The organism is Rhizobium sp. YTU87027, assembly GCF_050644135.1.
Classification (GTDB): domain Bacteria; phylum Pseudomonadota; class Alphaproteobacteria; order Rhizobiales; family Rhizobiaceae; genus Rhizobium.
In genome coordinates, this window is the sequence record NZ_CP098440.1 from 3065355 (window position 1) to 3122524 (window position 57170).

General features: G+C 60.8%; 53 protein-coding genes (2 of these 53 cut by a window edge). 10 read left to right on the forward strand and 43 right to left on the reverse strand.

Features of this window, described 5'->3' with window-relative positions; genetic code table 11:
- From NBG89_RS15225 to NBG89_RS15235, 3 genes are all read right to left on the reverse strand, one after another.
- Window positions 1–718: the 5' portion of an FAD binding domain-containing protein gene (locus tag NBG89_RS15225; protein WP_431320632.1), read on the reverse strand. The gene continues 80 nt to the left of window position 1, outside the view; the window shows 718 of its 798 coding nt (coding positions 1–718); the start codon lies at window positions 716–718; its stop codon lies off the left edge, out of view.
- A gap of 12 nt (window positions 719–730) precedes the next feature.
- Complete coding sequence (locus tag NBG89_RS15230; RefSeq protein WP_431320633.1) at window positions 731–3076, reverse strand: xanthine dehydrogenase family protein molybdopterin-binding subunit; 2346 nt, start codon at window positions 3074–3076, stop codon at window positions 731–733.
- 82 nt (window positions 3077–3158) lie between these two features.
- Window positions 3159–3650, reverse strand: coding sequence for a (2Fe-2S)-binding protein (locus NBG89_RS15235; RefSeq protein WP_431320634.1), 492 nt, complete (start codon window positions 3648–3650; stop codon window positions 3159–3161).
- A 268-nt stretch (window positions 3651–3918) separates the two neighbouring features.
- Between NBG89_RS15235 and NBG89_RS15240 the strand changes: the two genes are divergently transcribed.
- The 3 genes from NBG89_RS15240 (at window position 3919) to NBG89_RS15250 (ending at window position 12465) form a co-directional block, all read left to right on the forward strand.
- The gene (locus NBG89_RS15240) at window positions 3919–4182 is read left to right on the forward strand and encodes a glycine zipper domain-containing protein (RefSeq protein ID WP_431322706.1); all 264 of its coding nucleotides are present in this window, start codon (window positions 3919–3921) and stop codon (window positions 4180–4182) included.
- Window positions 4183–4354: 172 nt separating this feature from the next.
- Window positions 4355–6286 carry an autotransporter assembly complex protein TamA gene (locus NBG89_RS15245; RefSeq protein WP_431320635.1) on the forward strand — a complete coding sequence of 644 codons (1932 nt, stop codon included), beginning with the start codon at window positions 4355–4357 and terminating at the stop codon, window positions 6284–6286.
- A gap of 68 nt (window positions 6287–6354) precedes the next feature.
- Window positions 6355–12465 carry a translocation/assembly module TamB domain-containing protein gene (locus NBG89_RS15250; RefSeq protein ID WP_431322707.1) on the forward strand — a complete coding sequence of 2037 codons (6111 nt, stop codon included), beginning with the start codon at window positions 6355–6357 and terminating at the stop codon, window positions 12463–12465.
- Here the strand turns inward: NBG89_RS15250 and NBG89_RS15255 are convergent.
- Window positions 12462–12890: an Lrp/AsnC family transcriptional regulator gene (locus NBG89_RS15255; RefSeq protein WP_062374223.1), complete on the reverse strand. Its 429-nt coding sequence runs from the start codon at window positions 12888–12890 to the stop codon at window positions 12462–12464. The genes NBG89_RS15250 and NBG89_RS15255 overlap by 4 nt on opposite strands.
- A 129-nt stretch (window positions 12891–13019) precedes the next feature.
- Here NBG89_RS15255 and rocF point away from each other — a divergent pair, with 129 nt between their 5' ends.
- The 4 genes from rocF (at window position 13020) to NBG89_RS15275 (ending at window position 16672) form a co-directional block, all read left to right on the forward strand.
- The gene (gene rocF, locus NBG89_RS15260) at window positions 13020–13955 is read left to right on the forward strand and encodes an arginase (protein WP_431320636.1); all 936 of its coding nucleotides are present in this window, start codon (window positions 13020–13022) and stop codon (window positions 13953–13955) included.
- A gap of 10 nt (window positions 13956–13965) precedes the next feature.
- A complete protein-coding gene (gene rocD / locus NBG89_RS15265) occupies window positions 13966–15165 on the forward strand; it encodes an ornithine--oxo-acid transaminase (RefSeq protein ID WP_431320637.1) in 1200 nt (399 codons plus the stop codon).
- A 94-nt stretch (window positions 15166–15259) separates the two neighbouring features.
- Window positions 15260–16045 (forward strand): glycerophosphodiester phosphodiesterase, encoded by a 786-nt coding sequence (locus NBG89_RS15270; RefSeq protein ID WP_431320638.1) that lies wholly within the window; start codon window positions 15260–15262, stop codon window positions 16043–16045.
- A gap of 150 nt (window positions 16046–16195) precedes the next feature.
- Window positions 16196–16672: a chemotaxis protein CheW gene (locus NBG89_RS15275; protein WP_007796914.1), complete on the forward strand. Its 477-nt coding sequence runs from the start codon at window positions 16196–16198 to the stop codon at window positions 16670–16672.
- Window positions 16673–16784: 112 nt separating this feature from the next.
- On the opposite strand, the gene NBG89_RS15280 is transcribed toward NBG89_RS15275, so the two are convergent.
- The 18 genes from NBG89_RS15280 to NBG89_RS15365 all read right to left on the reverse strand — a co-directional run bounded on the left by NBG89_RS15280 (window position 16785) and on the right by NBG89_RS15365 (window position 34939).
- Window positions 16785–17030, reverse strand: coding sequence for a formate dehydrogenase subunit delta (locus tag NBG89_RS15280; RefSeq protein WP_431320639.1), 246 nt, complete (start codon window positions 17028–17030; stop codon window positions 16785–16787).
- On the reverse strand, window positions 17020–17847 hold the full coding sequence (gene fdhD / locus NBG89_RS15285; RefSeq protein WP_431322708.1) for a formate dehydrogenase accessory sulfurtransferase FdhD: 828 nt from the start codon (window positions 17845–17847) through the stop codon (window positions 17020–17022). Before fdhD ends, NBG89_RS15280 begins: the two co-directional genes overlap by 11 nt.
- Window positions 17847–20726, reverse strand: coding sequence for a formate dehydrogenase subunit alpha (gene fdhF / locus NBG89_RS15290; protein ID WP_431320640.1), 2880 nt, complete (start codon window positions 20724–20726; stop codon window positions 17847–17849). Before fdhF ends, fdhD begins: the two co-directional genes overlap by 1 nt.
- Before the next feature lie 5 nt (window positions 20727–20731).
- Window positions 20732–22288 carry a formate dehydrogenase beta subunit gene (locus tag NBG89_RS15295; protein WP_431320641.1) on the reverse strand — a complete coding sequence of 519 codons (1557 nt, stop codon included), beginning with the start codon at window positions 22286–22288 and terminating at the stop codon, window positions 20732–20734.
- The gene (locus NBG89_RS15300; RefSeq protein WP_431320642.1) at window positions 22285–22764 is read right to left on the reverse strand and encodes a formate dehydrogenase subunit gamma; all 480 of its coding nucleotides are present in this window, start codon (window positions 22762–22764) and stop codon (window positions 22285–22287) included. Before NBG89_RS15300 ends, NBG89_RS15295 begins: the two co-directional genes overlap by 4 nt.
- 169 nt (window positions 22765–22933) lie before the next feature.
- On the reverse strand, window positions 22934–23827 hold the full coding sequence (locus NBG89_RS15305; RefSeq protein WP_431320643.1) for a LysR family transcriptional regulator: 894 nt from the start codon (window positions 23825–23827) through the stop codon (window positions 22934–22936).
- A gap of 70 nt (window positions 23828–23897) precedes the next feature.
- On the reverse strand, window positions 23898–24239 hold the full coding sequence (locus tag NBG89_RS15310; RefSeq protein ID WP_431320644.1) for an ArsR/SmtB family transcription factor: 342 nt from the start codon (window positions 24237–24239) through the stop codon (window positions 23898–23900).
- A gap of 105 nt (window positions 24240–24344) precedes the next feature.
- The gene (locus NBG89_RS15315; RefSeq protein ID WP_431320645.1) at window positions 24345–25115 is read right to left on the reverse strand and encodes an SDR family NAD(P)-dependent oxidoreductase; all 771 of its coding nucleotides are present in this window, start codon (window positions 25113–25115) and stop codon (window positions 24345–24347) included.
- Between the two features lie 67 nt (window positions 25116–25182).
- Complete coding sequence (gene soxR, locus NBG89_RS15320; RefSeq protein WP_431320646.1) at window positions 25183–25647, reverse strand: redox-sensitive transcriptional activator SoxR; 465 nt, start codon at window positions 25645–25647, stop codon at window positions 25183–25185.
- Between the two features lie 139 nt (window positions 25648–25786).
- Entirely contained in the window at window positions 25787–26194 is a 408-nt protein-coding gene (locus NBG89_RS15325; RefSeq protein ID WP_088692926.1) for a F0F1 ATP synthase subunit epsilon, read from the reverse strand.
- The gene (locus NBG89_RS15330; RefSeq protein WP_431320647.1) at window positions 26194–26430 is read right to left on the reverse strand and encodes a hypothetical protein; all 237 of its coding nucleotides are present in this window, start codon (window positions 26428–26430) and stop codon (window positions 26194–26196) included. Before NBG89_RS15330 ends, NBG89_RS15325 begins: the two co-directional genes overlap by 1 nt.
- Window positions 26430–27875: a F0F1 ATP synthase subunit beta gene (atpD, locus tag NBG89_RS15335; protein WP_018855732.1), complete on the reverse strand. Its 1446-nt coding sequence runs from the start codon at window positions 27873–27875 to the stop codon at window positions 26430–26432. Before atpD ends, NBG89_RS15330 begins: the two co-directional genes overlap by 1 nt.
- A gap of 24 nt (window positions 27876–27899) precedes the next feature.
- Window positions 27900–28784: a F0F1 ATP synthase subunit gamma gene (locus tag NBG89_RS15340; protein WP_088692928.1), complete on the reverse strand. Its 885-nt coding sequence runs from the start codon at window positions 28782–28784 to the stop codon at window positions 27900–27902.
- 24 nt (window positions 28785–28808) lie between these two features.
- Window positions 28809–30338, reverse strand: coding sequence for a F0F1 ATP synthase subunit alpha (gene atpA / locus NBG89_RS15345; protein ID WP_088692929.1), 1530 nt, complete (start codon window positions 30336–30338; stop codon window positions 28809–28811).
- Window positions 30338–30898 carry a F0F1 ATP synthase subunit delta gene (locus NBG89_RS15350; protein ID WP_431320648.1) on the reverse strand — a complete coding sequence of 187 codons (561 nt, stop codon included), beginning with the start codon at window positions 30896–30898 and terminating at the stop codon, window positions 30338–30340. Before NBG89_RS15350 ends, atpA begins: the two co-directional genes overlap by 1 nt.
- A 260-nt stretch (window positions 30899–31158) precedes the next feature.
- Window positions 31159–31548 (reverse strand): DUF4345 domain-containing protein, encoded by a 390-nt coding sequence (locus NBG89_RS15355; RefSeq protein WP_431320649.1) that lies wholly within the window; start codon window positions 31546–31548, stop codon window positions 31159–31161.
- A 78-nt stretch (window positions 31549–31626) separates the two neighbouring features.
- Window positions 31627–33843 (reverse strand): primosomal protein N', encoded by a 2217-nt coding sequence (locus NBG89_RS15360; RefSeq protein WP_431320650.1) that lies wholly within the window; start codon window positions 33841–33843, stop codon window positions 31627–31629.
- A gap of 148 nt (window positions 33844–33991) precedes the next feature.
- Window positions 33992–34939: a GNAT family N-acetyltransferase gene (locus NBG89_RS15365; RefSeq protein WP_431320651.1), complete on the reverse strand. Its 948-nt coding sequence runs from the start codon at window positions 34937–34939 to the stop codon at window positions 33992–33994.
- Window positions 34940–35081: 142 nt separating this feature from the next.
- On the opposite strand from NBG89_RS15365, the gene NBG89_RS15370 reads away from it, so the two are divergent.
- Window positions 35082–36017: a tyrosine recombinase XerC gene (locus tag NBG89_RS15370; RefSeq protein WP_431320652.1), complete on the forward strand. Its 936-nt coding sequence runs from the start codon at window positions 35082–35084 to the stop codon at window positions 36015–36017.
- Between the two features lie 81 nt (window positions 36018–36098).
- A complete protein-coding gene (locus NBG89_RS15375; protein WP_431320653.1) occupies window positions 36099–37178 on the forward strand; it encodes a TraB/GumN family protein in 1080 nt (359 codons plus the stop codon).
- On the opposite strand, the gene NBG89_RS15380 is transcribed toward NBG89_RS15375, so the two are convergent.
- The 18 genes from NBG89_RS15380 to sdhC form a co-directional block, all read right to left on the reverse strand.
- Window positions 37175–37678, reverse strand: coding sequence for a cytochrome b (locus NBG89_RS15380; RefSeq protein WP_431320654.1), 504 nt, complete (start codon window positions 37676–37678; stop codon window positions 37175–37177). The genes NBG89_RS15375 and NBG89_RS15380 overlap by 4 nt on opposite strands.
- A gap of 96 nt (window positions 37679–37774) precedes the next feature.
- Window positions 37775–39181: a dihydrolipoyl dehydrogenase gene (gene lpdA / locus NBG89_RS15385; RefSeq protein WP_431320655.1), complete on the reverse strand. Its 1407-nt coding sequence runs from the start codon at window positions 39179–39181 to the stop codon at window positions 37775–37777.
- A 26-nt stretch (window positions 39182–39207) separates the two neighbouring features.
- Entirely contained in the window at window positions 39208–39846 is a 639-nt protein-coding gene (locus tag NBG89_RS15390) for a LysE family translocator (RefSeq protein WP_431320656.1), read from the reverse strand.
- Window positions 39847–39866: 20 nt separating this feature from the next.
- The gene (locus tag NBG89_RS15395) at window positions 39867–40619 is read right to left on the reverse strand and encodes an SDR family oxidoreductase (protein WP_431320657.1); all 753 of its coding nucleotides are present in this window, start codon (window positions 40617–40619) and stop codon (window positions 39867–39869) included.
- On the reverse strand, window positions 40616–41167 hold the full coding sequence (locus tag NBG89_RS15400) for a hypothetical protein (RefSeq protein WP_431320658.1): 552 nt from the start codon (window positions 41165–41167) through the stop codon (window positions 40616–40618). Before NBG89_RS15400 ends, NBG89_RS15395 begins: the two co-directional genes overlap by 4 nt.
- 51 nt (window positions 41168–41218) lie before the next feature.
- Window positions 41219–42463 (reverse strand): 2-oxoglutarate dehydrogenase complex dihydrolipoyllysine-residue succinyltransferase, encoded by a 1245-nt coding sequence (gene odhB, locus NBG89_RS15405; RefSeq protein WP_431320659.1) that lies wholly within the window; start codon window positions 42461–42463, stop codon window positions 41219–41221.
- Window positions 42464–42492: 29 nt separating this feature from the next.
- Window positions 42493–42810: a YciI family protein gene (locus NBG89_RS15410; RefSeq protein ID WP_431320660.1), complete on the reverse strand. Its 318-nt coding sequence runs from the start codon at window positions 42808–42810 to the stop codon at window positions 42493–42495.
- Between the two features lie 12 nt (window positions 42811–42822).
- Window positions 42823–45807, reverse strand: a complete 2985-nt coding sequence (locus tag NBG89_RS15415) for a 2-oxoglutarate dehydrogenase E1 component (protein ID WP_431320661.1) — start codon at window positions 45805–45807, stop codon at window positions 42823–42825.
- Window positions 45808–45969: 162 nt separating this feature from the next.
- The gene (gene sucD / locus NBG89_RS15420; RefSeq protein WP_088692944.1) at window positions 45970–46875 is read right to left on the reverse strand and encodes a succinate--CoA ligase subunit alpha; all 906 of its coding nucleotides are present in this window, start codon (window positions 46873–46875) and stop codon (window positions 45970–45972) included.
- Window positions 46876–46888: 13 nt separating this feature from the next.
- A complete protein-coding gene (locus NBG89_RS15425) occupies window positions 46889–47380 on the reverse strand; it encodes a DUF1579 family protein (RefSeq protein ID WP_431320662.1) in 492 nt (163 codons plus the stop codon).
- Window positions 47381–47389: 9 nt separating this feature from the next.
- Window positions 47390–48583, reverse strand: a complete 1194-nt coding sequence (sucC, locus tag NBG89_RS15430) for an ADP-forming succinate--CoA ligase subunit beta (RefSeq protein WP_088692946.1) — start codon at window positions 48581–48583, stop codon at window positions 47390–47392.
- A gap of 40 nt (window positions 48584–48623) precedes the next feature.
- Entirely contained in the window at window positions 48624–49586 is a 963-nt protein-coding gene (gene mdh, locus NBG89_RS15435; RefSeq protein ID WP_088692947.1) for a malate dehydrogenase, read from the reverse strand.
- 179 nt (window positions 49587–49765) lie between these two features.
- Window positions 49766–50929 carry a cell division protein ZapE gene (zapE, locus tag NBG89_RS15440; protein WP_431320663.1) on the reverse strand — a complete coding sequence of 388 codons (1164 nt, stop codon included), beginning with the start codon at window positions 50927–50929 and terminating at the stop codon, window positions 49766–49768.
- A gap of 50 nt (window positions 50930–50979) precedes the next feature.
- On the reverse strand, window positions 50980–51489 hold the full coding sequence (locus NBG89_RS15445) for a protease inhibitor Inh/omp19 family protein (RefSeq protein ID WP_088693228.1): 510 nt from the start codon (window positions 51487–51489) through the stop codon (window positions 50980–50982).
- Window positions 51490–51712: 223 nt separating this feature from the next.
- Window positions 51713–52492, reverse strand: coding sequence for a succinate dehydrogenase iron-sulfur subunit (locus tag NBG89_RS15450; RefSeq protein ID WP_088692949.1), 780 nt, complete (start codon window positions 52490–52492; stop codon window positions 51713–51715).
- A 12-nt stretch (window positions 52493–52504) separates the two neighbouring features.
- Window positions 52505–54346, reverse strand: a complete 1842-nt coding sequence (sdhA, locus tag NBG89_RS15455; protein WP_431320664.1) for a succinate dehydrogenase flavoprotein subunit — start codon at window positions 54344–54346, stop codon at window positions 52505–52507.
- 7 nt (window positions 54347–54353) lie between these two features.
- Window positions 54354–54734, reverse strand: a complete 381-nt coding sequence (gene sdhD / locus NBG89_RS15460) for a succinate dehydrogenase, hydrophobic membrane anchor protein (protein ID WP_088692951.1) — start codon at window positions 54732–54734, stop codon at window positions 54354–54356.
- An 11-nt stretch (window positions 54735–54745) separates the two neighbouring features.
- Complete coding sequence (sdhC, locus tag NBG89_RS15465; RefSeq protein ID WP_088692952.1) at window positions 54746–55141, reverse strand: succinate dehydrogenase, cytochrome b556 subunit; 396 nt, start codon at window positions 55139–55141, stop codon at window positions 54746–54748.
- Window positions 55142–55453: 312 nt separating this feature from the next.
- Between sdhC and NBG89_RS15470 the strand changes: the two genes are divergently transcribed.
- The gene (locus tag NBG89_RS15470; RefSeq protein WP_431320665.1) at window positions 55454–55981 is read left to right on the forward strand and encodes a hypothetical protein; all 528 of its coding nucleotides are present in this window, start codon (window positions 55454–55456) and stop codon (window positions 55979–55981) included.
- On the opposite strand, the gene NBG89_RS15475 is transcribed toward NBG89_RS15470, so the two are convergent.
- The 3 genes in view from NBG89_RS15475 to NBG89_RS15485 are tightly spaced (at most 7 nt apart) and all read right to left on the reverse strand, a layout consistent with a single transcriptional unit that may run on beyond the window.
- Complete coding sequence (locus NBG89_RS15475; protein WP_431320666.1) at window positions 55971–56618, reverse strand: class I SAM-dependent methyltransferase; 648 nt, start codon at window positions 56616–56618, stop codon at window positions 55971–55973. The genes NBG89_RS15470 and NBG89_RS15475 overlap by 11 nt on opposite strands.
- 7 nt (window positions 56619–56625) lie before the next feature.
- On the reverse strand, window positions 56626–57057 hold the full coding sequence (locus tag NBG89_RS15480) for an EVE domain-containing protein (RefSeq protein ID WP_431322709.1): 432 nt from the start codon (window positions 57055–57057) through the stop codon (window positions 56626–56628).
- A gap of 2 nt (window positions 57058–57059) precedes the next feature.
- Window positions 57060–57170 carry the 3' end of a YciI-like protein gene (locus NBG89_RS15485; protein WP_431320667.1) on the reverse strand. It continues 183 nt past the right edge of the window, so only the last 111 of its 294 coding nucleotides appear in the window; its start codon lies off the right edge, out of view; its stop codon occupies window positions 57060–57062.

The window sequence follows — 57170 nt, forward strand, 5'->3', positions numbered from 1 at the left end:
ACATCAAACCGGCAGGATTGACATCGACACCAGCGACGGAGCCGGAAGACCAGTTCGCGTTGAGCGCGGCCTCCATGGCCGTCTCGCGAAAGACGCCGTTGGATCCTGCTCCGGTGACGGCAACCCGCACGCCATCGGCACCTTTGGCAACGAAGACCCCCGTCATTGCATAGCGCGATGCCGGATTTGGAAACTTCGAGTAGCCCGCTTTTTCAGGCACCTCGAAGCTTATCGCCGTGACCAGCTCGCCATCCTCCAACGCCGTCTCGAACAGACCGGTGAAAAAATCGTCGGCGGGGATCTCACGCTTGTTGGTGATGATGCGGGCATTCAACGCCAGCATCGCCGAAGGATAGTCCGCCGCAGGGTCGTTGTTGGCGATCGAGCCGCCGATCGTGCCCATGTGGCGGACATGCGGATCGCCGATCATGCCGGCGAGGTCGCAGATCGCGGGACAGACCGCCCGCAATGCCGCCGACGCGGCAACTTCGGCGTGCGGCGTCGCCGCCCCGATCGTTACCTTGCGGCCGTCGATCTTGATGCCCTGCATCGCCGGGATGTGCCTGAGATCGACAAGGTCGCTCGGCGCGGCGAGGCGTTGCTTCATCGTCGGGATCAGTGTCATGCCGCCGGAGACATATTTGCCTTCCGACGTTCCCGAAATCATCCTGACGGCTTCATCGACCGAGGACGCGCGGTGATAGTTGGTCTGATACATCGTCGTTTCTCCTCAATGAACCGCGCGCGCTGCCATCCACACCTTCTGCGGGGTGGCGGGCATCGTCAGCATGTTGTTGCCGATGGCATCGGTGATGGCGTTGATGAGCGCCGGGGGAGACCCGATCGCACCGGCCTCGCCGCACCCCTTGATGCCGAGCGGATTGCTCGGGGACGGCGTAACCTGATGCGAGACCTTGAACGACGGCAGGTCGTCGGCGCGCGGCATGGCATAATCCATGAAACTTGCCGTTAACAGCTGACCGTTCTCGTCATAATGCACCGCCTCGAGCAGGGCCTGACCGATACCCTGTGCGATACCGCCATGCACCTGACCTTCAACGATCATCGGATTGATGATGTTGCCGAAATCGTCGGCGGCGACGAACTGGATGATCTCCGTCTTGCCGGTTTCCGGATCGACCTCGACCTCGCAGATGTAGCAGCCGGCCGGGAAGGTGAAATTGGAGGGGTCGTAGAAGGCGGTCTCCTTCAGCCCCGGCTCCATGCCGCCCGGCAGATTGTGCGCGGTGTAGGCGGCGAGCGCCAACTGGAACCACGGAAGGCTCTTGTCGGTCCCGGCGACCTTCACCTCGCCGTTCTCGATGACGATATCGCCCTCGTCGGCCTCCATCAGATGGGCGGCAATCTTTTTGGCCTTGGCTTCGACCTTGTCGAGCGCCTTGACCACGGCAGACATCCCGACGGCGCCCGAGCGTGAGCCGTAGGTACCCATGCCCATCTGCACCTTGTCGGTGTCTCCATGAACGATCGACACACTTTCCAGCGGAACGCCGAGGCGATCCGAAACCAGCTGGGCGAAAGTCGTCTCGTGGCCCTGCCCGTGGCTGTGGGATCCGGTGAGCACTTCTATCGTGCCGACCGCATTGACGCGTACCTCCGCTGATTCCCACAAGCCGACGCCGGCGCCAAGCGAGCCGACCGCCTGCGAGGGAGCAATTCCACAAGCCTCGATGTAGCAACTCATGCCGAGACCGCGCTTCAGGCCGCGGCTCGCCGCCTCGGCCTTGCGCGCCGGGAACCCGCTCCAGTCGGCCGCCTGCATGGCGGCATTGAGGGACGCTTCGTAGTCACCCGCGTCATAGTTCATGATGACAGGTGTCTGATGCGGGAAGGAGCGGATGAAATTCTTCCGCCTCAGCTCGGCCGGCGAGATGCCGAGCTCGCGGGCTGCCGTTTCCATCGTCCGCTCGAGCAGGAAGGTTGCCTCCGGCCGGCCGGCGCCGCGATAGGCATCGACGGGTGCGGTATTGGTATAGACCGTGCGCACATTGGCATGGATGGCCGGAATGTCGTATTGGCCGGATAGGAGAGTTGCATAGAGGTAGGTCGGGACCGCCGACGAGAACAGCGACATATAGGCGCCGAGATTGCAGATGGTGTCGACCTTCAGCCCGATGATGCGGTGCTCGCTGTCAAAGGCCATCTTCACCTTGGAGACGTGGTCGCGGCCATGCGCATCGGTCAGGAAGGCTTCGGTGCGGTCGGAATTCCATTTCACCGGCACGCCTGTCTTCTTGGAGGCCCAGAGGCAGACAATCTCTTCGGGGTAGATGTAGATCTTCGATCCAAAGCCGCCGCCGACATCCGGAGCAATCACCCGCAGTTTGTTCTCCGGCGCGACGTTGTAGAAGGCGCTCATCACCAGACGGGCGACGTGCGGGTTCTGGCTCGTCGTATAGCAGGTGTAATGATCTTCGGCGGCGTCATAGATCCCGAGCGCTGCGCGCGGTTCCATTGGATTGGGCGACAGGCGGTTGTTGTGAATCTCGATCTCGGTGACGTGTGCTGCTTCGGAAATAGCCTTGTCGGTCGCAGCGCCGTCGCCAAGTTCCCAGTCAAAGATCAGGTTGTTCTGAGCTTCCGGATGGAGCTGCGGCGCCCCTGATTTCAGCGCCTCGACCGCCTCGACGACAACCGGCAATTCCTCATAGTCGACGACGACGGCTTCTGCTGCGTCCCGTGCCTCCGCAAGTGAGTCAGCGACGACCACCGCGACGGCATCGCCGACGTAGCGGACGGTCTCCACCGCCAGCGGGCGCCAGGCACCCATCTTCATCGGTGAACCATCCTTCGAATGGATCATCCAGCCGCAGATGAGGTTGCCGATCCCGTCAGCGAGCAACTGCTTGCCGTCGAGCACGTCGATGACGCCGGGCATGGCCTTTGCCGATGCTGCATCAATCCCTTTGATCTTGGCGTGCGCATGCGGACTGCGGATAAAAAACGCGAACTTCATGCCCGGCACGACCATGTCGTCGGTATAGCGGCCCTTGCCGGTCAGGAACCGCTTGTCTTCCTTGCGCGTGACGCGTGCACCAATTCCTTCAACACCCATGATGTCCTCCCAATGGGGTTTCGGGCCTGGCATTCCGCCAAAGTGAATCGTGTTCGGCAGTCAGCCAGACAATTCCTGAGAGCTATTCGGCCGCCTGCTTGGCAGCACCATGCATCTGCTCGTTGGCAGACAGAACGGCTTTGACGATGTTGTGGTAGCCGGTGCATCGACAGATATTACCGTCGAGTTCATGACGGACCGTCTTTTCGTCCAGATCGCCGCCGTGGCGCGAAATCATGTCGACAGCCGTCATCACCATGCCCGGCGTGCAGAAGCCGCATTGCAGACCGTGATGCTCCTTGAAGGCTGCCTGGACGGGATGCAATTCACCGTTGCTGGCAAGCCCCTCGATGGTGGTGATCATCGAACCGGACGCCTGGACGGCAAGGACCGAGCAGCTCTTCACCGACTTGCCATCCATGTGAACGACACAGGCACCGCATTGGGTGGTATCGCAGCCGACGTGCGTCCCCGTCAGACCGAGTTTTTCGCGAATAAAATGGACAAGAAGCGTGCGCTCTTCGCAGTCGCCACTCACTGCCCGGCCGTTCACCGTCAGTTTCACTTTCGCCATGATTTCCTCCTCGCGCCTCCTCCAGGCGCGGACGATATCATTTGACGTTTTCGCTTTGGGATCAACCACTACTTTAGGGAGGCTAATTAAATTCGCCGTGTTCGGTTGCACCGAATTGAGGCCGAAATTGCAACGGCAATTATGCGAAAAAATGAGCGCCGAACGCAGCTTGCTCTTTTTGCGCCACAGTTTGACGACTAGCATGACAAAAACAAGAATCAGGGACGGCCACCGCTCTTTAAGGGCGACCATCTAGGAGAAGAATTTGATTAAGAAGATTGTTGCATTCGCTTTGATTGGACTTTCGATCGCAAGCTGCACACCAACCCAGCAGGGCGCTGGCATCGGTGCTGCGTCTGGCGCGATCATCGGGGGTGCAGTGACGGGAAATGTACGCGGAGCTGCCGTCGGCGCGGCGATCGGCGGCGTTTCCGGTGCCCTTATCGGCCACGTCGCTGAGCAGCCGGGACAGTGCTATTATCGCGACCAATATGGTCGACGTTACATCGACGATTGCCGCGGCGGCTATTGAGCCAACGCAAAATCATGTCGAAATCCCGGGTTTACAGCCCGGGATTTTTCATTTTTTCCACTATTTCAGCGGCTAAGCGATTCAAAACGGTACACGTCGAGGAATTTTGCCGCTAAGGTTGCCGCCGGCCGGGGGGCGCGAAGCTTAATTCTAGTGTAACCAAAAGCGGCGGATGCAAATTAGAGGGACGGCACCGAAACCGGGTATAGCGTATCGGCGCGTAGGCACCATGTTGGTCGTCGCGGCTGCGTTCGCGTTTTCGCCGGCTGTCGTCTCGGACGCTTTCGCCTTCAAACTTTTCGGCATCACTTTATGGGGCAAGGATGACGACTCGGCTAGCGATCAAGTGCCTGATCCGGTTCTCTACGACGTCACGCTGACGACCGACGCGAACGATCCCGATCTCAAGGAAGCGCTGGAAAACAGTTCCCGTCTAGTGGGCGACAAGGACCGGCCCGTCTCAGGCGACCTCGGCGTCGTGATCAAGGCCAGGGACGACCGTGAACGGCTGCTCGCCACCCTCTTCGAGAAGGCTCGCTACGGCGGCGTGGTGACGATCAGGGTCGACGGCCGCGATATAGACGCCCTTCCGCCCAATCCGACCTTCAATCGCTCGCGCCCGGTTCCGGTGACAATCAACGTCGCTGCAGGTCCGGTCTTCAAGGTTCGCGAAGTGCAGTTCGGCGGCGACGCTGCCGGCCGCAACCCGGCAGACTACGATCTTGTTCCCGGCGACACAGCCGGTTCACTGACGATCATCAAGGCCGGGGACAGGATCGTCGAACAGCTGAAAAGCGAAGGCCGACCGCTGGCGAAGCTGACGACCCGCAAAGTCATAGCCGACCACAGGACGGATACCGTCGATGTCGTTCTCGCCGCCGAGGGCGGCCCGGTCGCGCCAATTGGCGATGTCGGCGTCACCGGCGAGAAGGCCGTTCGCCCTGGCTTCATCCAGCGCTATTCGCGGCTGAACAGGGGCGAACAGTACTCACCCGAGGCGTTGAAAAAGGCCGGGGACCGACTGCGCGCATTGGGGGTGTTCTCCAGCGTCACGATTCATGAGGCAGACGCTTTAGCGCCGGACGGGACATTGCCGATGACCATCGAGGTGTCGGAAGGCAAACAGCGCTACCTCGGCGTCGGCGCTCAATATTCGACAACGGACGGCTTCGGCATCAACGGCTACTGGGGCCATCGCAATCTCTTTGGAGAAGCCGAATCGCTCCGCATCGAAGGGTCCGTAGGCCGACTGGGCGAAACGACCAACATTGGCGATCTCGACTACTCAGCCGGCATCGGCTTCACCAAGCCCGGCGCATTCTCTCCGGCCGCGACCCTACGGGCCAGTATCCTGGCCAAGACCGAGAATCCCGACGCCTACACGGCAAAGCTCGTCACTGCCTCTCTCGGGCTCTCCTATGAGTTATCCGATCTGGATACGATCACTGGCTCCGGCGAGGTGAGCTGGGAACGCGACGACGATGCCTTCGGCAACAACAGCTACCTGACCTTCTCGCTGCCCTTCCTGTACGAGCGCGACGCCCGCGATAACAAGTTCGACCCGACCGAAGGCTATCGGGCGACACTGAAGGCAACGCCAAGCTACGAGGCTTATAACGGGACTTTCTTCTCCGGATTCGAGGGCTCGATCTCGGGTTATCATGGCCTCGGGGCGGAAGACCGTATCGTTCTCGCCGGCAAGCTCTCCGCGGGCTTTCTTCTGGGGGCAGACGACCTCCAGAACATTCCCGCCACACGTCGCTTCTTTGCCGGCGGCGGTGGCTCGGTGCGCGGCTACGGCTACCAGGAAATCTCGCCGCGAAACGCCGACAACGAAGAGACCGGTGGCGCCTCCTATGTCACGGCCTCGTTCGAGACGCGGGTGAAGATCACCGATACGATCGGCATCGTGCCCTTCATCGACGTTGGGACGGTTTCGGCCGACATTGCGCCTGATTTTTCCGACGTTCGGGCCGGTGCGGGCATCGGCATTCGCTACGCGACGCCGTTTGGTCCGCTGCGCCTTGATTTCGCGGTACCGCTCAACAAGTACGAGGGTGGCACGGATTACGGCATCTATGCCGGCATCGGCCAGTCGTTCTAAACGCACTCGCGGCTCGTGGCACTTCGTTCGCCTTGAGCCGTCATAGAAACGGAGTAATGTCCGCGACCATGCAGACACTGGCGAAAATCTTGAACTGGATCGTGCGGCTGCTCGGCTACTCCGCTGGTGCCGCCCTGGTCCTGCTTGCCATCGCCATCGGTGTCTTCGGCTTCACATCCTTTGGGGCGCGCATCGTCACCGACAGGGTCGCCTCAAGCCTCTCAAACCGGGATATGACCATCAAGGTTCAGGACCCGGAGGGGCTGCTGACCGGCGGACTGCGCGCGAGCCGGATCGTGCTCTCCGACACGAAGGGCGTCTTCGCGCAGATCGACGGGCTTGCCATAGACTGGAACCCCCTGGCGCTGCTGACCGGCAGATTCCACGCCAGAAGTGTCGACGCTTCCGCCATCCATATCCTGCGGCAACCCGTCCGGACGCTCCCGTCGCGTCCAGCCGCGGCAGGCGAAGGCGACAGCGGTTTTTCGCTGCCGATCAAGATCGACATCGACAAAATTGCGTTGCCCGAAATCAACCTGGCCCAATCTCTGATCGGGCGAGCCTTCTCGCTCGCAGCGGACGGCAGCGTGCGCGCCGACAACGAAGGTGCGAACGCATCGATCAACGTCCATCGTCACGATGTTCCGGATGCAAAGCTGATCGCCGATGTCGCCTTCATGCCGGATCGCAATCAGTTGCGACTGAAGGCAAAGCTGACCGAACCGAAGGGTGGCCTGCTTGCGGGCCTGCTGGCACTGCCTGGCAACCCTGCCCTGGAAATCGGGCTTACGGGAGACGGACCGATCTCGGATTGGCGAGGCCAACTCCAGGCCGCGCTGGACGGACAGCAGCGCGCCTCGATCGGAGCGCACCATACGCTGACGCCTGAGAACCTGCACCACCTCGACCTCAAGGGTGGCGGCGACCTCAGCTCTCTGCTTCCGGCCGCCTTCCGGCCACTCTTTGCCGGGCAGACGAACATCGATGTCGCCGCGAACTTCGACAACAGAGGCAAGATCGACATCCAAACCGGCAACCTCGCAACCGGCGCCGTTGTCATCGCCGCATCCGGCACTCTGGATCCAAGGGGCAACAACAGCCTGAACGCCAATCTTCTGGGAACGTCGGGACCGGTCGATTTCCGTTGGCCGCTCGCAGACGGTGAAGCGCGTTTCCTAATCTCCGGGATCAATCTTTCATTGACCGGCGACGCCAAGGCCTCGCGCCTGAATGCGAGCGCTTCCCTCGATTCCGCGGCCTTGCCGCAGGCAACGATGGGCAATGTGAAGCTCACAGCAAAGAGCGACAACTTCAATCTCGCCGGTCGCTCGGGAAGTGTTCAGATTACTCTCGCCGCCGGTGACACCTCATTCGTCAATCCCGACATCAACCGGGCAATTCAAGCCCCAGTCACGATAACGCTGCCGCTGCAAATCTCGGCCGATGCGCTTGGCTTCAATGGCGCGACGATCGAAAGCGCAGCTGCTAACGCAAGCCTCAACGGTTCCTACAAATTGAGCGCCAGCTCGATGACCGGTAACGTCAAGCTGACCGTCCAGCCGGCGGCTCTGCCGCCTGCCGTCGCCATGCGTTTCAACGCACCGATCGTGATTGAGGGCCAGGTCGCGGCAACGGTTCCCTCCAAGTTCAACATCTCGAACCTTTCCATCAAGTCGAACGCTCTCGAGGCCACCGGCGGGGTCGTGCTCGACGAAGACATGCTCGATGCCAATCTCTCAGGCCGCGTTCCAGATATTCAGACCCTGCTGCAAGGCGCAGCGGGCGAATTGAATTATCAGCTGAGCGCAAACGGCAATATCTCCGCACTCGCAGTGGCAGCCAATATTAAAGGGCCGTCACTTATGATGGCAGGCCGGCAGGTCAAGCAGCTTGACATCAACGTTTCCGGAAGCGCGGACCCGAAGGCGCCACAGGCTGACATCACCGCCAAGGGCACGATCGACGAGCAGCCAATCAATATCGCCACGGCTGTTCAAGTGGTGGACGGGAAAGTGCAACTTCCGTCGATCGCCGCCGACGTCGGCAACAATCGCCTGACGGGCCATATCGAACTATCTCCTGCTTTCGCGCCGACCGGACAGGCGACGTTTGACTTTCCTGATATCGGTCTTCTCGCGGCACTGGGCGGACAGAAGGCGGATGGTGACCTGAAGGGATCGGTCGATATCGCCAACGACAACGGTAAGATCGCCCTCAACGTTGTCGCGTCCGGCAGCGGCCTGAAGCGCGATACGTTTGCCGTCGTCGGACCTGATATCAACGTCGCGGTTACCGACCTCAAGGCCTTTGCCGCGACGGGCACAATCACGGCGCAAGAGCTTTCCTCCGGGCCTAACAAGGCGGAAAGCCTGGCGCTCAATTTCACGCAGCAGCAGAACCGGACCAACTTCGATCTCGGCGCCACCTATGACGCCAATCCGCTAGTCGCATCCGGCAGCGTCGAGGTGAACGCCGGCACGACGCTACTTCGCCTCGACCGCTTCTTGGCGAAACCCCGCAACATTCCGGTAGAGCTTGCAGCACCGTCGGAGGTTTCGATCAGTGGTGGCACCGTGACGCTGAGCGCCATGGAGCTGAAGACCGGCGACGGCTCGGTTCACGTCAGCGGTACGGTCGGCGAAACTCTCGATATCAAGGCTGACATACGGGATCTGCCCGCAAGCCTTGCCAATAGCTTCGTCCCGAAACTCGATGCCGCAGGCACGATCTCGGGCAAGGTTACCGTGACTGGCACGCCGGCAGCGCCGGTTGTCAACTTTGATCTGGATTGGAAGGATGCGGCCACCAGCCAGACAAAGGGCGCCGGTCTTTCGCCACTGGCGATCGGTGCAAACGGGACATTTGCCGACAACACGCTCAATTTTGAAACGAACCTCGCGGGCAAAGGTGGCGTATCGCTGAAAGCGGGCGGCAATGTCGTGACGGGCGGCCCGAATGCGCAGTCGCTGAAGGTCGATGCCGATATCGTCAACATACCGGCCGGATTGGCGAATGCATTTGTTCCCGCGCTTGCCGCCGAAGGTTCGATCTCCGGCACCGTCACGGTAGCCGGAAAGCTGCCCGCCCCTGCGCTCGACTTCAAGCTGAATTGGAAGAACGCCGCAACGAGCCAGACCAGAAGTGCCAAGCTCTCAGCGCTTGGGCTGACGGCGAGTGGTAACCTCAAGGACAATATACTCAACTTCGACGCCGATGCGCGCGCAAGCGGCGGCATGTCTATACAGGCGAATGGCAATTTCGTCGTCGCCGGCGCCGACGCACAGACGCTGAAAGTCGATGGGCACCTCGCCAACATTCCAGCCGCTCTCGCCAACGGCTTTGTCCCGAATCTTGCTGCGGAGGGTATGATATCAGGTACTGCGTCGGCCTCTGGCAAGTTGCCGACACCGACAGCGACCTTCGATCTCGCCTGGAAGGACGCCGCGACGAGCCACACGAAGGCAGCCCGCCTAGCCGGCATCAGCCTGACGGCAAAAGGCAACTTCGCGGATGAAAAATTGACCGTGCAGAGCGAGCTGACGGCGAATGGCGGCGTGGCATTGAGCGCCTCCGGCAACGTTTCGCTGGCGGGAACAAAAATCGAGAACCTGACAGCGGACGCGACGATACGCAACGTTCCCGCAGGCCTCGCAAACGCCTTTGTTCCGAACCTCGGCGCCAGCGGCACGATCTCCGGCACGGCGTCCGCCTCCGGAACGTTGCAACAGCCAACGGCAAATTTCGACCTCAGCTGGAAGGATCTCGCGACCACCCAGACCAAGGCGGCACGCCTCTCCGCCCTTGCGCTCGGTGCCAAGGGCACTTTCGCCAACAACACCCTCGATTTCGAGACATATCTCGACGGCGATGGCGGCTCTGCTCTGAAGGCGAAGGGCAAGGTTACGGTTGAGGGAACGGTCGTGAAGGGCCTGCAGGCGGATGCGACGCTAAGCAACCTTCCCGCCGCGCTGGCGAACAACTTCATGCCTGATCTCGGGGCTGAAGGAACGATCTCCGGCACGGCGACCGCCTCCGGCTCGCTCCCCATTCCTGCCGTCGACTTCAAGCTCGACTGGAACAACGCCGGGACCCGTCAGACGAGGGCTGCCGGCCTTTCTGGTCTCCAGCTGAACGCGGCCGGCAACCTCGCCGACAACAAGATCTCCTTTGACGCCACGTTGAACAGCAGTCGCAATACCCTGCTAAAGGCAAAGGGAACGGCAAACCTCCAAGGCGCCAGCGTCCAGGGCCTCTCGGTCGACGCCGACATCGCGGATCTGCCTGCAAGCCTCGCCAATGGCTTCGTCCCGAACCTCGGCGCCGAAGGAACAATATCAGGAACGGCGAAAACGTCGGGGACGCCGGCCAATCCGATCATCGATTTCAAGCTGGATTGGAAGGACGCTGCGACCACGCAGACAAGGGCATCCGGCATCCGGCCACTCTCGGCGAGCGCCAACGGAAAGCTTGCGGACGGCAGGCTCGACTTCACAACGAATTTGAGCGGCAACGGCGTGTCCATGAAGGCCGGCGGCAACTTCGCCATCGCTGGACAGAATGCCCAATCGCTCGCGGTGGATGCAAACATTTCCAACCTGCCGGCCGGCCTTGCCAACGCGTTCGTTCCGGGACTGGCCGCCGAAGGCAACATTTCGGGCTCGGTCAAGGCATCAGGCAAGCTGCCTTTGCCGGCTGTGGACTTCGACCTCGATTGGAGGGGCGCTGCCACCAGCCAGACCAGAAGCGCCGGACTTTCGCCCCTGAGTATCGCTGCAAGCGGAAGGCTGAAAGACGACCGGCTGACGATTGATACGAATCTGACCGGCGACAGCGGCCTCTCCCTGCGGGGCGGCGGCAGTGTTACCGTTTCCGGCAATCGTGCGCTCGATATGCGCTTTTCCGGCAATCTACCATTCGCCGTGCTCAGCACGCAGCTTGCAGCCCAGGGATTCGTTGCCGACGGCACGGCAAATCTCAATCTGCAGATCAGCGGAACTGCCGCCGCTCCGGCCATAAACGGCACTGTGACGACGAGCGGCGCAAGGTTCGTCGATGTCCGCCGCAACCTTGCGATCAACAATCTGACTGCGGATATCCGGTTCAACGGCAATGAGGCGGTGATCTCGCGGCTTGCAGGTCAGCTTGCCAGCGGTGGCAGCGTCTCGGTGTCCGGCAGCATCGGGATACAGCCAGCCTCCAACTTCCCTGCCAACATCGACGTCAAGCTCGACAGGGCCGTCTATGTCGACGGAACACTCGTGGTGGCAACCGTTGACGGCACGCTCGGTCTTCGCGGTCCGCTGCTCGCCAACCCCACCCTGAATGGCAGGCTGCGACTTGAGAAAGCCTCGATCACGGTTCCCGAGAGGCTGCCGACGTCGTTGCGCGAAATCGACATCAGGCACGTAAACGCCCCGAAAGCGGTTCTCGCGCAGTTGCGTGACGAGATGCAACAGGGCGCGCGCACAAAATCCAACACCATCAATCTCGATCTTCAGCTGGACGCTCCCTCACAGATCTTCGTTCGTGGCCGGGGCATCGATGCCGAACTCGGCGGCAGCGTCACGATCAGGGGAACAGCGGCAGAGCCGATCGTTTCGGGCGGCTTCACCATGCGGCGCGGTCGCCTGACGATCCTGAACCGGCGCCTCGATTTTACCAACAGAAGTCGCATCAGCTTTGCCGGCGATCTCACCCCTGCGCTTGACATGGAAGCGAGCTCGACCTCCGGCTCTACAACGCTGACGGTCGATGTAACCGGGCTGGCAACCGATCCCTCGATCACCTTCTCTTCGTCGCCAGCCTTGCCACAGGACGAGGTTCTGGCGCAGCTGATCTTCGGGCAGTCGATGTCGCGACTGTCTCCGGTTCAGATCGCCCAGCTCGCCGATGCTGTCGCCCAGTTGGCCGGCGGTCGTTCAGGATCGCTGTTCCAGGGCCTGCGCAACCAGCTTGGCGTCGACGATTTTGACGTCAGTACCGATGCAAAGGGCCGCACCAGCGTCAGCGTCGGCCGCTATCTCAACGACCGGACCTATTTCGAACTGCAGCAGACCACCGGCAAGGGCGGTGCCAAGGCGATCATCAATTTCGACGTCGGTCGGGGTGTGAAGCTGCGCGCAGGCGCGGGCGGCGACGGCGAAGGGGAAGCCGGCGTCGTCTACGAGCACGAGTATTAGAAGCTGGTCTTGCTGGTCTTCAGCAGGATGTTGGTTTCCGTGGTATTGATGCCATTGATCAGCCGGATCCGGCGCAGCGTTTCGTCGAAGGAGACGAGATCGCGGTCCTCGAGTTCGGCAATGAAATCCCATTTCCCGTTGGTGCTGTGCAGCGCACGCACCTGCGGCAGACCGCGAAGCTGATCGGCGACCTTGTCCGCGAGCTTGCCGAGCACTTCGATCATGACGATCGCGCGCACGCCCGCCGCGCGGGTTTCATGGCCCGTGCGGACCGTGAACGCGGTAATAGTGCCGTTGGCAACCAGCCGGTCGATGCGCGCCGCGACCGTCGCACGCGACGCACCGGTCATTGCCGCCAGCGATGAAACCGGGGTGCGCGCATTATGTCGCAAAGCGCTGAGAAGTTCTTGATCGAGATCGTCCATGGCCGTCACTTTGTCAAAATGCACTTATCAAACTGATCAATCATAGCGCATTATCGGCACTTTTTCATCTATTTGTCGCCGCGCCGATATCTCAATATGCCTTCGGAAAACACGAGTTGGAGAGAACGCATGCAGCCACAAGCAAGATCGGTTACGCTTATTGGAGCACCGCTGGAAGAAGGTTCCGGACGCCGAGGCGCCGGCATGGGTCCAGCGGCACTTCGCATCGCAGGCGTCGATCAGACGCTGATCGATCTTGGCCATGACGTGGTCGATGCCGGCGACGTGCATGTCGTTCCTGCACGTGATCTGCCGAACCATCCGAAAGCCCACAACCTGCGTGTCGTCGGCGCATTCACGCGTGCGCTCGAAGCCGGTGTCTACGAGGCCGCGGCGGCCGGACGCTTTCCGCTGATCCTTGGTGGCGATCATAGCCTCTCAATGGGCACCGTGTCCGGAATGGCGCGCTACGCCGCCCAACAGGGCCGGCCGCTCTTCGTCCTCTGGCTTGACGCCCACTCCGACTTCAACACGCCTGATTCCTCTCCCTCCGGCAACATTCACGGCATGCCAGTGGCCTATTTCTGCGGCCAGGCCGAACTTGCCGAGATCCTGCCGAAGGATCGCCCGTTTGTTGATCCGCGCAACGTCTTCCAGGTCGGCATCCGTTCGGTCGATGCGTCTGAACGGGAACTCATCAAGGAGCATGGGGTCAACGTCTTCGACATGCGCTGGCTTGACGAACAAGGTGTCGCTGCGGCGATCCGCCAGATCCTTGGCGTTGTGTCCGATGCAAACGGCCTGCTGCATGTAAGCCTCGACGTTGATTTCCTCGATCCGGAGATCGCACCCGGCGTCGGCACGACGGTTCCCGGCGGCGCGACCTTCCGTGAAGCGCATCTCATCATGGAAATGCTCTGCGATAGCGGCCTCGTCTCCTCGCTCGACCTCGTCGAACTCAACCCCTTCCTCGACGACCGCGGCAAGAGCGCCCGGATTCTGGTGGAGCTGACCGCAAGCCTCTTTGGCCGCCGCATCTTCGACCGTCCAACCCGCGCCGCCTGAGGAGACCGACATGAGCAATTCCAAGCACCTGATCGATACCGAACAGCGCCTCGGCGCCCACAATTACAAGCCGCTCGATGTCGTCCTCACACGAGGCGAAGGCGTCTACGTCTGGGATACCGACGGCAAGCGGTATCTCGACTGCCTATCGGCCTATTCGGCTGTGAATCAGGGACATTGCCATCCGAAGATCCTGGCCGCCATGGTCGAGCAGGCCGGCAAGCTGACGCTGACCTCACGCGCCTTCCGCAACGACCAACTCGCGCATCTCTATGAAGAACTCGCGGCCTTGACCGGCTCGCACAAGATCCTGCCGATGAACTCCGGCGCCGAAGCCGTCGAAACCGCCATCAAGGCAGTGCGCAAGTGGGGCTACGAGGTCAAGGGCGTGCCTGAAGGCAAGGCCGAGATCATCGTCTGCGCAGACAACTTCCATGGCCGCACGCTAAGCATCATCAGCTTCTCGACGGACCCCGATGCGCGCACCGGCTTCGGTCCCTATACGCCCGGCTTCCGCACGGTTCCATTCGGCGACGCCGCCGCATTCGCCGCCGCCATCAACGAGAACACCGTCGCTGCGCTGATCGAGCCGATCCAGGGCGAGGCGGGTGTCATCATCCCACAACCCGGCTACTTCAAGCGCGTGCGCGAACTCTGCACCGAAAACAAGGTGACGTTGATCCTCGACGAAATCCAGACCGGCCTCGGCCGCACCGGCAAGCTGCTGGCGGAAGAGCACGAGGGGATCGAGGCCGACGTGACGCTGATCGGCAAGGCCCTCTCCGGCGGCTTCTATCCGGTCTCGGCGGTGCTTTCCAATTCCGAAGTGCTCGGTGTCCTAAAGCCCGGGCAGCACGGCTCGACCTTTGGCGGCAACCCACTTGCCTGCGCTGTGGCGCGCGCCGCGCTTAAGGTTCTGACCGAAGAAGGCATGATCGAAAACGCCGAAAAGATGGGCGACTACTTCCTGGAAGGACTGCGCTCCATTCGCTCCAACATCGTCAAGGACGTGCGCGGTCGCGGACTGATGATGGCGGTCGAGCTTGTACCGGAAGCCGGCGGCGCTCGCCAGTATTGCTACACGCTCAAGGATCGCGGCCTGCTTGCCAAGGACACGCACGAGAACACGATCCGCCTCGCCCCGCCGCTTGTTATCACCAAGAGCCAGGTCGACTGGGCAGTGGAGCAGATCGAAAAGACGCTCGCCTAGCGCCGGAGCGCCGCGAAAAGACAAGTGGTGCAGCGGCCATTTGAAACCTAAGGTGAGCCCGATCGAATGACTCGAGCTCGCTGCAGGGGAACATATGGCCATTGACCCATGGAAACGCGCGCCGGACCGCGGCCCGCTTGCGATAGCCCATCGTGGGGGTGCAGCGCTGGCCGCAGAAAACAGCATCTCTGCCTTCAAGGCTGCCATGGCGGCTGGAGCTGACGCCATAGAAACTGACGTCCGGTTGACGCGGGATGGCGTCCCCGTTTGCGTCCACGATCCGGACCTCCATCGACTCAGCAACGATCCACGGGCCGTGTCGGACCTCGATCTTGCGACACTGCGCAGCCTGCTGCCAAGCGTAATGACCCTTGGGGAGGCTTTGGAAGCCTCTAGCCCTTTGGGCATCCTGTTGGACATCAAACTGAGCCACGAGGACCAGATTGCGCAAATCATTACCGACGTTGCGCAGCATGATGCAACGCGGCGCACGCTCATTGGACTGCGCAGTATTGCATTGATCGACAGCACCCGCCGTCTGTCGAACGACATCGCAATCCTGGCCTTTCTCGCGGATCCTGCGTTTGCTGATGCGGCGCGCGCAGCCGGAGCCGACTGGTTCAGATTGTGGCAGGCGTCGGCGACACCGGCACTATCTGACGCCGTTCGTGAGGCCGGGATGCGCGTTGCTGTCATGGTTGGGCAACCTCGTTCGATCGCACTGCCGGAATATCCGCCTTTTCCGGTGGGCCAGGTCGATCAGCACGGCCTTGAGCGCATCCTCGCCATCAAACCGGACGCAATTCTCCTTGACGATCCACGAATGATCACGCGGTGCCTACCGTTTCCACCTGACCAAAAATCAGCTGCCTCAATTTAGATTTGGGCAACACTCTTCCGTTAAGGTCCGGAGTAACCGTATCGATACTACTTCTCAGGAGTAGCACGCGCGGTTTGAAGGCAAAGTCCATCCGCGCCAATGGTGGCGCGGTTGCTTCTGCCCTGGCTTTTGACGGTTGGGACAATACTTATGGCTACAATCAATTCCACGAACTTCAGCGGCGATACGCTCGAGATCATTGCCTTCAGACTGCACGATCAGGAATTTTGCGTGAAGACGACGACAATCCGCGAAATTCGCGGCTGGGCGCCGTCAACGCCGATCCCGCATGCGCCGGCCGACGTCATCGGCGTCATGAACCTGCGCGGCTCGGTCATCCCGATCATCGACCTCGCCTTCAAGCTCGGCATGAAGAGCACGGTCGCCAATGAGCGCAGCGCCATCGTCGTGGCCGAAGTCCATAACATGGTCATCGGCATGCTGGTCGATCGCGTCTCGGACATCCTCACGATCTCCTCCAGCCAGGTTCAGCCCGTTCCTGAAGTCACGGCTTCCTTCGATCGGGCTTTCTGCGAGGGCATCATTGCCTCGGAGAACGGCATGATCTGCTTCCTCAACCTCGCCAAGATGTTCAAGGAAAGCGAGACAGACGATCTCGCCGCCTAATGTAGGCCCCTTATCCAAATGAGAGAAGCCGCCTTCGAGGCGGCTTTTTTGTTGACAATGCAATTGCAGGAAAGCCGTGGCGGCTGCAGAGCCCACCTTCGCCACCGAGGTCCTAGTTAGGCACGCCCGCGGCCGGTTCAGGCCGTTTGATCAACGGTGCAGCCTGGATAACGAGCGGGCTGAGGCCATGGGCGTCATCCTCCAGGATCTCGAACAGTTGCCGCCGCATGCGCGGCTCCCAGAATTTGTTGATATGCGTCGCCACGCCCTGCGCAGCTTCGCTCTCCGGCTGACTCTTGAAGAAGGTCGCGATCTGATTGGCCATGTAGACGAGTTTCGACTGGGTATCATGCGACATCGGAGATGCTTCCTGGCTGGATGCGGTGCGGATGCGTGAAAATCTCGAAGTCCTCGCCACGCACTAGCGCAACGAGGGTCATGCCGGCTTCCTCGGCCGTTCGAATAGCAAGGGCGGTCGGCGCGGAAATGGCCGCGAGTACGGAGCTGCCGAGGATTGCAGCCTTCTGCACCATCTCGACGGACAGGCGACTGGTAACAGCAACCATGCCTTCCGCTCCGGATTGCCGTTGACGAACGAGCGCGCCGCAAAGCTTGTCGAGCGCGTTATGCCGGCCGACATCCTCGCGCACCGCCAGCAGCCTCCTGCCAGGCAGGTAGAAGCCGGCGCCGTGTACGGCGCGCGTCTCGCGGTGTAGCGGCTGCGCCCCGTTCAGCAACGAAACGGCCTGGACGATATCGCGGTGAGTCACCTGAAGCGACACATTGCTAACGTCTGGAACCTTGCGGACGGCCTGCTCGATCGATTCGATCCCGCAGAGCCCGCAGCCGACGGGTCCGGCCATGCTGCGTCTCCGGGCTGTCAACGCAGCAGCAACCTCGTCGACCAGAGCGATTTGGATGTCGATGCCCTTCTCGCTTTCAACGATCTCGACCCCCGCGACCTGCCCGATATCGGAAATGATCCCTTCGGTGAGGCTGAAGCCGATGGCAAAATCCTCGAGATCGCCGGGCGTTCCCATCATCACGGCATGCGTGCCACCGCCATAGGAGAAAGCGATCGGCACCTCCTCGGGAACGAGCCGCTCGCCCGGCATGACGACACCGCCGCTGCGGGCGGTGCGTCTGACAGCAATGCGGGTCGGGCGGTCAATCATCACTCCGCGGGCTCCAGCTTGCTCACGATGCGGCGGCTCTGGCGTGCCTGCTCGTCGTAGTCGCGCTGCCAGTCGGTCGGACCGTTAGAGGGCGAAACCTGCACGGCCGTCACCTTGTATTCCGGGCAGTTCGTCGCCCAGTCGGAGAAGTCGGTCGTGATGACGTTCGCCTGCGTATCCGGATGGTGGAAGGTCGTGTAGACGACACCGGGCGCAACGCGGTCGGTGATCAGCGCGCGCAGCGTCGTGTCACCCGAGCGGCTCATCAGCTTTATCCAATCGCCATCACGGATCCCGCGTTGTTCGGCGTCGTGCGCATGGATCTCGAGGCGGTCCTCGGGATGCCAGAGAACGTTTTCCGTGCGACGCGTTTGCGCCCCGACATTGTACTGGCTGAGGATGCGCCCGGTCGTCAGCAGCAGCGGGAAGCGCGGTCCCGTCCGCTCATCGGTCGCGACATATTCGGTGCGGATGAACTTGCCCTTGCCGCGGACGAACCCGTCGACATGCATGATCGGCGAGCCCAGTGGATGTGCTTCGTTGCAAGGCCACTGCACCGAGCCCACCTTGTCCAGATAGTCGTAGGAGACAAGCGCGAAGCTCGGCGTCGTCGCGGCTATCTCGTCCATGATCTCGGAAGGATGCGTGTAGTTCCAGACAAGGCCCATGGCCTGCGCCATCTTCTGCGTGACCTCCCAGTCGGCATAGCCGTTGCGGGGGCTCATGACCTTGCGAACGCGGTTGATGCGGCGCTCGGCATTGGTGAAGGTCCCATCCTTCTCAAGGAAGCTGGAACCCGGCAGGAAGACATGCGCGTAGTTCGCCGTCTCGTTCAGAAAGAGGTCGTGCACGACAACGCATTCCATGGCGGCAAGGCCGGCCGCGACGTGCTTCGTATCAGGATCGGACTGCAGGATATCCTCACCCTGGACGTAGAGGCCCTTGAACGTTCCGTCGACCGCCGCATCCAGCATATTCGGAATGCGCAGGCCCGGCTCGTTGCTGATCTTGACGCCCCAGAGCTTCTCGAAGATGTCGCGCGTCGCGTCATCGGAGATATGGCGATAGCCGGGCAGCTCGTGCGGGAAGGAGCCCATGTCGCAGGAGCCCTGAACGTTGTTTTGGCCGCGCAGCGGGTTCACGCCGACGCCCGGGCGGCCGATATTGCCGGTCACCATGGCGAGGTTGGCGATCGCCATGACAGTGGTCGAGCCCTGGCTGTGCTCGGTGACGCCAAGGCCGTAGTAGATCGCACCATTGCCGCCCGTGGCATAGAGACGCGCGGCACCGCGCACCAGATCGGCCGGAACGCCGGTGAACTTCTCCGACGCTTCAGGGCTGTGATACGGCTCGGCAACGAAGCTTGCCCAGTCCTCGAACTCCGACCAGTCACAACGTTCACGGATGAAGGCCTCGTTGAACAGTCCTTCCGTCACAATGACATGCGCGAGCGACGTCAGGATCGCGACGTTCGTGCCGGGTTGCAGTGGGAGGTGATAGGACGCTTCAACATGCGGCGAGCGCACGATGTCGGTGCGGCGCGGATCGATGACGATCAGCTTGGCGCCCTGCCGCAACCGCTTCTTCAGGCGCGAGGCGAAGACCGGGTGGCCATCGGTCGGATTGGCGCCGATGATGACGACGACATCGCTCTTCTCGACGCTGTCGAAATTCTGTGTGCCGGCCGAAGTGCCGAAGGCCTGGCCGAGGCCATAGCCGGTCGGCGAATGACAAACGCGAGCGCAGGTGTCGACGTTGTTGTTGCGGAAACCGGCGCGCACCAGCTTCTGCACAAGATAGGTTTCTTCGTTGGTGCAGCGCGACGATGTGATGCCGCCGACGGAGTCGCGCCCATATTGATACTGGATGCGGCGGAATTCCGACGCCACATGCGCGAACGCCTCGTCCCAGGTCACTTCGCGCCAGGGGTCAGTGATCTTCTCGCGGATCATCGGATTAAGGATGCGGTCCTTGTGGCTGGAATAGCCGTAGGCGAAGCGGCCCTTGACGCAGGAGTGGCCACGGTTCGCCTGCCCATCCTTCCAGGGCACCATGCGCACCAGTTCTTCGCCGCGCATCTCCGCCTTGAAGGAGCAGCCGACGCCGCAATAAGCGCAGGTCGTAACCACCGAATGCTCTGGCTGACCGATCTCGATCACCGACTTTTCGATCAGCGTCGCCGTAGGGCAGGCCTGGACGCAGGCGCCGCATGAAACACATTCCGACGAGACGAAATCTTCATGCATGCCGGCCGAAACACGCGAATCGAAACCACGCCCCTCGATGGTCAGCGCAAACGTGCCCTGCACTTCCTCGCAGGCGCGCACGCAGCGCGAGCAGACGATGCACTTTGCCGGATCGAAGGTGAAATAAGGGTTGGATTCGTCCTTCGGCGCCCATTTGAGATTGAGATCGCCGTTGTTGCGCGCCTTGACGTGATTGTTGCCATCATAGCCATAGCGCACGTCGCGCAGACCGACGGCGCCCGCCATATCCTGCAGCTCGCAATCACCGTTGGCCGCACAGGTCAGACAGTCGAGCGGGTGGTCGGAGATATAGAGTTCCATCACCCCGCGACGGACATCTTTCAGCCGGTCCGTCTGCGTCGAAACCACCATGCCCGGTGCAACCGGCGTTGTGCACGAGGCCGGCAGACCGGCCCTGCCCTCGATTTCGACGAGACACAGCCGGCAGGAGCCGAAGGCATCCATCATATCGGTGGCGCAGAGCTTCGGGATCTCGATGCCCGCATCCATCGATGCGCGCATGACGGATGTTCCCTCCGGCACCGTCACCTGGTTGCCGTCGATGGTGAGCGTTACCATGGTTTCGGAGGTCGAGGCTGGCGTGCCGTAATCGGTTTCGTGGACGAGAGGCATAGGTCTTACTCCGCCGCTTCGATAAGAGGTGTGGGAACGAAATCTTTCGGGAAATGCGTCATGGCGCTCATCACAGGATAGGGTGTGAAGCCCCCGAGCGCGCAGAGCGACCCAAATTTCATGGTGTTGCAGAGATCGGCAAGCAGCTCGCGGTTTTTCTCCGGCTCGATGCCGCGCGCGATCTTGTCAGCCGTCTCGACGCCACGCGTCGAGCCGATGCGACAGGGCGTGCACTTGCCGCAGCTTTCGACGGCACAGAACTCCATCGCAAACCGCGCCTGCTTCAGCATGTCAGCCGTCTCGTCGAAAACGACGATGCCGGCGTGACCGATCAACCCGTCCTTGGCCGCGAAAGCCTCGTAGTCGAATGGCGTGTCGAACAGGGCGCGCGGGAAGTACGCACCGAGCGGACCGCCGACTTGAACCGCCTTCACCGGCCGCCCGGATGCGGTTCCACCGGCAATGTCATCAACCAGATCGCCAAGCGAAATGCCGAATGCCGTCTCGAACAGACCGCCATGCTTCACATTGCCGGCGATCTGAATCGGAATGGTGCCGCGCGACCGGCCAAGGCCGAAGTCGCGATAATGGGCCGCTCCCTTGTCCATGATCACAGGCACGGAGGCGAGCGAAATGACATTGTTGATGACGGTCGGACAGTCGAAGAGACCCTTGTGGGCGGGTAGCGGTGGCTTGGCGCGCACGATGCCGCGCTTGCCTTCGAGGCTGTTTAGAAGCGCCGTCTCCTCACCGCAGACATAGGCGCCCGCACCGGTGCGAACCTCCATGTCGAAGGCGTTACCCGAGCCGAGAACCGACGTGCCGAGTATTCCGGCGCTGCGGGCAATATCGATCGCCCGGCTCATCGCCGCGATCGCATGCGGATATTCCGAGCGTGTGTAGACGAAGCCCTTGGTCGCGCCGGTCGCAAGGCCAGCGATCGCCATACCTTCGATCAGCACGAAGGGATCGCCCTCCATGATCATCCGGTCGGCGAAGGTGCCGCTGTCGCCTTCGTCGGCATTGCAGACGATGTATTTGCGCTCGCCCGGCGCATCAAGCACCGTCTTCCACTTGATCCCTGTCGGGAAACCCGCGCCACCGCGGCCACGCAGGCCGGAATCGGTGACCTCCTTGACGACATCGACAGGCAGCATCGAAACAGCACGACGCAAGCCCGCAAGCCCACCATGGGCTTCATAGTCATCGAGCGATAGCGGATCGGTGATGCCGCAGCGGGCAAAGGTCAGGCGCGTCTGACGCTTGAGGAACGGCAGTTCCTCGACCTCACCAAGACAGAGGGGATGATCCCCGCCGGTGGCCAATCCGGCATCGAACAGCGAAACAACGTCCTTCGCCTTTACCGGCCCGTAGCCGATGCGCTTGCCCAAGACTTCAACCTCGACCAGCGGCTCCAGCCAATGCATGCCACGCGAGCCGTTGCGCACGATCTTGGCGTCGAGCCCGCGCGCCGCAATCTGCTCCGAGATTGCCTTTGCCACGCGTTCAGCGCCCAATGCCAGGGCCGCCGCATCACAGGGAACATAGATCCTGATGGTCATCGGCGGGCCTCCGAAATCAGCGCCTCGAGATCAGCAGCATCCACCCGGCCATGAACTTCGCCATCGATCATCGCGGACGGCGAGCACGAACAGAGCCCCAGACAGAAGACGGGTTCGAGGGTGATCGCTCCATCAGGCGTCGTGCCGTGCCAGTCGATGCCGAGCAGCGCCTTCACGCGCTCGGCCAGCGCGTCGCCGCCCATCGATTGGCAGGCTTCGGCGCGGCAGAGTTTCAACACATGCCGGCCAGCAGGGTGATCGCGATAGTCATGGTAGAAGGTGACGACGCCATGCACCTCAGCCCGCGAAAGATTGAGCTCCTCCGCAATGATAGGGAGGACCTCCTGCGGCACGTAGCCGAATTCACCCTGGATCTCGTGGAGGATCGGCAGCAGCGGGCCTTCGAGATGCTTGAGTTGATCGATGATCGCTGTGGTACGCGTTGCGATATCGCCCTTGGCGACATGAATATTCATCAGCAGCCCTCCCACGGCCTGCAAGTTACACGTCGCGGGCCTGGGCAGGCGGGCTTTCCTCAGAACCCTATGGCCGACAGAACCGCTCGCGTCCGTTCATTATAGAACTTTCTCAGGGATGGACGAAGCGATCAATAATGCTGTTCCGTCAAACGATAGAAAATTCCTATCAAGATTCCTGCTCTTCGGCGAGAATCCGAGCCTCATGCAGCAAGGCGGAAACCAAGGGCGTGAACGGCTCGCGATGCGTCGCAACCAGACCGACAAGATGGTGCGCACGCGGCTCGACAATCGGAATCATGCGTATTTCGGCAGGAAAGCCAAATGATTTCGCGACATTGCGCGGCATTATGCTGGCCCAGCGTCCGGTACGGACATGTGAGAACAACACGATCATCGAATTGGACTCGAGTGTCGGATGCGCAGTAACGCCAGCTTCGGCCAGGTGATGATTGATGATACGGCGATTCTGCATGTCCGCCGTCAATAGACAAAGCCGAAGGCCGCCCACTTCCTTCCAGGTAACGCTGTCACGATCGGATAGAGGGCTGCCGGCGGCGGTTATCAAATTGTAGTGCTCGGCATAGAGCGGCACGCTCGTCACGCGTCCAAGCGGCTCGTTTTCGAGATAAGTAATGCCGGCGTCGATCTCGAGATTCTCCAGCATGCTGAGCACCTGCAGAGAATTGCGGGACACGATGGAAAAGGTCACATCCGGATGCCGCTCCTGAAACGGCGTTGTGATGCGCGGCAACATAGCGAGCGCTGTCGGGATGACGGCGATCTTGATATGTCCCGACAACCCCTTGCGGGCGGCCCGCATCTCTTCGCGCATCGTGCGGGCATCGCCGACGATGCGCCGCGCCCATTCGAGCACGCGCTGGCCCTCGGGTGTCAGCCCCTGGAAACGCGAGCCACGCTGCACGAGGATCACGCCAAGCTGATCCTCAAGCTGGCGGATGGCAGCGGACAACGTCGGCTGTGAAATGCCGCATTCTTCTGCGGCACGGCCGAAGTGCTTCTCATTGGCGAGCGCAATAAAGAATTCCAGCTTATCGATCATTCTGTCTCTCTGCCGAGCTGCGGCACGTTGCCGCCTTCAGATCAGAGAGAGCAGTCGGCAAAGCCGATTGTCAATTGTCCTGTGTTTCGGGAAACATCCCGAACAGAAAATGCAGCAGCGTGGTCGTGTCTTGATGGGCGACGCTGTAATAAATCATGCGACCGTCACGACGGCTAGCGACGAGCCCGTCCAGTCTGAGGCGCGCCAACTGCTGCGACACCATTGCCTGCTGAATGCCGAGGCTTTCCTCAAGCTGGCCCACCGTCTTTTCTCCCTCGGTCAGGAGGCAGAGAATAACTAGCCGTGTGTGGTGGGAGAGTGCCTTGAGAAAGTCGCTCGCTTCTCGCGCTCTCGCAGAAAGCTTCTGCAGATCCCGATCAGGCATACCCGATCTTGGTGTAGGCAAGTGCATTCTTCATCTCTGGTTGCAAAAACAATATGTATGAAGCTAAATCATAACATACTCGCAGCAGCCAGCTGTTTGGATCTGCCAAAATACCAAAAAAAGTCCCGCAACTCAGCAGATGAGCTGACCGCCGTTGATCTCCAGCACTTGCCCGGTGATGTACCCGGAAAGAGACGGCGCCGAAAGGAAGAGGTATGCCGGCGCGCAATCCTCGGAGGTGCCCAATCGCTGCAGGGGAATGGCCTTGCGGGTCTGCTCCAGCTTCTCCGGCGACGAATATCGCAGGTGGAAGTCGGTTTCGATCGTTCCCGGCGAGACGCAGTTGACGCGAATGCCATCGGGCGCGAGCTCCCTTGCGAGCGCCTTCGAATAGGTTGCGACAAATGCCTTCGACGCCGAATAGATTGCCGAGCCGGGACTGCCGCCCGTCAGCGCGGAAATGGAGACCGTGTTGACGATTGCCGCCTCCTGCGATGCTCTCAATGCTGGGATAAGCGCGCGCGTTATCTCAACGACCGAGGTCTGATTCAGCCGCACAATCGTCTGGTACTGCTCGTCGCTCAGATCCCCTGCCGGAAAGCGGCCGACCATGGTTCCGGCATTATTGATAAGCACATGGACACGGTCGAAGGTTGCAAGGGCCTTCTCGGCAAATCCGCTGGTGCCGCCCGGCGTGGAAAAATCGGCTGTTACGAGAAAGGCCCGGCGGTCTTCTTCCGCCGTCAGCAGGAAATCAGGCAGATCACGCTCAGCGCCGCGGCCGAGGTGCACCAGCACCCTCGCCCCGCAATCGAGAAATTGCCGCGCCACTTCCAGGCCGATACCCCTCCCCCCACCAGTCACAACCACGTTGCGGTTTTCGAACAGTTTGGGGTGAAACATCGAGTCCTCCACGGCGTGATCGAGCCGTTTGCGGCTCTGCTTGTTATGATGCAGCGGGAAACGTTGCCTAGTCGTCGGTTTCCAGCAGACGCGGACCCGGCCCATCCTTTGCCAGCCGGTCATAGGGATTGCGCAGCGGGCAGCTTTCAACCGAGAGGCAACCACAGCCAATGCAATCCGTCAACCGGTCGCGCAGGGCAATGAGGCGACCGATACGTGTATCGAGATCCTCCTTCCAGAGGGCCGACAAGCGCTGCCAGTCCGTAGCGGTCGCCGTGCGGCCCTGCGGCAGAGTATCGAAAGCAGCCTGAATCTCCGCCAAGGGAACGCCCACACGCTGCGCCACCTTGATGATGCCGAGACGGCGGAGCACATCGCGGCCGAAGCGGCGTTGGTTTCCACGCGAGCGAATACTGGAGATCAGGCCCTTGGCTTCGTAGAAGTGCAAGGCAGAGACGGCAAGACCGCTCCGTTCGGCGACTTCGCCAACCGTCAGCAGCTTCCTGAACGGATTGCTGGAGTTTTCTTCCATAGCTCGACCTCAAGTATACTTGAGGTGTTATAGACGAGCGCTTCGCTTGCGGGAAGCTGCGAACCGTTCACGACGCGAGTAACCATTAGAAAACAAAAAGCGGCCCGAAAGGCCGCTTCGATGCTGGAGTTCGTACGGATCAATCCTGATCGATCACACCCTGCAGGTGCGTCAGTTCCATGATGTAGTGTTCCAGACGCGACTTGTGCTCGTGATGCACAGCATCCTCGATTTCTCTCTTCGCCGCTTCGATGCGAAGCGTCAATTCATCCTTCGAGAGATCCTGAACAATGACCGCGGATTCAGCCAACAGCGTGCAGCCGGTCGGCAGAATATCGGCGAAACCGCCGAAAACCACGTAGTCCTGCTTCGAGCCATTGGCAGAACGAACGCTGACGATGCCCGGCTTGATGGTCGTCATCGTCGGGGCATGGTTTGCCATAACGGTCATCTCGCCGTCGGTTGCCGGAATGACAACTTCGGTCACCATCTCCGAAAGGAGCAGGCGCTCGGGAGACACGAGTTCAAAATTGAAATTGTCAGCCATCAGTGACTTACCTTCTCGGCGGCTTCTGTATCTTGCAATTTGGTCCCGCAGAACGGGCAGTGCGCTATCGCTTGATCGAGATATCCAAGACCTTCCTCGGTCTGGATCAGTCCCACCACCATCATCATCTTGCCATCGTCCGATCTGTAGATCGTCGGAGCGGCCGGTGCGGGAAGCTCTGCTGCGACTTCCCGAAGGCTGTCGCAGCAGAAGATCTCGTTAAGAGCGTCGCTCATCAGGCAGCTGCGGACAGCTTCTTGGCCTTCTCGATAGCTTCGTCGATCGAGCCGACCATGTAGAAGGCAGCTTCCGGCAGGTGGTCATATTCGCCGTTGACCAGACCTTTGAAGCCCTTGATCGTGTCTTCGAGAGCGACGAGCTTGCCCGGCGAACCGGTGAAGACTTCAGCAACGAAGAACGGCTGCGACAGGAAGCGCTCGATCTTACGGGCGCGGGCAACGGCCAGCTTGTCCTCTTCGGACAGTTCGTCCATGCCCAGGATCGCGATGATGTCCTGCAGAGCCTTGTAACGCTGCAGCGTCGACTGAACCTTACGAGCCACTTCGTAGTGCTCTTCGCCAACAACGATCGGGTCGAGCATGCGCGACGTGGAGTCGAGCGGGTCAACGGCCGGGTAGATACCCTTTTCAGCGATCGAGCGCGACAGAACGGTCGTTGCGTCCAGGTGGGCGAACGAGGTTGCCGGAGCCGGGTCGGTCAAGTCGTCGGCCGGAACGTAAATCGCCTGAACCGAGGTGATCGAGCCGGTCGTCGTCGTCGTGATGCGTTCCTGCATCTGGCCCATGTCCGTGGCGAGCGTCGGCTGATAACCAACGGCCGAAGGAATGCGACCGAGCAGAGCCGAGACTTCGGAACCTGCCTGCGTGAAGCGGAAGATGTTGTCGACGAAGAACAGAACGTCCTGGCCCTGGTCACGGAAGTTTTCAGCAACCGTCAGACCGGTCAGAGCAACACGTGCACGTGCGCCTGGCGGTTCGTTCATCTGGCCGTAAACCAGAGCAGCCTTGGAGCCTTCGCCGCCGCCATGCTTGTTAACGCCGGATTCGATCATTTCGTGGTAGAGGTCGTTGCCTTCGCGGGTACGCTCACCCACGCCGGCGAAGACCGAGTAACCACCGTGCGCCTTGGCGACGTTGTTGATCAGTTCCATGATCAGAACGGTCTTGCCGACGCCTGCGCCACCGAACAGGCCGATCTTGCCGCCCTTTGCGTAAGGAGCGAGAAGGTCGACGACCTTGATGCCGGTAACGAGGATCTGTGCTTCAGTGGACTGATCGACATAGGCCGGTGCGTCCTGGTGGATGGCGCGCTTGGAGGCGGTAACCAGCGGACCAGCTTCGTCGACCGGCTCGCCGATGACGTTCATGATACGGCCGAGCGTTTCCGGACCAACCGGAACGGCAATCGGAGCGCCGGTGTCGGAAACCGCCTGACCGCGAACCAGACCTTCGGTCGAGTCCATGGCGATCGTGCGAACTTCGTTCTCGCCGAGGTGCTGCGCAACTTCGAGCACCAGTCGGTTGCCGCCGTTGCTCGTCTCAAGCGCATTCAAAATCGCCGGCAGTTCGCCTTCGAAAGCAACGTCCACGACGGCGCCGATAACCTGCGTGACCTTGCCGGCAGAGCCTGCCGCAGTCTTGGGGGTAGCTGCCTTAGCCATTATCTTACCCTCTTTTCCCTAACCTCAGAGCGCTTCCGCGCCCGAAATGATTTCAATGAGTTCCTTGGTGATCTGAGCCTGACGCTGACGGTTATAGTTGAGCGTCAGCTTGTTGATCATTTCACCAGCGTTGCGCGTTGCATTGTCCATCGCGCTCATCTTGGCGCCCATCTCACCGGCAACGTTCTCAAGGAGCGCGCGGAAGATCTGAACGGAGATGTTGCGCGGGATCAGATCCTCGAGGATCGATGCCGGATCCGGCTCGTATTCGTAGACTGCGCCGGCGTGTGCCGCGTCCTCGACAACAGCCGTTGGGGCCGATGCCGGGATGAGCTGCTGAGCCGTCGGAACCTGCGAAATGACCGACTTGAATTCTGAATAGAACAACGTGCAGACGTCGAACTCGTCGGCTTCGAACATGTCGATGATGCGCTTGCCGATCTGGTCGGCATTCTCGAACCCGACCTTCTTCACATCACGCAATTCCTTGCGCTCGACGATGAGCGAAGCGAATTCGCGGCGCAGAACGTCGTAGCCCTTCTTGCCGACCGTAAAGATCTTGACGGTCTTGCCTTCAGCGAGAAGCCTGCGAGCGTGATCGCGCGCAAAACGCGAGATCTGCGAGTTGAAGCCGCCGCACAGACCGCGTTCGGCGGTGCAGACGACCAGCAAGTGAACCTGGTCCTTGCCGTTGCCGGTCATCAGCGCCGGCGCACCGTCGGCCTCCGTCATCGCACCGGCGATGTTTGCCAGAACGGCACCCATGCGCTGCGAGTACGGACGGGCGGCCTCAGCCGCCTCCTGGGCACGCCGAAGCTTCGCCGCGGCGACCATTTTCATCGCCTTGGTGATCTTCTGCGTCGCCTTGACGGAGGCGATCCGGTTTTTCAGATCCTTAAGTGAAGGCATCCGTTATCCGTCCTTTAGGTCCGATTAGGCGAAGGACTTCGCGAAGCCATCGATGGCAGCCGTGAGCTTGCCCTTCGTATCATCGCTGATTGCCTTGTCCGTGCGGATCGTGTCGAGGATGGCCGAGCCTTCCGAGCGAAGGTACGACAGCAGGCCCTGTTCGAACTTGCCGACCTGTGCGACCGGAATCTTGTCCAGGTAGCCGTTGACGCCAGCGAAGATCACCGCAACCTGCTCTTCCGTCTTCAGCGGCGAGAACTGCGGCTGCTTCAGGAGTTCGGTCAGGCGTGCACCGCGGTTCAAGAGGCGCTGCGTCGAGGCATCGAGGTCCGAGCCGAACTGAGCGAAGGCGGCCATTTCGCGATACTGGGCGAGCTCACCCTTGATCGAGCCGGCAACCTGCTTCATCGCCTTGACCTGCGCGGCGGAGCCGACGCGCGAAACCGACAGACCGACGTTAACGGCCGGACGGATACCCTGATAGAACAGGTCGGTTTCGAGGAAGATCTGGCCGTCGGTGATCGAGATCACGTTGGTCGGAATGAAGGCCGAAACGTCGTTGCCCTGGGTTTCGATGACCGGCAGCGCCGTCAGAGAGCCAGCGCCCTTTTCGTCGGAGAGCTTTGCAGCGCGCTCGAGGAGACGCGAATGCAGATAGAAAACGTCGCCCGGATAAGCTTCGCGGCCCGGCGGGCGGCGCAGCAGCAGCGACATCTGGCGGTAGGCAACCGCCTGCTTGGACAGGTCGTCGTAACCGATCAGCGCGTGCTGACCGTTGTCACGGAAATATTCGCCCATCGTGCAGCCGGCGAACGGCGCCAGGTACTGCATCGGAGCCGGATCGGAAGCCGTTGCGGCGACGACGATCGAGTACTTCATTGCGCCGCGTTCTTCGAGAACCTTGACGAACTGAGCAACGGTCGAACGCTTCTGGCCGATAGCGACGTAGACGCAGTACAGCTTGTCGCCGTCCGGGCCGTTGTCGTGGATAGCCTTCTGGTTCAGGATCGTATCGAGAATGATCGCGGTCTTGCCGGTCTGGCGGTCACCGATGACGAGCTCGCGCTGGCCACGACCGACCGGGATGAGCGCGTCGATAGCCTTGAGGCCGGTCGACATCGGCTCATGAACCGACTTGCGCGGGATGATGCCCGGAGCCTTCACGTCGACGCGCGCGCGGCGGGTCGAGTTGATCGGGCCCTTGCCGTCGATCGGATTGCCGAGAGCGTCAACAACGCGGCCAAGCAGCTCCGGACCAACCGGAACGTCAACGATGGCGCCGGTCCGTTTGACGGTGTCGCCTTCCTTGATATCGCGGTCCGAACCGAAAATAACAACACCGACGTTGTCCGATTCCAGGTTCAACGCCATGCCACGGATGCCACCGGGGAACTCGACCATTTCACCTGCCTGAACATTGTCCAGACCGTAAACGCGAGCGATACCGTCACCGACGGAGAGAACCTGACCGACTTCCGAGACTTCTGCCTCTTTGCCGAAGTTTTTGATCTGGTCTTTGAGAATTGCGGAAATTTCCGCCGCGCGGATATCCATCAGCCGACCTCTTTCAATGCAAGCTTAAGGGTAGAGAGTTTCGTACGAAGAGACGTATCAATCTGACGGGACCCGACCTTCACGATCAGACCACCAAGAATTGACGGATCAACCGTGACGGCAATCGCCACGTCTTTGCCGGTGACGCCCTTGAGCGCCGCCTTCAATTCGGTTTCCTGCGCCGCAGTCAGCGCATGGGCCGAGGTGACCTCGGCGGTAATTTCGCCACGCTGGTTTGCGGCAATGATGCGGAAGGCCTTGATCATGCCCGGGAGGGCAAAGAGGCGACGGTTGCGCGCCACGACCTTCAGGAAATTTGCGAAGAAGCCGCCGATTCCGGCCTTCTCGCTGATGGCGACAATCGCCTTGAGCTGGTCGTCGGCCGAAAAAACAGGGCTCGAAACAAAACGCTTCAGGTCGTCGCTCTCGTCGAGCATCGCCTGGAACCGATCGAGGTCCTTGGTGACGCTTTCGACGGCGCCCTGCTCGAGCGCAAGCTCGAACAACGACGAGGCATAGCGCTCTGCAACACCAGAAGTAAGCTGGGATGTGTCTGCCACTGGCCCAAATTTCCCTGATTTCAACTCAAGAATCCGGTCCCCGGCGGGCGCCTGACCTAGGATCTTGAATTCGTTATGATTTCCCCCAGAAATCGCAAGAGAAGCCTCTTGCTTCTTCCGAAATTCGGGGTCCGTCTAACATAGGATGTTCGGACTCGCAACACGCGTAACGCCCGAATACGGCTTTCGCATCGATTTCTAACGCAAAAATGCTCAAAGCCCGGAAACAAAGAGCGTGAGCCGAGCGATATCCGCTCAACTCAAGCGGAAAAGAAACCGAAAACATAGGCGAGCGGAAGCGCCGCCAGAACGATCTGCACAACCAGAAGTAAATAGTTGAGAATAGTGCTCCCCTTATCTGACAGGAGCGAGATGATGCGTGCAAATGCAGCCATGGCGAACGAGGCGCCGAGCGCCATGTAGATCCAGTTCTGCGCCAGCATGATGGCCGAGAGACCGAAGCCGAGATAGAAGCCACCGACGGAGCGCTGCTCGGCATAGCCGTCGCGCCGGCCTTCACGCGGCATCGAGCCAAACAACCGCATCGCATAGCCCGGCGCGAACATGATGACAAAGCCCGCCAGTGCCGTGAAAGCGGCTGCCGCAAAGGCGAGCTGTTCACCCAGTTCCGTTGGAAAATAGAAGTCCATTCGACCGCCCCGAATCCCCTGGTTCGCCGTCCTTATGGCATGATTGTGGTGCGACGCAAAAGCCCACCAGGAAACGATCTACAGGAAGCTTTGCGGATCCACGTCGAGCTGCACATGCACCGAGCCGCGCTCCTTGGGCGCCTGCGCAAGCATCGCCCTGAGGAACGCCTGCATGTCGGAGTTTCGCCGTCCATGCACGAGGAGGCGGAAGCGATAGCGACCTCGCACCAGCGCAAGCGGCGCTTCCGCAGGACCCAGCACGGAGATGCCGGAGACGTTGGGCGCGGCGTTCCTGATACCACGAGCATGGTTTTCCGCGTCGTGGCGCGTGTCCGCTGAGACGATGACCGACGCCAGCCGTCCGAACGGAGGCAGGATGGCACGCTCCCGCTCGGCGATCTCGCGCTCGTAGAAGGCGCTCGCATCACCCGACACGATCGCCTGCATGACGGGATGTTGCGGTTGGTATGTCTGAAGGAGGCCGTGGCTCTTCAAGCCGGTACGGCCAGCGCGGCCCGTCACCTGCGACAGCAGCTGGAAGGTGCGTTCGGCAGCGCGCGGGTCACCATTGGCTAAGCCGAGATCAGCATCGACGATGCCGACCAGCGTCATCAGCGGGAAGTTATGCCCCTTGGCGACGAGCTGTGTGCCGATGACGATATCGGCTTCACCCTTGGCGATGGCCTCGAGCTCGAGGCGCAACCGCTTGACGCCGCCCATCATGTCGGACGAGAGCACGATCGTCCGTGCCTCGGGAAAGTGACGCTCCACCTCTTCAGCGATACGCTCAACGCCGGGGCCACAGGCAACAAGGTGATCGAAGGTTCCGCATTCGGGGCAGGCTTCCGGCGTGCGCTCGGCATGGCCGCACTGATGGCACTGCAACTGTTTCTTGAAGCGATGCTCGACGAGCCAGCTGGAGCACTGTGGGCACTGAAAGCGGTGACCGCAAACCCGGCAAAGTGTCAGCGGCGCATAGCCGCGCCGATTGAGGAAGAGAAGGGCCTGCTGCTGCTGCTCGACCGTCTTGCCGATCGCGCGGATGAGAATGGGCGAGAGGAAGCCTCCGCGCTCGGGCGCGTGGCGGCGCATGTCGATGAGATGCAGATCCGGCAACGCCGCGTCACCGAAGCGGGTCGGCATATGAACGGTGTTGTAGCGGCCGCTCTGGCCGTTGACCTGGCTCTCGACCGAGGGTGTGGCGGAAACCAGAACCACGGGGAAATCGCCAATGCGGGCGCGCACAACTGCCATGTCGCGCGCATTGTAGTAGACACGGTCTTCCTGCTTGTAAGCCGGATCATGCTCTTCATCGACGATGATCAGACCAAGATCCTCGAACGGCAGGAACAGCGCCGAGCGCGCGCCGGCCACGACGCGAACCTCGCCCGTGACGGCCTGGCGCCAGACTTTCTCGCGGGTGCGCGGCGCCAGATCGGAATGCCATTCGGCGGGCTTGGCGCCGAAGCGATCCTGAAAACGCTCCAGAAAGCTCGCCGTCAGCGCGATCTCCGGCAACAGGATCAGCACCTGCTTGCCACGCTTCAGTGTTTCCGCAATGGCCTCGAAATATACCTCCGTCTTGCCCGAGCCGGTGACGCCGTCGATCAGCGAAACGGCGAATTCACCCTTTCGAACTTCGGCAAGAATCTCGTCCGCCGCCTCCCTTTGCGGGCCTTCAAGGCGCGCGGTCACGAAATCGGGATCGGGCTTTGCCACCACTGGCGGCGGCGGCAGGAACACCGTCTCGAAAACACCCTGGCCGACCAGGCCGTCGACGACGCTGGTCGACACACCGGCGGCATGGGCAAGCCCGCTTCGCGTCCAGGATAGGCCATCGCCGGCAACATCGAGCACACGGGCGCGCGCTGGCGTCATACGCTCCGGTGCGCCGCCGACGAATCGCAGTCCCTCCACCATCGGCTCCGGCTCGAAGGCATTTGGCGCGCGCAACGCCATTCGCGCCACGAGCCCAGGCGGCGACAGAGTGTAGCTCGCTACCCAATCGATGAAGTCGCGCATCTCCTTGGTCAGCGGCGGGCAATCGAAGACATGGCTGATCGTCCTCAACTTCTTGGGATCGACCCCATCCTCGCCGCCGTCCCAGACGACGCCGATCACCTGCCTTGGGCCAAGCGGCACCTGCACGACCGATCCCGGCTCGACCGCCATACCCTCCGGCACGGCATAGGAATATGGCTTCGGCGCAGGCATGGGAACGAGCACCGGAACCGTGCGGTTTGCCGGCGGCGTCTCAAACAGCGCTCCAAAGAGATCGGACGAATCTGTGCTCATCGGGCGAGACCATGCCCGGATCGGCGCAAAAAGAAAACCTGCAAGGTCATCAACACCAGTTCGAAAGATCCAGGCGGACCGAGCGCGGGGACCGGTAATTCTGGGTAAACATCGAGCGGAGCAGCATGCCTTGCCTTAGCCGATCCGATCAGGGAATTGAACGGGCGTTCGCCGATTCTGCCTCTGCCGGCGCGACCAACGGCACGAATTGCGCATCGCCGTCAGCGTCGAGCACATGCACGGTATGGTCCTCCAACGCCTTGGTCACCTCGTTGATATCGCCGTCGAGATGCTCCACCGGAATCAGATTGCCAACCACGAAGTCGAAACGGTCGCCCCGCTTGTTCAGAAGCTCGTGAAACACCGTCATGTCCCGAAGCTCGGTCGACCACTTCGCGAACCAGTAGAACAGGCCAGAGTTACGCGCCGTCATGTGCACCGGCAGGATCGGCAGATTGTACTTGCGCGCAAGGCCGACGGCGGAGGTTTTCCACGGGCGCTCATTCAGGCGCCCGTTTGCCCAATAGGCGATACGTCCCGAGGGAAAAAGCACCGTTGCCTTGCCTTCCCTGACGGCATGATTGGTGATCTGCAAGGTTTCGCGGGTCTTCAGCTTGCTCTTGTGCTCCTCACGCCACTCGACTGGGATGATGACCTCGGCAAAGCGCGGGTTGACACGCACAGCATCACGGTTCGCAAACACCATCACGTCGGGCCGCTTGTGCTTCAGTAGATCGAATACAGCGACACCATCGGCGATGCCGGTCGGATGGTTGCTGACCAGGATGAAGCCGCCGGCATCAGGAATGCGTTCGCCATGCCTGACATTGATATCGAGCTTCAACAGGTTGCTCATGTATTCGAAACATTGGAAGCCCGGCATGTTTGCAACGTCATTGGCGAAGCTGACCGCCCTGTTGTAGCGCAAGAGAGTGTAGAGGAAGGGGCGCATGACCGGCCAAAATGGATGCTTCACGATCCTTTGTCCGCGCTCGGCGATCAGCGTATCAACGATATGTCCCGGTTTGCCATGGGAGACGAGGGCGATCGCTTCCGCGAATTGTCCGAAAGCGGTCGTGGGGTGGCGCCGTGGCATGCAAGATCCTGAGTCGTTGGGAAACCAGTTGGGTCGATTATTATGATGGAAACGTGACAGCCACTTGGTCGGTATTAGCAATTCCATAACTATCGTCCCTTCAGAATTGGCAGCCGAATTGGCAAATTCAAGGGCGTGAGACGTGAACGAACTCCTGATCATCGCCGACCCACAGCTGATGGCGGAACGAACAGCTTGGCTCGGTAACCTTGCCAACGAAAGGCGTCTATCCGAGCACACGCTCGACGCCTATGAGCGCGACACCCGCCAGTTCCTGACCTTCCTCACCGGTCATCTCGCGGGCCCCGCGACGCTGAAAGATATCCACGCGCTGCGGCCTGCCGATTTCCGCGCATTCCTCGCCGCACGCCGCAAGGAGGGATCTGGCGCGCGTTCGCTTGGCCGCAATCTTGCCGGGCTGCGATCGCTGCTGCGTTACCTCGAAAAGAAGGGGCTGGTGAATGCCGCCGGCGCCAGTGCGATCCGCTCGCCGAAGCAGCCGAAGTCGCTGCCGAAACCTCTGTCCGATAGGCAGGCGGTCACAGTCGTCAGTGATGAGGCGCAACTGCACGAGGAACCCTGGATCGCGGCGCGCGACGCCGCTGTCTTCACTCTTCTTTACGGCTGCGGTCTGCGCATCTCCGAAGCGCTCGACCTGACACCCGACGATTTCAACCGTGGCGCGCCCACCTTGCGCGTCACCGGTAAGGGCAACAAGGCCCGGCTCGTGCCGCTGCTCACTGTCGTCGCCGAAGCGGTTGAGAAATACCGATCCCTGTGCCCGTACCATCTCGACGGCGAGCAGCCTCTTTTGCGCGGAGCGCGCGGCGGAAAGCTGCAGGCCGCCATCATTCAGCGCACCATGCAAAAGATGCGCAGTGCCTTTGGGCTGCCCGAGACAGCGACACCACACGCGCTACGGCACTCCTTCGCGACCCATCTTCTCGCGGGCGGCGGCGATCTCCGCACCATTCAGGAACTGCTCGGCCACGCCAGCCTTTCCACCACTCAGGTCTACACGGGTGTGGATTCATCCCGTCTGCTCGAAGTTTACGACCGTGCCCATCCTCGGGCGTAATCTTTTGTTAACGGCTTCTCTTAAAGGAATATCCGCACGCTGAGCGTAGAGCTTAGCGATCACAGTGACCGGAACACCATCATGACGATCTCCATCGGCCACCGCAGCCTGCACATCGCACCGCCGGGCAATCTCCTGCTCTGGCTGATCGCCGCATTTCACATGCTGCTTGCGGCAACGCTGATCGCCGTCCTGTTTTCCGTCTCCCCGGCTGCCGCCGCGGACGACGCCAGCTGCACCGGCCACAATATCCTGACCGATCTGAAGCAGAGCGACCCCGCGCGCTATGCCGAGGTGGTCAAGGAAGCGGATGCCGTACCGAACGGCAAGGGCATCTTCTGGAAGATCGAAAAGCCAGGCGTGAAACCGTCCTGGCTGCTTGGCAGCATGCATGTCACCGATCCGCGGGTGCTGACGCTCCCGCCGCGCACGCAGGCCGCCCACGACGCTGCCGACACTATCATCATCGAATCCGACGAGATCCTCGACGAGAAAAAGGCTTCCGCCGCTCTGCTAATGAAGCCTGAACTGATGATGTTCACCGATGGGACGACGATTGAGAAGCTTCTGTCTCACGATGACTACGTTCGTCTGGAAGACGGCCTGAAGCAACGTGGCATCCCGCTTGCCGCGGTCTCGCGCATGCGGCCATGGATGATCTCGAGTGTCGTTGCCCTTCCCAGCTGCGAAATGGCCCGCAAAGCCAAGGGCGTACAGTTCCTTGACCAGAAGATTGCTGCAGATGCGGTTGCCGAGGGCAAGCAGGTTAAAGGCCTGGAAACACTTGCTGAGCAGCTGCAGGCAATGGCCGAGTTGCCGACCGAATTCCACATGAAGTCACTGATCGAGACGCTGGCCTTGGGTTCCAAGATGAACGACGTGGTGGAGACCATGACCGATCTCTACCTCTCTGGCGATATCGGCATGACCATTCCGATGCTGAAGACCGTTTCGCCCGATGGCGAGGATGAGGACGGCGACTATGCAGCCTTCGAACAGCGCATCATTCTCGACCGCAACAAGGTGATGGCCGAGCGAGCAGCCCCGATCCTTGCTAATGGCAACGTCTTCATGGCCGTCGGCGCGCTCCATCTTCCAGGCGAAGGCGGCGTCATCGAGTTGCTGCGCAAGCAGGGCTTTACGCTGACGGCTGTCAACTAACGCCCGACCGTCATTCGCCTGAGAACATTGGTCTTCCAGTAGAACTGATGGGCAAGCGCGCCAGCAACATGTGCGGTGATTACGGCCCACAGCACCGCCTTGAAGATACCGCCATGAAGCTCGCCGGAAATATCGACCCCTAGATAATACGCCGCCATACCGGTCAGCGGCAGGAGGAAGATCAACAGGTAGAGCGCGACATGCGCGACTTTGGCGCCAATCCGGAATATCTTCGGTTCCGCTGCCGGTTCAGCCGGCGCTCCCTGAATAAGGCGCAGGCAAACACGCAGGATTGCGAGAACGAGAATGCCAATGCCGACATAGGCATGCACGTTGGCAGACGCAATCTGATCGACCGAGGGGATGCCACCCCGACGGACCGTCCGGTTCCAGGCGTTCATACCATCCGGGAACAGCAGGTTGAAAAAGATCATGAGCGCCATCACCCAATGCAGCAGCCGCTGCGGAAGGCTATATGCATCACGAGAGTCGATAGGCATGTATCTATCCTCAGAACAGCAATTAGAACCGTTCTAAGGTAAATGGACCGCCTGCTGTGAAGCAAGCAGCCCACCCCGCATTGCCAAAATTTAATATTACATATGGATCGGCTTGAAGAAGGCGGCAAGAGCCGCTTCCTTGACCGCTTCCGACATGGTCGGGTGCGCGTGGCACGTGCGGCCGAGATCTTCCGCGGAACCACCGAATTCCATCAGAACCGCGATCTCGTGGATCATCTCTCCGGCGCCGAAGCCGACGATATGGCCGCCGAGGACGCGATCCGTTTCCTTATCGGACAGGATCTTCACGAAACCGTCGGTGGCGAGCATCGCGCGTGCACGGCCGTTTGCCGTGAAGGGGAACTTGCCGACCTTGTAGACCACGCCTGCAGCCTTCAGCTCTTCTTCCGTCTTGCCGACGGAGGCGACTTCCGGCTGCGTGTAGACGACGCTCGGAATGACGTCGTAGTTCACATGGCCATGCTGACCGGTGAGGATTTCGGCAAGTGCGACGCCTTCGTCTTCAGCCTTGTGAGCCAGCATCGGCCCCTTCACCACGTCGCCGATCGCGTAGATGCCGGGAACGTTGGTGCGGAAGTGTCCGTCGATCTCGACGCGACCACGATTGTCGAGCTTAACGCCTGCTTCTTCCAGACCGAGGCCGGCGGTGTAGGGCGTACGGCCGGTTGCGATCAGAACGACCTCGGCTTCGAGCGTCTGTGCATCGCCACCCTTGACCGGCTCGAAGGTAACCTTGGCACCCTTGCCGCCCTTCTCAACGCCCGTCACCTTGGAGCTCAGGTTGATGGTGACACCCTGCTTGGCGAGCATGCGCTGGAACTGCTTGGAAACTTCGCCATCCATGCCGCCGAGAATCGTGTCGAGATATTCGACGACGGTGACCTTGGCACCGAGGCGCGACCAGACGGAACCGAGCTCGAGGCCGATGACGCCACCACCGACGACGATCATCGTTTCCGGCACCTTCTCGAGAGCGATCGCGCCCGTCGAGGAAATGATCACCTTCTCGTCGAGATCGACCTTCACGCCCGGAATGCCGGCGACATCGGAGCCGGTCGCGATGACGATGTTCTTGCCTTCGATTTCCTGGACCTTGCCGTCTTCGGCGGTCACGGAAACCTTGCCAGCCGATACGATCTTGCCGGTCCCCTGGAATGCATCGATCTTGTTCTTCTTGAAGAGGAAGGCAACGCCATCGACGTTGGCCTTTACCGTCGCATCCTTGTGCGCCAGCATCTTTTCAAGGTTCAGCTTCGGAGCCGCGACCTCGATGCCGAGCGCATCCATGCCATGGCCAGCCTGATGGAACATTTCGGAGGCATGCAGCAGCGCCTTGGAGGGGATGCAGCCGACGTTCAGGCAGGTGCCGCCAAACGTCGCACGCTTTTCAACGACGGCGACCTTGAGGCCGAGCTGCGCTGCCTTGATGGCAGCGACATAGCCGCCGGGGCCGGTTCCGATAACGATCACATCGTAGGACATTGTTTCTTTTCCTTTTCGTTATTTGCTTAGTCAGCCGCGCGAGCGAGCGCGAGGCGGAAACCGAAGCCGACCAGTGCGGCGCCGGTGATGCGGTTGAACCATTTGCCGCTTGCTATGAAGCGATCGCGAATGGGCTTTACGGTGAAGAAAGTGGAGACGCCGGCGAACCAGGCGATGAGTGCGGTGGCCATGCCGATACCGTAGCTGAACTGGATAAGCGCCGGGGTATCGTGGTGCACCAGCGTCGAAAACAGCGACAGGAAAAACAGGACCGGCTTCGGATTGAGCGCGTTGGTGATGAAGCCCATCCCGAGGCACTTGAGCGCCGAGATCGGCTTGCGGTCTTCGTCCGTCACCTCGATCTCATTCACCTTGAAGCCCGGCTCGCGGAAGGACTTGATGCCGAGGTAGACGAGATAGGCGACACCGGCCCATTTGATCATGGCAAACAGCATCAGCGATTTGGAGACGATCAGGCCAAGGCCGAGAATCGTATAGCTGATGTGAAAGAGCAGCGAAAAGCCCATGCCGAGGCCAGTCATCATGGCGGCACGGCGGCCATGCACGATGCTCTGACGCAGGATGACGGCGAAGTCGGCGCCCGGTACGACGATGAAGATCGAAAAGACGGCCATCAGGCCGAGAAACTCAAAGAAGTATTGCATGGCGATATGGTCTCCGCGTCCTAACGGCCGCCGCTAACATTGACTATGGCGCCCGTTATATAGGAAGCCGTCGGCGAGAGAAGGTAGAGGACCGCATCGGCGATCTCCTCTGCCGTGCCGGGCCTCTGCATCGGAATGCTCGGCGCGAGGTCGCGTGCGCGGTTCGGCAGGCCGCCGGATGCATGAATGTCGGTATCGATGACACCGGGGCGGATAGCGTTCACACGCACGCCCTCATTTGCCACCTCGCGCGACAGACCCACGGTGAACGTATCGATCGCGGCCTTCGATGCGGCGTAGTCGACATACTGCGAGGCGGAGCCCAGAACGGCTGCCATCGACGAGATGTTGACGATCGCCCCGCCCTTGCCGCCATGCCGCGACGACATGCGACGGACGGCTTCGGCCGCGCAGAGGATCGAGCCGGTCACGTTGATCCGCATCATCCGCTCAAGTCGCTCGACGCTCATCTCGTCGACGCGCTGCTGGGCATCGACGATGCCGGCATTGTTGACCAGTCCATCCAGCCGCCCGAAGTGCTTCTCGACAGTCTGGAACATCGAAACGATATCCTGCGCGCTGCCGACATCGCCCTTGATCGCGATGGCGTCACCGCCCTCGGCATTGACCTCAGAGACGACAGCGTCGGCAGCGGCGCGGTTGGCTGCGTAGTTCACAGCAACGTTCCAGCCCTGGCGGGCAGCGAGGCGGCAGACCGCCGCACCGATGCCTCGGCTGCCACCGGTAACGAGAAGGACAGGTCGTTCTGTCATTTCGCGCACTCCTTGAATGCCAGGACATCCCACGGCGCAACCGTCGCCTTGTCGTTGCCCCAGATCTGCGATTGGCGGATCGCCGGACCGAGACCCGGCAGAAAGACGTTGTCAGCCGCGGCCGCTGCTTCCGGCTGAAGGTTGTCGATCTCGCCCTTGGCATTCGCGCCGTAGATCGTGCCCCGCCAGATCGTGCAGGCGTCCAAATCGGCGCCCGTCACGTCGCCACCGGGGCACTTGAACATCAGCATACCGACAGCGCGTTCCGGATCGTCAGACGGCATCACATAGCCGTCGAGTTCGATCGAGGTCTTCAGCACCTTCAGCTTGAACCGGTTGCTGGCAGCCGCCGCTTCCGAATTGATCGGCGTGAAGCGCAACTCGTAGGCGCCATCCCTATCCGCGTAGACAGCACTTGCCTGGCTGCAGTCGGGAGCCGCCACAGCGATCGCAGGCAGCGCCAACAAGAACGCGAGCGACGCCCCCACCCTGCCCTTGGCAAAGAGAGGCCTCTTGGTCATACGCCCTGTGGAGATTGCCAGCGACATTGCGCGCCCCGCTGAGGTGGAAAGGGCCGCTCGCGCGGCCCAGTCGAATGCTTAGAGATCGAGAACCAGACGCTCCGGATCTTCCAGGCTTTCCTTTACGCGAACCAGGAAGGTCACGGCTTCCTTGCCATCGACGATGCGGTGGTCGTAGGAAAGCGCGAGATACATCATCGGACGGATGACGATCTGGCCACCGACGACAACCGGACGGTCTTGGATCTTGTGCATGCCGAGGATACCGGACTGCGGAGCGTTCAGGATCGGCGAAGACATCAGCGAGCCGTAGACGCCGCCATTGGTGATCGTGAAGGTACCGCCCTGCATGTCGGCCATCGAAAGCGAACCGTCGCGGGCAGCCTTTGCCAGACGTGCCAGTTCCTTCTCGACTTCAGCGATCGACATCTGGTCAGCGTCGCGGATGACGGGAACAACGAGGCCCTTGTCCGTGCCGACGGCCATGCCGATGTGGCAGAAGTTCTTGTAGATGATGTCGGTACCATCAATCTCAGCGTTGACAGCCGGCAGTTCCTTCAGCGCATGGGTGATCGCCTTGGTGAAGAAGCCCATGAAGCCGAGCTTCACACCATGCTTCTTTTCGAAGACGTCCTTGTACTTGGCGCGCAGGTCCATGACCGCCTTCATGTCCACCTCGTTGTAAGTGGTCAGCATGGCGGCCGTGTTCTGGGCGTCCTTCAGGCGCTTGGCAATCGTCTGGCGCAGGCGCGTCATCTTCACACGCTCTTCGCGAGCGGCGTCCTCTACCGTCGACGGGCCGCGGGCAGCAGCCGGAACGGCCGGAGCGGCAGCGACTGCCGGAGCGGCGATGCCCTTGGCAACAGCAGCAATCACGTCGCCCTTCAGAACCTGGCCGCGCTTGCCGCTACCGTCGATCTGATCGGCCGACAGGTTGTTCTCGGCCAGCATCTTGGCGGCAGCCGGTGCGGGCGGCATGGCGGAGACGGAAGCAGCCGGCGCAGCAGCAGCGGCGACTGGTGCAGGTGCCGCAGCAGCGGGCTCGGCAGCCTTGGCGGGAGCGGCCGGGGCAGCAGCGGCACCGGCGCCTGCGGCGATCTGGCCAAGCAGTGCGCCGAGACCGACCGTTTCGCCAGCCTGGGCAACGATTTCGGAGAGCGTACCGGAAGCCGGTGCCGGCACTTCGATGGTCACCTTGTCGGTTTCAAGCTCGAGAATCGGCTCGTCAGCCTTGATGGCGTCGCCGACCTTCTTGAACCAGGTACCGACGGTTGCCTCGCTGACGGATTCACCGAGAGTTGGAACGCGGATTTCTGTGGCCATTGTTCAAATCCTGATTTGCTTGTGTTCGTTTATTCGTTTCCGGCAACAGATGGCCGGAGAATGATCGAGGGCATTGGCAATATGTCAAAGCGAAAGCCGTAACCGGACTGGATGATCGGATCGGCATCGGCAAGCGCTTGCGCCGCCTTCTGATCCGCTGCCGAAACGACTGCCATGCCCCAGGCTCCCTCGCCTTCGAAAACGGGACCGACGGCAATCGCCGATCCCTCTTCTGCGTTGCGGTGCCAATAAGCGGCATGGCGGCTCATCGCAGCCATTTCTTCCCCGGTCGCGTCATGCGGGAAGCGAGGACGAGGCGGCACAAGTCTGAGGAAGAAATATGCCATCGCCCCGATCCCTTAGCCGCCCAGCGCATCCTCGAGGAATGCGGCGAGCTGCGACAGATGCTTGGACATCAGACCCGTTGCCGGAGAAGCGGCAGCCGGGCGACCGGTGTAACGGACGCGCTGGTACTTCGCATCGATATGGGCGAGCACCCATTCCAGATACGGGTCGATGAACGACCATGCACCCATGTTCTTCGGCTCTTCCTGGCACCAGACCATCTCTGCGTTCCGGAAGCGGCTGAGCTCGTTGATGAGCGCCTTTGCCGGGAACGGATAGAGCTGTTCGACGCGCAGCAGGTAGATGTCGTCAATGCCGCGCTTTTCGCGCTCTTCCAGAAGGTCGTAGTAGACCTTGCCGGTGCACATGACGACGCGGCGGATCTTGGCATCCTTCTGCAGCTTGATCGGGCCGTCCTTGATGACCTCCGCATCGTCCCAAAGCAGGCGATGGAAGGAGGACTCACCGGCAAGTTCCGCAAGGCTGGAAACAGCCCGCTTGTGGCGCAGAAGCGACTTCGGCGTCATCAGAACGAGCGGCTTGCGGAAGTCACGCTTCAGCTGCCGGCGCAGAATGTGGAAGTAGTTCGCCGGTGTCGTGACGTTGGCAACCTGCATGTTGTCTTCTGCGCAAAGCTGCAGGAAGCGCTCGAGGCGGGCCGAGGAATGCTCCGGACCCTGCCCCTCGTAGCCATGCGGCAACAGGCAGACGAGACCCGACATACGCAGCCACTTGCGTTCGCCCGACGAAACGAACTGATCGAAGACGACCTGCGCACCGTTGGCGAAGTCGCCGAACTGGGCTTCCCAGAGCGTCAGCGCGTTCGGACGAGCCAGCGAATAGCCATACTCGAAGCCGAGGACCGCTTCTTCCGAAAGCATCGAGTTGATGACTTCGTAACGGGCCTGGTTGGACGACAGATTCGCGAGCGGAATGTAGCGCTCTTCCGTCTCTTGATCGTAGAGAACCGAATGACGCTGCGAGAAGGTGCCGCGTTCGCAATCCTGGCCGGAGAGACGGATCTTGTGGCCTTCTACAACGAGCGAACCGAAAGCAAGTGCTTCCGCCATCGCCCAGTCGAGGTTCTCGCCCGTCTGGATCATGTTGGCGCGGTTTTCCATGAAGCGCTGGATCGTGCGGTGCGCGCGGAAGCCTTCCGGAATTTCCGAAAGCTTGCGGCCGATATCCTTGAGCGTCTTCATCGCAACGGCGGTCTTGCCGCGGCGCTGTTCGTCGGCATTGTCGGCCGTGCGCAGGCCCGACCACTCGCCATCCAGCCAGTCGGCCTTGTTGGGCTTGTAGCTCTGGCCGGCGTCGAATTCCTGCTCGAGGTGGGCGCGCCAGTCGGCCTTCATCTTCTCGACTTCGCCATCGCTGACGAGACCCTCGGCGACAAGACGGTCGGCATAGATCTGCAGCACGGTCTTGTGGGCGCGAATGACCTTGTACATCTTCGGCTGCGTGAAGGACGGCTCATCGCCTTCGTTATGGCCGTAGCGGCGGTAGCAGAACATGTCGACCACAACGGGCTTGTGGAACTTCATGCGGAATTCGGTCGCGATCTTCGCCGCATAGACCACCGCTTCCGGATCGTCGCCGTTGACGTGGAAGATCGGCGCTTCGATCATTTTGGCAACGTCGGACGGATAGGGCGACGAGCGCGAGAAGGCCGGGTTCGTGGTGAAACCGATCTGGTTGTTGATGATGACATGCATCGTGCCGGCAACGCGATGGCCGCGCAGGCCGGAGAGGCCAAGGATTTCGGCAATCACGCCCTGGCCAGCGAAAGCCGCGTCACCATGGATCAGAAGCGGCAGAACTTTGGCGCGCTCGGACAGCGGGATGATGTCGCCGTCCCACACGGTGGCGCCCATGTCCTGCTTGGCGCGAGCCTTGCCCATGACGACGGGGTCGACGATTTCGAGGTGCGAGGGGTTGGCCGTCAGCGAGACGTGAACCTTGTTGCCATCGAACTCACGGTCGGAGGAGGCGCCGAGGTGGTACTTCACGTCGCCCGAGCCTTCGACTTCGTCAGGCGCGTAGGAGCCGCCCTTGAATTCGTGGAAGATCGCGCGGTGCGGCTTGCCCATGACCTGCGAGAGCACGTTCAGACGGCCGCGGTGGGCCATACCGAACACGGCTTCACGAAGGCCGAGATGACCGCCACGCTTCAGGATCTGCTCGAGTGCCGGGACGAGTGATTCACCGCCGTCGAGACCAAAACGCTTGGTGCCCTTGAACTTGACGTCGAGGAACTGCTCGTAGCCTTCGGCTTCGACGAGCTTGGCGAGAATAGCCTTCTTGCCCTCAGGGCTAAAAGCGACGCCCTTGTCCGGACCTTCGATGCGCTCCTGGATCCACGCCTTCTCTTCCGGGTTCGAGATGTGCATGAACTCGACACCGAGGGTCGAACAGTAGGTGCGCTCGAGGATCTCGATCATCTCAGGCAGGGTGGCGTATTCGAGGCCGAGAACGTTGTCGATGAAGATCTTGCGGGAATAGTCGGCCTCGGTAAAACCGTAAGCCTCGGGCGACAGTTCCTTATAGTCTTCGACAGGTGCCGCAATCCCGAGCGGGTCGAGCTTGGCATGCAGGTGACCGCGCATGCGGTAGGCGCGGATCATCATGATGGCGCGGACGGAGTCGCGCGTCGCCTGCAGGATGTCGGCGCCATCGGTCGGCTTGCCGGCTGCTTCCGCCTTGCCCTTGACCTTGGTTTCGATGATTTTCTCTACAGTGCCCCAATCCCCGTCGAGCGCCGAAACGAGGTCGCTCTTCGGCTGCAGGGGCCAATTTGCCTTGCGCCAGGACGCGCCCTTGGCCGCCTTCTTCACATCTTCCGGATTGTCTTCCAGCGCCTTGAAGAAGGACCGCCATTCCTCGCCGACCGAGTTCGGGTCTTCCTCATAACGCGCATAAAGCTGCTCGATATAGGCAGCATTGGCGCCATCCAGGAACGAGGTAATCTGAAACTGCTCGTTGGCTTCTTGCCGTGCCATGGTTACACGCGGACGCCTTCGTCCGCCTCCTGACTTGTGATTCCGCCGGATACTCGACCGGCTTGCCGCATCTGTCGTTAGCCGCCTGTCCGCGGCTCATTCCATTTTAGAAGTCGAGCCCCGGGCAGGCGGTGAAAGCCGCTGCCCGAGGTATAGATTGGATTAGCCCTTGAGGACTTCAACCAGCGTCTTGCCGAGGCGAGCCGGGGACGGCGACACCTTGATCCCGGCCGATTCCATCGCCGCGATTTTCGATTCTGCGTCACCCTTGCCGCCGGAAACGACGGCGCCTGCGTGACCCATCGTGCGACCCTTCGGCGCCGTGCGGCCCGCGATGAAGCCGGCCATCGGCTTCTTGCGGCCCTTCTTGGCTTCGTCGATCAGGAACTGTGCCGCGTCTTCTTCAGCCGAGCCACCGATTTCGCCGATCATGATGATCGAGGTCGTGGCTTCGTCAGCGAGGAACATCTCGAGCACGTCGATGAACTCCGTGCCCTTGACCGGGTCGCCGCCGATACCGACAGCCGTCGTCTGGCCGAGGCCTTCGTTCGAGGTCTGGAACACGGCTTCGTAGGTCAGCGTGCCGGAGCGTGAAACGATACCGACCGAACCCTTGCGGAAGATCGAGCCCGGCATGATGCCGATCTTGCACTCTTCCGGCGTCAGGATACCCGGGCAGTTCGGGCCGAGCAGGCGCGACTTCGACTTGTCGAGCTTGGCCTTCACACGCACCATATCCATAACCGGGATGCCCTCGGTGATGCAGGTGATGAACGGGATCTCGGCGTCGATCGCTTCGATGATCGCGTCGGCGGCGCCTGCCGGCGGAACGTAGATGACGGTCGCATCGGCGCCGGTCTTGTCCCTGGCTTCGGCGACAGAGGCGAAGATCGGCAGCGAGGTGCCGTCGACGCCAGACGACCACGATTCACCACCCTTCTTCGGGTGAATGCCGCCGACCATCTTGGTGCCGTAATAGGCGAGCGCCTGTTCGGTGTGGAAGGTGCCGGTCTTGCCGGTCAGGCCCTGAACGAGAACCTTGGTGTCTTTGTTGACGAGAATGGACATGCGAGGCCTTTGTTTAGGAGAGGTTGGAAGACGTGGGGGACGTGCGACGGTAGATCCCGCTGACGACCTCCTGCCAAGTGTCGCTGCCTGCAGGCGAAAAGCTCACGCCCATCCGGTAGCGGTCTTCATTTTCAAATGTGAATACGGTGCGCTGTGTACCGCGCGGCGAAGTCTTCGTCAGTACGAGCTCGTTGTCGCTCCACTCGCCAGAAGCGGGCGAAGGCGGCACGAAACCTACGGTATCGAACTGGTAGAGCTTGTAGGCCTGCTCTGACCCATCGAAACCGAAGAGGTTGCGAGCTTCGAACGAAACGGCGCCATCGCGCATCTGGCGATAGCGCTGCTCCAGGAAGAACCCGCCGAAGAGCGCCTCAGCGGAGAGTTCGGCACTAGCTTGGCCCTCCGTGGTCCACGCCGACGCTGCCACATGCTCTTCCCCTTCCCAAACGCCGGCAAAGGCGTTGAGACGGCGATGAGCAGCAGAGGGCGTGGACTGGAAGGCCATGATCAGTCCTCAGCCGTTGATCGCCGCGACGATCTTCTTCGCCGCATCGTCAAGATCGTCAGCTGCGGTGATCGCCAGACCTGACTCGTTGAGGATCTTCTTGCCGAGCTCGACATTGGTGCCTTCGAGGCGAACGACGAGCGGAACCTTCAGACCGACTTCCTGCACGGCCGCGACAACGCCTTCGGCAATGACGTCACAACGCATAATGCCGCCGAAGATGTTGACGAGGATGCCCTCTACCTTCGGATCCGCAGTGATGATCTTGAAGGCCGCAGCGACTTTCTCCTTGCCAGCACCACCGCCGACGTCGCAAAAGTTCGCCGGCTCCTTGCCGTAAAGCTTGATGATGTCCATCGTCGCCATCGCGAGACCGGCGCCGTTGACCATGCAACCGATGTTGCCGTCGAGAGCTACGTAAGCGAGATCCCACTTGGAAGCTTCAATTTCCTTGGCGTCTTCCTCGGTCTCGTCGCGCAGCGCCTTGACGTCGTCATGGCGGAACAGCGCGTTGCCGTCGAAGGACATCTTGGCGTCGAGAACGCGCAGGTGACCGTCTTTCATGACGATCAGCGGGTTGACCTCGAGCAGCGCCATGTCCTTTTCGCCGAAGGCCTTGTAGAGCGCCGGGAACAGCGACTTGGCATCTTCGGCAGCAACGCCGGTCAGTTCGAGAGCCTTAGAGATCGCAGCAACGTCAGCAGCCGTCACACCGGTTTCCGGATCGATGGCGATCGTGTGGATCTTCTCAGGCGTGTCGTGAGCAACAGCTTCGATGTCCATGCCGCCTTCCGTCGATACGACGAAGGCAACGCGGCCAACCGAGCGGTCGACCAGTAGAGAGCAATACAGTTCGCGGTCGATGTCTGCGCCGTCTTCAATGTAGAGGCGGTTGACCTGCTTGCCGGCTTCGCCCGTCTGCGCCGTTACCAGCGTGTTGCCAAGCATTTCCTTGGCGTGAGCAACGACTTCGTCGATCGACTTGGCAAGGCGAACGCCGCCCTTGGCGTCGGGGCCGAGCTCCTTGAACTTGCCCTTGCCGCGGCCGCCAGCGTGGATCTGGCTCTTGACCACGTAGAGCGGACCCGGCAGCGACTTGGCGGCAGCTTCGGCTTCCTCGACCTTGAGGATCGGCACGCCCTTCGCGACCGGCGCGCCATAGCCCTTCAGCAGAGCCTTGGCCTGATATTCATGAATATTCATGGGTCTATTCCTGTTTGGATTGCGTCAGCACGCCGACTGATTACTTGAGCGCAGGCGCGATGTTGATGCAGGCTTCGCACAGGCCGGCGACAGCAGCGACGGACTTGTCGAAGGCTTCCTTTTCGGCCTTGTTGAGGTCGATCTCGATGATGCGCTCGACGCCGCCGGCACCGATGACGGTGGGAACGCCGACATACATGTCCTTGACGCCGTACTGGCCGGAGAGCTGCGCTGCGCAAGGCAGAACGCGCTTCTTGTCCTTGAGGTAGGATTCAGCCATCTCGATCGCGGAAGCAGCCGGCGCGTAGTAGGCCGAGCCGGTCTTCAGCAGGCCGACGATTTCAGCGCCGCCATCACGGGTACGCTGGATGATTTCTTCGAGGCGCTCCTTGGTGACCCAGCCCATGGTGACGAGGTCGGTGAGCGGGATGCCGGCAACGGTCGAGTAGCGAGCGAGCGGCACCATCGTGTCGCCGTGGCCGCCGAGAACGAACGCGGTGACATCCTGGACGGAAACGTTGAATTCCTTGGAGAGGAACAGACGGAAACGCGAACTATCCAGAACGCCGGCCATGCCGACCACCTTATTGGCCGGAAGGCCGGAGAACTTCTGCAGAGCCCAGACCATCGCATCGAGCGGGTTGGTGATGCAGATCACGAAAGCGTTCGGGGCATACTTCTTGATCCCGGCGCCGACCTGCTCCATGACCTTGAGGTTGATGCCGAGCAAATCGTCGCGGCTCATGCCCGGCTTGCGAGCAACGCCAGCGGTGACGATGCAGACGTCCGCGCCTTCGATCGCGGAATAGTCACTGGCGCCCGTCAGATTGGCATCGAAGCCCTCGACCGGAGAGGACTGAGCAATGTCGAGGCCCTTACCCTGAGGAATGCCGTCGGCGATATCGAAGAGAACGATGTCACCCAGCTCCTTCAGGCCGGCGAGATGCGCCAGCGTGCCACCAATCATGCCAGAACCAATGAGTGCGATCTTGTTACGCGCCATTTCGCTGTTTCCTTTGCGATCAAAATTCGTCAGGCGACGCGCGGAGGGGCCTCGCCCAATGCCGCAATCGCATAGCTCCAAAGCCAAAAAATGGCAAACGATTATTTTTGAGCAAGGAAATTCAATCGTTTAGATCATAAAATTCTTACGTAAACGTAAGATAAATTGTCACCAAAACGTTACTCCGCGGCACGGCGTCCCTGATGCAAGGCCAGATACTCAGCGCTGCGCATTTCGAAAAGCCGCGAGACAGTGCGGTCAAATTCGAAGCCCTCGGTACCACGCGCTTGTGTCAGCAAATTTTCAGGCATCGCTGCAGCGGACAGATAGAGCCGCACTGCATGATCGTAAAGCGTATCGATCAGGATAATGAAGCGCTTCGTCTGGTTGCGCTTTTCGGGACCAAGGAATGGTACGTGATCGACGAAGATGGCATCAAAGCGTTCGGCAATGGCGAGAAAATCAGCTGCGCCAAGGGGTTTCTCGCAGAGATCGACAAAGGAAAACCGCGCCAGGCGGTCGACGGCCAGCGGCACGTAGATCGACCGCCCTTTCATCGGAATTTCCAGCGGGTGCGCCCTGCGGCCATGCAGTGCCTGCATCCAGGAAGCATCCATGGCCATGTCGGTCCGGGCATCAAGCGGCGTCAGATAGACCGGCTGACTATCGAGCTTCTCCATCCTGTAGTCGGTCGGCGAGTCGAGAGTGACGATCTCCACGTACTGCTTCAGAAGATCGACGAAGGGTAGAAACAGGCTTCGATTGAGGCCGTCCCTGTAGAGATTGTCCGGCTCGACATTCGAGGTCGCGACCAACAGGCATCCACGGCGGAAAAGTTCGGAGAAAAGCCGCGAGAGGATCATCGCGTCGGCGATATCAGTCACGGTGAATTCATCGAAGCAAAGCAGTTCGGCTTCATCACAGAGCGCAGCGGCGACCACCGGAATAGGATCGGCCTGTTTGGTTTCACCCTGCTTGAGCTTCAGGCGATGCGCCGCAATGCGGTTGTGCACGTCGGTCATGAATTCGTGGAAATGCGCGCGCCGTTTCTTCGCGCAGGGCGCCATCCCGAAGAACATATCCATCAGCATCGTCTTGCCGCGACCGACGCTGCCGTGAATGTAAAGCCCTTTAACCGTCTCCGACGGCTTCTTCTTGTTGGCGAAAAGCCAGCCGAGAGCGCTCGCCTTTGCCGCCGGCCGTCGCTGCTTCAATCCCGACAGCACCCGATCCAGGCACTTCGCCACATGCATCTGGGCCGAGTCGATTTGAAGCGCGCCCGAAACCGTCAGCGACTTCAACTGTTCGCTGACGCTCAGGGAGTAGTCTGGCATGGGTTGCATAAAGGAGGTCCGCCTATGCAGGATCGGCGGCCTTCGCCGCCCAATCTTTTTTAACGGCTGAGGCTGATCGGTTGACCGGTATTGGTCTGGCCGCTGAAGGCATTGTCGGCTGTCTTATAGACGCTGCCGATCTGGTTGCCGCTGCGGTCCTTCAGGAGAACCTGCTTGCCGGAAACTTCCCAAGAGCCCATCGCCGTCAGCTCGCCAACGCAGCCGCGCGTACCGCCGCGCGAGCCGCTGCCGAGATTGGTAAGCGTCAGGAACATGTCGCAGGAGCCGTTGACGCGCCAGCTGCCGACCATCGATTCCTTGGTGACGTCCATCGCATTCGCCGCCATCGCGCCGGGCTGACCGCCAGCGACAGGTGCCGAGGCCGTCGGAGCGGCAGGAAACTGCGAAGAGCCGGAAGGCGGCGGAAGCTGCCCACCCTGAACCGAGGGAACCGGCTGGGCGGTGAGCGGCGCCGGAGCAGAATAGCTTGCATCATTATATGCGGTGCGCTGGCAGCCAGCTAACGACAGAATAACCACGAGACCTGTCGCCATATGTCTGAACTGCATCATGATACTCCTGATTTTTCCAATATTGTCCTGAAGTTGCCGCGCAATCACGGCGGAATTATCTTGAAAGGCTGTATTGAATCAAGCCAGCGCGAGGAGAAATTGTGTCTATGTGGGAGCAACGCCGTAACCGCGAGACAAATTTGGCGCAATCCCGGGCAAATCAAGGCTTCGTGATCGGATAAAGAAAAGGGCCGCATTTGCGGCCCTCTTGCTGGATCGATCAGACGCGGCGCTCGACCATCATCTTCTTGATTTCGGCGATCGCCTTGGCCGGGTTCAGACCCTTCGGGCAGGTCTGCGCGCAGTTCATGATCGTATGGCAGCGATAGAGGCGGAACGGATCCTCGAGATTGTCGAGACGCTCGCCGGTTGCTTCGTCGCGGCTGTCGATCAGCCAACGATAGGCCTGCAGGAGAACGGCCGGACCGAGATATCGGTCGCCGTTCCACCAGTAGCTCGGACAGGAGGTCGAGCAGCAGGCGCACAGGATGCACTCATAAAGGCCGTCGAGCTTTTGGCGATCCTCGTGGCTCTGCTTCCATTCCTTGGCCGGCGTCGGCGAAACCGTCTTCAGCCACGGCTCGATCGAGCGATGCTGGGCGTAGAAGTTGGTGAGGTCGGGGACCAGATCCTTGACCACGGGCATATGCGGCAGCGGGTAGATCTTCACCGAGCCCTTGATCTCGTCCATGCCCTTGGTACAGGCGAGCGTGTTCGTGCCGTCGATGTTCATCGCGCAGGAACCGCAAATGCCTTCACGACAGGAACGGCGCAGCGTCAGCGTCGGGTCGATCTTGTTCTTGATGTAGAGCAGGCCGTCGAGCACCATCGGGCCGCAATCGTCGACATCGATGTAGAAGGTGTCGATCGACGGGTTCTGGCCGTCATCCGGGCTCCAGCGGTAAACGCGGAATTCGCGGGTATTCTTGGCGCCAGCCGGCTTCGGCCACACCTTGCCTTCGCGCATCTGGGAATTCTTTGGGAGGGCGAGTTCAACCATGTCCAGTTCCTCTTAGTACACGCGAGCCTTGGGCGCGATCTTTTTGGGATCGATACCCTCTGCGATGAGCTCGGTGTGAACCGGGCGGTAGTCCAGCTTGACGTCGCCTGACTCATTGACCCAGGCGAGCGTATGCTTGCGCCAGTTGACGTCGTCGCGGCCAGCGAATGCGCCTTCCGTGTAGTCTTCGCGTGCGTGAGAACCGCGGCTCTCCTTGCGGGCTTCGGCGCCGTAGATCGTGGTGATGGCGTTGGCCATCAGGTTCTGCAGTTCCAGTGTCTCGACGAGGTCGGAATTCCAGATCATCGAGCGGTCGGTGACCTTGATGTCACGCATCTCCTGCCAGATGGCCGAAATGCGCTTGCAGCCCGATTCCAGCGATTCCTGCGTACGGAACACGGCGGCGTCTTCCTGCATGGCGCGCTGCATTTTCTCGCGCAGCACGGCCGTCGGCGTGCCGCCGCTGGCGTTACGCAGGCTGTCGAAGCGATCCATGATCTTGTCGCAGGCAGCGACGTTCAGATGCGGCACCGGTGCCGCGCGGTCGATGACCTCGCCGGCGCGGATCGCGGCCGCCCGACCGAAGACCACGAGGTCGATCAGCGAGTTGGAGCCGAGGCGGTTGGCGCCGTGCACCGAGGCGCAACCAGCTTCACCGACCGCCATCAGGCCGGGGATGATGCGTTCCGGATTGGAGCTATCGGCATTCAGCACTTCGCCCCAATAGTTCGTGGGAATGCCACCCATGTTGTAGTGAACGGTCGGCAGAACCGGGATCGGCTCGCGCGTCACGTCGACACCAGCAAAGATCTTCGCACTCTCGGAAATCCCCGGCAGGCGCTCGTGCAGAACGGCCGGATCGAGATGGTCGAGATGCAGGAAGATGTGGTCCTTGTTCTTGCCGACGCCGCGGCCTTCGCGGATCTCAAGCGTCATGCAGCGCGAAACGACGTCGCGCGAGGCAAGATCCTTGGCCGAAGGGGCGTAGCGTTCCATGAAGCGCTCGCCCTCGGAATTCACGAGGTAACCACCTTCGCCGCGCGCGCCTTCGGTGATCAGACAGCCCGAACCGTAGATGCCGGTCGGGTGGAACTGCACGAATTCCATGTCCTGCAGGGGCAAGCCGGCGCGTGCCACCATGCCGCCACCGTCGCCGGTGCAGGTATGGGCGGACGTCGCCGAGAAGTAGGCGCGGCCATAGCCACCGGTCGCCAGCACTACCATCTTGGCGGCGAAGCGATGGATCGTGCCGTCATCGAGGCACCAGGCCACGACGCCGGTGCAGCGGCTGCCGTCATCCGACATGATCAGGTCGAGCGCAAAATACTCGATGAAAAACTCGGCGTTGTTGCGCAGCGACTGGCCGTAGAGCGTGTGCAGAATGGCATGGCCGGTACGGTCGGCAACGGCGCAGGTGCGCTGGACCGGCGGGCCTTCGCCGAAGTTCTGCATGTGACCGCCGAACGGCCGCTGGTAGATCTTGCCTTCCTCGTTGCGCGAGAAGGGAACGCCGTAGTGCTCAAGCTCATAGACCGCCTTCGGCGCTTCCATGGTGAGATACTGCATGGCGTCGACGTCGCCGAGCCAGTCGGAACCCTTGACGGTGTCGTAGAGGTGCCACTGCCAGCTGTCCGGCGTCATGTTCTGCAGCGAGGCGGCAATGCCTCCCTGGGCCGCGACCGTGTGCGAGCGCGTCGGGAATACCTTGGTAATGCAGGCCGTGCGGAAACCCTGTTCGGCCATCCCAAGCGTGGCGCGAAGGCCAGCGCCGCCGGCGCCGACGACGATCACATCATATGAGTGATCGACGTACTTGTAGGCCTTCCCATTCTGAGCGGGTGAAGTCGTTGCCATGATACGGTTATCCTACGAATGCAATTTTCAGAATGGCGAAGAGACAGAGCCCTGCCATCAGGATCGAAAAGAAGGTGTTCAGCATCAACAGGCCGATCTTGGCGAATTCGCCGTGCACGTAGTCCTCGATGATGACCTGCATGCCGAGCCGCATGTGGATGACGCCGGAGACGACCATCAGGCCCATGATAACCGCTACGAGCGGGTTCGACAGGGCATGAACCACGTCGGCATATGGCTCGCCTGCGTGAACGATCATGAAGATGATGAAGAAGAGAAAAAGCGGTACATTGGCAACCGCCGTGACGCGCTGGCGCCAGAAATGATCGGTTCCTTCCTTGGCCGAGCCAAGGCCGCGAACCTTACCCAGAGGGGTGCGCATATCCATGAGAACAACCTTCAGAAACGAATAAGGAAGCCGATCACCCAGACCAGCACGGTCAGACAGAGCGATATGACGATGGAAGCCTGGGCCATCTTGGTCGAGACTTCTTTGTCGAAGCCGTAGCCGAGATCCCAGACGAAGTGACGGAAGCCACCAACCATATGGTGCAGCAATGCCCAGGTATAACCGAGCAGTACGAGCTTGCCGACGATACTGCCGAGGATCCAATTGACCCAATCATAGTAGGCCTGGCCAGTCGCAGCCGCGATCAGCCACCAGGCGACCAGCAGCGTGCCCACGTAGAGTGCGCCACCGGTGATACGGTGAACGATCGACATGATCATGGTGGGGATTGGTTTGTAAATTTGCAAATGCGGCGACAGGGGCCGATTATTTGTCACATTCGCCATCAGAACCTCGCGGCGTCTTCTCTGCGCTCCTACGTGCGGGAGCATTCAAGGCGACCACACGAATGACAAATTTGTTTGTGTGCGTCGCATCAATGGCGACGTTTAATCACGTAAGCCCCTAACGACAAGTATAATTGCACCCCCAATTTAATTTAATCGATTTGCGTCTCTGGGTGGCGCGAACTGTGCTTGACGCCCCGGCTGGCGCTCGATGCAGGCGGCACGCCGCGACGTCTTCTGGACAACGGGCGACTTTTGGCGCATTTTGCTGTTAACGCTTTGTTAACCATCCCATTTTCGGAGATCCGCGCGATGCTGAAAATCATCTCCACGCTCGTGTCCCTCGCAGCTGCCGCTTTGATCGCGCTGCCGACCTCGGCGGACGATTTCGGCAGGAATTCGTTCTTTCGCCACGGTGGCAAGGGATTCATGAGGCACCATGCGCCGACAATCGTCGGGCGTCCCTTTCGTGGATGGAACGATGGACGCATCCGTTTCTCGGATGGATACGGTCGGCCCGGCCATCGCCCCGGTTACACGCCTCTGATCAAGCGCGCTTCATTTCCGTATCGCGGCAGCAATGGCTATGGATATGGCTACGGCGGACGCAATGTCATCGTCCTCGTTCAACCACCGCAGGGCGGAGGCGTCAGCGGCACCTATGCGGGTTCGTCGTACGCCTACGATACCAATGGTGGGACGTATGTGACCGCTAGTGGCTATAGTTTCCCTGGCTCCAGACCAAGCGTAGCGCTTGCGCCAATGGCCAAGGTGATCGACGTCACGGCAAAGAGCAGCAGTTGCTCTTATGAGGCCGGCGTCTGTGTGATCAGGCCGTGAAACGCCAAACGGTCGTTTTCTTCACCTCGCTGTCTTCAAGCGCCCGGGTGACCGGAACCTGATAGACCGCGCAGAATTCCAGGTTCTCCTTGGGAAGGTAACTGCGTCCCGGGTCGCCGATCAGGACGGCGATGCCCTGGCGGCTGAGCGTCTCGAACCATGGAATGATGGCAGTGGCAAAATCGCTGTCGTAGAAGACATCGCCGGCGAGCAGAATATCGGTCTCGACCTCGCCGCCGATCAAATCAGCACCGGTGAAGTCCACCTCGACCTTGTTCAGGCCAGCATTCAGTCGCACAGCGGTCTCGGTCCACGGATCGATATCGGCGGCAACGACTTTGGCCGCTCCCGCCATCTTTGCCGCAATCGCCACGAGGCCAGAACCTGTGGCGAAATCAAGAACGCGCTTGCCGGCAACGATATCAGGATTGTCGAGTATGTACCGCGCCAACCCCTGACCGCCCGCCCAGGCGAACGCCCAGAAGGGCGGCGGCAGGCCGATTTCCGCCAGCTCCTCTTCCGTTTTCAGCCACAGGTCATGGGCTTCGTCCGCCAAGTGCAATCGAATTTCCGGCACATGCGGTGGCGTCATCACGCTGGTATTAGCGCGGATGAAGATTTCGGGATCGGTTTTCAACGACTGCTCAGCGGGGTGGATTGTCGAGGCCGCCCAGGCGGCAGATCTCCAGATACTCCTCATCCGTTACCGGCTGCACCGACAGGCGCATGGAGGTGACGAGCGACATCGTGGCGAACTTTTCGTTGGCCTTGATGTCCTTCAATGAAACCGGGTTGGGCACGTCGCAGACGGCACGTATATCGACACAGTCCCAGCGATCGTCGCCTTTGGCGGTCGAGTCCGGATGCGACAGAGCGCAGACCTCGACGATACCGACGATCTCGAGCCCCTCATTGGAGTGGTAGAAAAACCCCTTGTCGCCCAGCTGCATCGCCCGCATGTTGTTGCGGGCAAGATAGTTCCGGACACCGGTCCATTCCGTGCCCTTCTCGCCGGCCGCCTTTTGCTGCTCCCAGGACCAGGCAGCCGGTTCAGATTTGTAGAGCCAATGCGCCACGCTCATGCCTCCGGATTGTTGAAGACCCAATTGAAGGGCTTGATATCGACGCTCTCAAAAAGCCCGGCCTTGGTGTAGGGATCGCCGTCCGCCAGCGCTTTGGCTGCTTCGAT

Bases quoted from the DNA above. Each gene is read 5' to 3' on its own strand.
- atpA (WP_088692929.1), bottom strand. From the start codon at position 30,338: ATGGATATCCGCGCGGCGGAAATTTCCGCAATTCTCAAAGACCAGATC.
- atpD (WP_018855732.1), bottom strand. From the start codon at position 27,875: ATGGCTAAGGCAGCTACCCCCAAGACTGCGGCAGGCTCTGCCGGCAAG.
- sucD (WP_088692944.1), bottom strand. From the start codon at position 46,875: ATGTCCATTCTCGTCAACAAAGACACCAAGGTTCTCGTTCAGGGCCTG.
- NBG89_RS15450 (WP_088692949.1), bottom strand. From the start codon at position 52,492: ATGGTTGAACTCGCCCTCCCAAAGAATTCCCAGATGCGCGAAGGCAAG.
- lpdA (WP_431320655.1), bottom strand. From the start codon at position 39,181: ATGTCCTACGATGTGATCGTTATCGGAACCGGCCCCGGCGGCTATGTC.
- sdhC (WP_088692952.1), bottom strand. From the start codon at position 55,141: ATGGCGAATGTGACAAATAATCGGCCCCTGTCGCCGCATTTGCAAATT.
- NBG89_RS15245 (WP_431320635.1), top strand. From the start codon at position 4,355: ATGCAAATTAGAGGGACGGCACCGAAACCGGGTATAGCGTATCGGCGC.
- rocD (WP_431320637.1), top strand. From the start codon at position 13,966: ATGAGCAATTCCAAGCACCTGATCGATACCGAACAGCGCCTCGGCGCC.
- NBG89_RS15305 (WP_431320643.1), bottom strand. From the start codon at position 23,827: ATGATCGATAAGCTGGAATTCTTTATTGCGCTCGCCAATGAGAAGCAC.
- NBG89_RS15250 (WP_431322707.1), top strand. From the start codon at position 6,355: ATGCAGACACTGGCGAAAATCTTGAACTGGATCGTGCGGCTGCTCGGC.
- NBG89_RS15410 (WP_431320660.1), bottom strand. From the start codon at position 42,810: ATGGCATATTTCTTCCTCAGACTTGTGCCGCCTCGTCCTCGCTTCCCG.
- NBG89_RS15275 (WP_007796914.1), top strand. From the start codon at position 16,196: ATGGCTACAATCAATTCCACGAACTTCAGCGGCGATACGCTCGAGATC.
- odhB (WP_431320659.1), bottom strand. From the start codon at position 42,463: ATGGCCACAGAAATCCGCGTTCCAACTCTCGGTGAATCCGTCAGCGAG.
- sdhD (WP_088692951.1), bottom strand. From the start codon at position 54,734: ATGGATATGCGCACCCCTCTGGGTAAGGTTCGCGGCCTTGGCTCGGCC.
- NBG89_RS15325 (WP_088692926.1), bottom strand. From the start codon at position 26,194: ATGGCTGACAATTTCAATTTTGAACTCGTGTCTCCCGAGCGCCTGCTC.
- NBG89_RS15360 (WP_431320650.1), bottom strand. From the start codon at position 33,843: ATGAGCACAGATTCGTCCGATCTCTTTGGAGCGCTGTTTGAGACGCCG.
- soxR (WP_431320646.1), bottom strand. From the start codon at position 25,647: ATGGAAGAAAACTCCAGCAATCCGTTCAGGAAGCTGCTGACGGTTGGC.
- zapE (WP_431320663.1), bottom strand. From the start codon at position 50,929: ATGCAACCCATGCCAGACTACTCCCTGAGCGTCAGCGAACAGTTGAAG.
- NBG89_RS15295 (WP_431320641.1), bottom strand. From the start codon at position 22,288: ATGACCATCAGGATCTATGTTCCCTGTGATGCGGCGGCCCTGGCATTG.
- NBG89_RS15330 (WP_431320647.1), bottom strand. From the start codon at position 26,430: ATGAGCGACGCTCTTAACGAGATCTTCTGCTGCGACAGCCTTCGGGAA.
- fdhD (WP_431322708.1), bottom strand. From the start codon at position 17,847: ATGATTGACCGCCCGACCCGCATTGCTGTCAGACGCACCGCCCGCAGC.
- NBG89_RS15415 (WP_431320661.1), bottom strand. From the start codon at position 45,807: ATGGCACGGCAAGAAGCCAACGAGCAGTTTCAGATTACCTCGTTCCTG.
- NBG89_RS15340 (WP_088692928.1), bottom strand. From the start codon at position 28,784: ATGCCTTCACTTAAGGATCTGAAAAACCGGATCGCCTCCGTCAAGGCG.
- NBG89_RS15395 (WP_431320657.1), bottom strand. From the start codon at position 40,619: ATGACAGAACGACCTGTCCTTCTCGTTACCGGTGGCAGCCGAGGCATC.
- NBG89_RS15400 (WP_431320658.1), bottom strand. From the start codon at position 41,167: ATGTCGCTGGCAATCTCCACAGGGCGTATGACCAAGAGGCCTCTCTTT.
- NBG89_RS15425 (WP_431320662.1), bottom strand. From the start codon at position 47,380: ATGGCCTTCCAGTCCACGCCCTCTGCTGCTCATCGCCGTCTCAACGCC.
- NBG89_RS15235 (WP_431320634.1), bottom strand. From the start codon at position 3,650: ATGGCGAAAGTGAAACTGACGGTGAACGGCCGGGCAGTGAGTGGCGAC.
- sucC (WP_088692946.1), bottom strand. From the start codon at position 48,583: ATGAATATTCATGAATATCAGGCCAAGGCTCTGCTGAAGGGCTATGGC.
- NBG89_RS15230 (WP_431320633.1), bottom strand. From the start codon at position 3,076: ATGGGTGTTGAAGGAATTGGTGCACGCGTCACGCGCAAGGAAGACAAG.
- sdhA (WP_431320664.1), bottom strand. From the start codon at position 54,346: ATGGCAACGACTTCACCCGCTCAGAATGGGAAGGCCTACAAGTACGTC.
- fdhF (WP_431320640.1), bottom strand. From the start codon at position 20,726: ATGCCTCTCGTCCACGAAACCGATTACGGCACGCCAGCCTCGACCTCC.
- NBG89_RS15470 (WP_431320665.1), top strand. From the start codon at position 55,454: ATGCTGAAAATCATCTCCACGCTCGTGTCCCTCGCAGCTGCCGCTTTG.
- mdh (WP_088692947.1), bottom strand. From the start codon at position 49,586: ATGGCGCGTAACAAGATCGCACTCATTGGTTCTGGCATGATTGGTGGC.
- NBG89_RS15365 (WP_431320651.1), bottom strand. From the start codon at position 34,939: ATGCCACGGCGCCACCCCACGACCGCTTTCGGACAATTCGCGGAAGCG.
- NBG89_RS15355 (WP_431320649.1), bottom strand. From the start codon at position 31,548: ATGGACTTCTATTTTCCAACGGAACTGGGTGAACAGCTCGCCTTTGCG.
- rocF (WP_431320636.1), top strand. From the start codon at position 13,020: ATGCAGCCACAAGCAAGATCGGTTACGCTTATTGGAGCACCGCTGGAA.
- NBG89_RS15445 (WP_088693228.1), bottom strand. From the start codon at position 51,489: ATGCAGTTCAGACATATGGCGACAGGTCTCGTGGTTATTCTGTCGTTA.
- NBG89_RS15270 (WP_431320638.1), top strand. From the start codon at position 15,260: ATGGCCATTGACCCATGGAAACGCGCGCCGGACCGCGGCCCGCTTGCG.
- NBG89_RS15280 (WP_431320639.1), bottom strand. From the start codon at position 17,030: ATGTCGCATGATACCCAGTCGAAACTCGTCTACATGGCCAATCAGATC.
- NBG89_RS15315 (WP_431320645.1), bottom strand. From the start codon at position 25,115: ATGTTTCACCCCAAACTGTTCGAAAACCGCAACGTGGTTGTGACTGGT.
- NBG89_RS15380 (WP_431320654.1), bottom strand. From the start codon at position 37,678: ATGCCTATCGACTCTCGTGATGCATATAGCCTTCCGCAGCGGCTGCTG.
- NBG89_RS15310 (WP_431320644.1), bottom strand. From the start codon at position 24,239: ATGCACTTGCCTACACCAAGATCGGGTATGCCTGATCGGGATCTGCAG.
- NBG89_RS15390 (WP_431320656.1), bottom strand. From the start codon at position 39,846: ATGCAATACTTCTTTGAGTTTCTCGGCCTGATGGCCGTCTTTTCGATC.
- NBG89_RS15255 (WP_062374223.1), bottom strand. From the start codon at position 12,890: ATGGACGATCTCGATCAAGAACTTCTCAGCGCTTTGCGACATAATGCG.
- NBG89_RS15375 (WP_431320653.1), top strand. From the start codon at position 36,099: ATGACGATCTCCATCGGCCACCGCAGCCTGCACATCGCACCGCCGGGC.
- NBG89_RS15300 (WP_431320642.1), bottom strand. From the start codon at position 22,764: ATGAATATTCATGTCGCCAAGGGCGATATCGCAACGCGTACCACAGCG.